Annotated in this window: 51 protein-coding genes and 1 tRNA gene (1 of these 52 running past the window's edge); 22 read left to right on the top strand and 30 right to left on the bottom strand. The window is 69.8% G+C overall.

What is annotated here, in order from left to right; translation table 11 throughout:
- Window positions 1-943 carry the 3' portion of a L,D-transpeptidase gene (locus H4281_RS23985; protein ID WP_182893173.1) on the top strand. It extends 230 nt beyond the left edge of the window, so 943 of the gene's 1,173 nt are visible here — the last part of the coding sequence; the start codon falls outside the window, past its left edge; the stop codon is at window positions 941-943.
- A gap of 49 nt (window positions 944-992) precedes the next feature.
- On the opposite strand, the gene sbnA is transcribed toward H4281_RS23985, so the two are convergent.
- The 13 genes from sbnA to H4281_RS23920 all read right to left on the bottom strand — a co-directional run bounded on the left by sbnA (window position 993) and on the right by H4281_RS23920 (window position 17,426).
- On the bottom strand, window positions 993-1,967 hold the full coding sequence (sbnA, locus tag H4281_RS23980) for a 2,3-diaminopropionate biosynthesis protein SbnA (protein ID WP_182893172.1): 975 nt from the start codon (window positions 1,965-1,967) through the stop codon (window positions 993-995).
- A 41-nt stretch (window positions 1,968-2,008) separates the two neighbouring features.
- Window positions 2,009-3,076 (bottom strand): 2,3-diaminopropionate biosynthesis protein SbnB, encoded by a 1,068-nt coding sequence (sbnB, locus tag H4281_RS23975; protein ID WP_182893171.1) that lies wholly within the window; start codon window positions 3,074-3,076, stop codon window positions 2,009-2,011.
- Entirely contained in the window at window positions 3,073-4,086 is a 1,014-nt protein-coding gene (locus H4281_RS23970) for a TauD/TfdA family dioxygenase (RefSeq protein ID WP_182893170.1), read from the bottom strand. The genes sbnB and H4281_RS23970 overlap by 4 nt, the downstream gene beginning before the upstream one ends.
- A gap of 35 nt (window positions 4,087-4,121) precedes the next feature.
- Window positions 4,122-6,605: a non-ribosomal peptide synthetase gene (locus H4281_RS23965; RefSeq protein WP_182893169.1), complete on the bottom strand. Its 2,484-nt coding sequence runs from the start codon at window positions 6,603-6,605 to the stop codon at window positions 4,122-4,124.
- Between the two features lie 32 nt (window positions 6,606-6,637).
- Window positions 6,638-9,139 (bottom strand): Pls/PosA family non-ribosomal peptide synthetase, encoded by a 2,502-nt coding sequence (locus H4281_RS23960; RefSeq protein ID WP_220507747.1) that lies wholly within the window; start codon window positions 9,137-9,139, stop codon window positions 6,638-6,640.
- 1,219 nt (window positions 9,140-10,358) lie between these two features.
- Window positions 10,359-10,946 carry a nitroreductase family protein gene (locus H4281_RS23955; RefSeq protein ID WP_182893167.1) on the bottom strand — a complete coding sequence of 196 codons (588 nt, stop codon included), beginning with the start codon at window positions 10,944-10,946 and terminating at the stop codon, window positions 10,359-10,361.
- Window positions 10,947-11,492: 546 nt separating this feature from the next.
- Complete coding sequence (locus tag H4281_RS23950) at window positions 11,493-11,876, bottom strand: histone-like nucleoid-structuring protein Lsr2 (RefSeq protein ID WP_182893166.1); 384 nt, start codon at window positions 11,874-11,876, stop codon at window positions 11,493-11,495.
- Window positions 11,877-12,004: 128 nt separating this feature from the next.
- Entirely contained in the window at window positions 12,005-13,255 is a 1,251-nt protein-coding gene (locus tag H4281_RS23945) for a bifunctional 3,4-dihydroxy-2-butanone-4-phosphate synthase/GTP cyclohydrolase II (RefSeq protein WP_182893165.1), read from the bottom strand.
- 125 nt (window positions 13,256-13,380) lie between these two features.
- Entirely contained in the window at window positions 13,381-13,818 is a 438-nt protein-coding gene (locus H4281_RS23940; RefSeq protein WP_182893164.1) for a MarR family winged helix-turn-helix transcriptional regulator, read from the bottom strand.
- Entirely contained in the window at window positions 13,811-15,034 is a 1,224-nt protein-coding gene (locus tag H4281_RS23935; RefSeq protein WP_182893163.1) for a CynX/NimT family MFS transporter, read from the bottom strand. The genes H4281_RS23940 and H4281_RS23935 overlap by 8 nt, the downstream gene beginning before the upstream one ends.
- On the bottom strand, window positions 15,031-15,714 hold the full coding sequence (locus H4281_RS23930) for a FadR/GntR family transcriptional regulator (RefSeq protein WP_182893162.1): 684 nt from the start codon (window positions 15,712-15,714) through the stop codon (window positions 15,031-15,033). Before H4281_RS23930 ends, H4281_RS23935 begins: the two co-directional genes overlap by 4 nt.
- A gap of 347 nt (window positions 15,715-16,061) precedes the next feature.
- Entirely contained in the window at window positions 16,062-16,658 is a 597-nt protein-coding gene (locus H4281_RS23925) for a TetR/AcrR family transcriptional regulator (RefSeq protein ID WP_182893161.1), read from the bottom strand.
- Window positions 16,659-16,667: 9 nt separating this feature from the next.
- On the bottom strand, window positions 16,668-17,426 hold the full coding sequence (locus H4281_RS23920; protein WP_182893160.1) for a creatininase family protein: 759 nt from the start codon (window positions 17,424-17,426) through the stop codon (window positions 16,668-16,670).
- Window positions 17,427-17,543: 117 nt separating this feature from the next.
- On the opposite strand from H4281_RS23920, the gene H4281_RS23915 reads away from it, so the two are divergent.
- The 5 genes from H4281_RS23915 to H4281_RS23895 are packed head-to-tail and all read left to right on the top strand — an operon-like array spanning window position 17,544 to window position 22,613.
- Window positions 17,544-18,716, top strand: coding sequence for an LLM class flavin-dependent oxidoreductase (locus tag H4281_RS23915; protein WP_182893159.1), 1,173 nt, complete (start codon window positions 17,544-17,546; stop codon window positions 18,714-18,716).
- Complete coding sequence (locus H4281_RS23910) at window positions 18,713-19,525, top strand: enoyl-CoA hydratase/isomerase family protein (RefSeq protein ID WP_182893158.1); 813 nt, start codon at window positions 18,713-18,715, stop codon at window positions 19,523-19,525. The genes H4281_RS23915 and H4281_RS23910 overlap by 4 nt, the downstream gene beginning before the upstream one ends.
- Window positions 19,522-20,280 (top strand): enoyl-CoA hydratase/isomerase family protein, encoded by a 759-nt coding sequence (locus tag H4281_RS23905; protein WP_182893157.1) that lies wholly within the window; start codon window positions 19,522-19,524, stop codon window positions 20,278-20,280. Before H4281_RS23910 ends, H4281_RS23905 begins: the two co-directional genes overlap by 4 nt.
- Entirely contained in the window at window positions 20,273-20,773 is a 501-nt protein-coding gene (locus H4281_RS23900; protein WP_182893156.1) for a flavin reductase family protein, read from the top strand. Before H4281_RS23905 ends, H4281_RS23900 begins: the two co-directional genes overlap by 8 nt.
- A gap of 43 nt (window positions 20,774-20,816) precedes the next feature.
- Complete coding sequence (locus H4281_RS23895) at window positions 20,817-22,613, top strand: AMP-dependent synthetase/ligase (protein ID WP_182893155.1); 1,797 nt, start codon at window positions 20,817-20,819, stop codon at window positions 22,611-22,613.
- A gap of 40 nt (window positions 22,614-22,653) precedes the next feature.
- On the opposite strand, the gene H4281_RS23890 is transcribed toward H4281_RS23895, so the two are convergent.
- Entirely contained in the window at window positions 22,654-23,013 is a 360-nt protein-coding gene (locus tag H4281_RS23890) for a VOC family protein (protein ID WP_182893501.1), read from the bottom strand.
- A gap of 72 nt (window positions 23,014-23,085) precedes the next feature.
- Between H4281_RS23890 and H4281_RS23885 the strand changes: the two genes are divergently transcribed.
- The gene (locus tag H4281_RS23885) at window positions 23,086-23,277 is read left to right on the top strand and encodes a DUF2795 domain-containing protein (protein WP_037714604.1); all 192 of its coding nucleotides are present in this window, start codon (window positions 23,086-23,088) and stop codon (window positions 23,275-23,277) included.
- Between the two features lie 2 nt (window positions 23,278-23,279).
- Here H4281_RS23885 and H4281_RS23880 read toward each other — a convergent pair whose 3' ends face one another.
- The 11 genes from H4281_RS23880 to selD all read right to left on the bottom strand — a co-directional run bounded on the left by H4281_RS23880 (window position 23,280) and on the right by selD (window position 32,266).
- Window positions 23,280-24,335, bottom strand: a complete 1,056-nt coding sequence (locus tag H4281_RS23880; protein ID WP_182893154.1) for an acetate/propionate family kinase — start codon at window positions 24,333-24,335, stop codon at window positions 23,280-23,282.
- Window positions 24,332-26,581 carry a phosphoketolase family protein gene (locus H4281_RS23875; protein WP_182893153.1) on the bottom strand — a complete coding sequence of 750 codons (2,250 nt, stop codon included), beginning with the start codon at window positions 26,579-26,581 and terminating at the stop codon, window positions 24,332-24,334. Before H4281_RS23875 ends, H4281_RS23880 begins: the two co-directional genes overlap by 4 nt.
- A complete protein-coding gene (locus H4281_RS23870) occupies window positions 26,581-27,018 on the bottom strand; it encodes a PPOX class F420-dependent oxidoreductase (protein WP_182893152.1) in 438 nt (145 codons plus the stop codon). Before H4281_RS23870 ends, H4281_RS23875 begins: the two co-directional genes overlap by 1 nt.
- A 74-nt stretch (window positions 27,019-27,092) precedes the next feature.
- Entirely contained in the window at window positions 27,093-28,874 is a 1,782-nt protein-coding gene (locus H4281_RS23865) for a complex I subunit 5 family protein (protein WP_182893151.1), read from the bottom strand.
- 2 nt (window positions 28,875-28,876) lie between these two features.
- Window positions 28,877-29,230, bottom strand: a complete 354-nt coding sequence (locus H4281_RS23860) for an NADH-quinone oxidoreductase subunit K (protein WP_116204709.1) — start codon at window positions 29,228-29,230, stop codon at window positions 28,877-28,879.
- Window positions 29,227-29,940: an MnhB domain-containing protein gene (locus H4281_RS23855; RefSeq protein ID WP_182893150.1), complete on the bottom strand. Its 714-nt coding sequence runs from the start codon at window positions 29,938-29,940 to the stop codon at window positions 29,227-29,229. Before H4281_RS23855 ends, H4281_RS23860 begins: the two co-directional genes overlap by 4 nt.
- The gene (locus tag H4281_RS23850) at window positions 29,937-30,173 is read right to left on the bottom strand and encodes a Na(+)/H(+) antiporter subunit B (protein ID WP_182893149.1); all 237 of its coding nucleotides are present in this window, start codon (window positions 30,171-30,173) and stop codon (window positions 29,937-29,939) included. The genes H4281_RS23855 and H4281_RS23850 overlap by 4 nt, the downstream gene beginning before the upstream one ends.
- Window positions 30,170-30,469 carry a cation:proton antiporter gene (locus H4281_RS23845; protein ID WP_182893148.1) on the bottom strand — a complete coding sequence of 100 codons (300 nt, stop codon included), beginning with the start codon at window positions 30,467-30,469 and terminating at the stop codon, window positions 30,170-30,172. Before H4281_RS23845 ends, H4281_RS23850 begins: the two co-directional genes overlap by 4 nt.
- Window positions 30,466-30,717, bottom strand: a complete 252-nt coding sequence (locus H4281_RS23840) for a monovalent cation/H+ antiporter complex subunit F (protein ID WP_037356679.1) — start codon at window positions 30,715-30,717, stop codon at window positions 30,466-30,468. The genes H4281_RS23845 and H4281_RS23840 overlap by 4 nt, the downstream gene beginning before the upstream one ends.
- Window positions 30,714-31,169, bottom strand: coding sequence for a Na+/H+ antiporter subunit E (locus tag H4281_RS23835; RefSeq protein ID WP_182893147.1), 456 nt, complete (start codon window positions 31,167-31,169; stop codon window positions 30,714-30,716). Before H4281_RS23835 ends, H4281_RS23840 begins: the two co-directional genes overlap by 4 nt.
- A 104-nt stretch (window positions 31,170-31,273) precedes the next feature.
- On the bottom strand, window positions 31,274-32,266 hold the full coding sequence (gene selD / locus H4281_RS23830; RefSeq protein WP_182893146.1) for a selenide, water dikinase SelD: 993 nt from the start codon (window positions 32,264-32,266) through the stop codon (window positions 31,274-31,276).
- A 54-nt stretch (window positions 32,267-32,320) separates the two neighbouring features.
- Between selD and H4281_RS23825 the strand changes: the two genes are divergently transcribed.
- The 6 genes from H4281_RS23825 to nrfD all read left to right on the top strand — a co-directional run bounded on the left by H4281_RS23825 (window position 32,321) and on the right by nrfD (window position 40,430).
- Window positions 32,321-32,415, top strand: a tRNA-Sec gene (locus H4281_RS23825).
- On the top strand, window positions 32,415-33,698 hold the full coding sequence (gene selA, locus H4281_RS23820; protein ID WP_182893145.1) for an L-seryl-tRNA(Sec) selenium transferase: 1,284 nt from the start codon (window positions 32,415-32,417) through the stop codon (window positions 33,696-33,698). The genes H4281_RS23825 and selA overlap by 1 nt, the downstream gene beginning before the upstream one ends.
- Complete coding sequence (gene selB / locus H4281_RS23815; RefSeq protein WP_182893144.1) at window positions 33,689-35,443, top strand: selenocysteine-specific translation elongation factor; 1,755 nt, start codon at window positions 33,689-33,691, stop codon at window positions 35,441-35,443. The genes selA and selB overlap by 10 nt, the downstream gene beginning before the upstream one ends.
- Before the next feature lie 4 nt (window positions 35,444-35,447).
- Window positions 35,448-38,660, top strand: a complete 3,213-nt coding sequence (fdh, locus tag H4281_RS23810) for a formate dehydrogenase (RefSeq protein WP_182893143.1) — start codon at window positions 35,448-35,450, stop codon at window positions 38,658-38,660.
- Window positions 38,653-39,486 carry a 4Fe-4S dicluster domain-containing protein gene (locus H4281_RS23805; RefSeq protein WP_182893142.1) on the top strand — a complete coding sequence of 278 codons (834 nt, stop codon included), beginning with the start codon at window positions 38,653-38,655 and terminating at the stop codon, window positions 39,484-39,486. The genes fdh and H4281_RS23805 overlap by 8 nt, the downstream gene beginning before the upstream one ends.
- Window positions 39,483-40,430 (top strand): NrfD/PsrC family molybdoenzyme membrane anchor subunit, encoded by a 948-nt coding sequence (nrfD, locus tag H4281_RS23800; protein WP_182893141.1) that lies wholly within the window; start codon window positions 39,483-39,485, stop codon window positions 40,428-40,430. The genes H4281_RS23805 and nrfD overlap by 4 nt, the downstream gene beginning before the upstream one ends.
- 31 nt (window positions 40,431-40,461) lie before the next feature.
- Here the strand turns inward: nrfD and H4281_RS23795 are convergent, their stop codons facing one another.
- Together H4281_RS23795 and H4281_RS23790 are read right to left on the bottom strand one after the other, a co-directional pair.
- Window positions 40,462-41,652, bottom strand: a complete 1,191-nt coding sequence (locus tag H4281_RS23795; protein WP_182893140.1) for a zinc-dependent alcohol dehydrogenase — start codon at window positions 41,650-41,652, stop codon at window positions 40,462-40,464.
- Between the two features lie 35 nt (window positions 41,653-41,687).
- Complete coding sequence (locus tag H4281_RS23790) at window positions 41,688-42,305, bottom strand: UdgX family uracil-DNA binding protein (protein WP_182893139.1); 618 nt, start codon at window positions 42,303-42,305, stop codon at window positions 41,688-41,690.
- A 77-nt stretch (window positions 42,306-42,382) separates the two neighbouring features.
- On the opposite strand from H4281_RS23790, the gene H4281_RS23785 reads away from it, so the two are divergent.
- From H4281_RS23785 to H4281_RS23755, 7 genes are all read left to right on the top strand, one after another.
- The gene (locus H4281_RS23785) at window positions 42,383-42,943 is read left to right on the top strand and encodes a hemerythrin domain-containing protein (RefSeq protein ID WP_182893138.1); all 561 of its coding nucleotides are present in this window, start codon (window positions 42,383-42,385) and stop codon (window positions 42,941-42,943) included.
- Entirely contained in the window at window positions 42,943-43,755 is an 813-nt protein-coding gene (locus tag H4281_RS23780; protein ID WP_182893137.1) for a family 1 encapsulin nanocompartment shell protein, read from the top strand. Before H4281_RS23785 ends, H4281_RS23780 begins: the two co-directional genes overlap by 1 nt.
- Window positions 43,756-44,045: 290 nt before the next feature.
- Window positions 44,046-45,170 carry an NAD(P)-dependent malic enzyme gene (locus tag H4281_RS23775; RefSeq protein ID WP_182893136.1) on the top strand — a complete coding sequence of 375 codons (1,125 nt, stop codon included), beginning with the start codon at window positions 44,046-44,048 and terminating at the stop codon, window positions 45,168-45,170.
- A gap of 11 nt (window positions 45,171-45,181) precedes the next feature.
- On the top strand, window positions 45,182-46,612 hold the full coding sequence (locus H4281_RS23770; protein WP_182893135.1) for a CYTH and CHAD domain-containing protein: 1,431 nt from the start codon (window positions 45,182-45,184) through the stop codon (window positions 46,610-46,612).
- Between the two features lie 171 nt (window positions 46,613-46,783).
- On the top strand, window positions 46,784-47,278 hold the full coding sequence (locus tag H4281_RS23765) for a hypothetical protein (RefSeq protein WP_182893134.1): 495 nt from the start codon (window positions 46,784-46,786) through the stop codon (window positions 47,276-47,278).
- Window positions 47,279-47,300: 22 nt separating this feature from the next.
- A complete protein-coding gene (locus H4281_RS23760; RefSeq protein WP_237600436.1) occupies window positions 47,301-47,729 on the top strand; it encodes a DUF6292 family protein in 429 nt (142 codons plus the stop codon).
- Window positions 47,730-47,953: 224 nt separating this feature from the next.
- The gene (locus H4281_RS23755) at window positions 47,954-48,754 is read left to right on the top strand and encodes a SigB/SigF/SigG family RNA polymerase sigma factor (protein WP_182893133.1); all 801 of its coding nucleotides are present in this window, start codon (window positions 47,954-47,956) and stop codon (window positions 48,752-48,754) included.
- Here the strand turns inward: H4281_RS23755 and H4281_RS23750 are convergent.
- Window positions 48,726-49,523, bottom strand: coding sequence for a helix-turn-helix domain-containing protein (locus H4281_RS23750; protein ID WP_182893132.1), 798 nt, complete (start codon window positions 49,521-49,523; stop codon window positions 48,726-48,728). The genes H4281_RS23755 and H4281_RS23750 overlap by 29 nt on opposite strands.
- A gap of 59 nt (window positions 49,524-49,582) precedes the next feature.
- Here H4281_RS23750 and H4281_RS23745 point away from each other — a divergent pair, with 59 nt between their 5' ends.
- Window positions 49,583-50,431 (top strand): alpha/beta fold hydrolase, encoded by an 849-nt coding sequence (locus H4281_RS23745; RefSeq protein WP_182893131.1) that lies wholly within the window; start codon window positions 49,583-49,585, stop codon window positions 50,429-50,431.
- Between the two features lie 48 nt (window positions 50,432-50,479).
- Here the strand turns inward: H4281_RS23745 and H4281_RS23740 are convergent, their stop codons facing one another.
- Together H4281_RS23740 and H4281_RS23735 are read right to left on the bottom strand one after the other, a co-directional pair.
- Window positions 50,480-51,814, bottom strand: a complete 1,335-nt coding sequence (locus H4281_RS23740) for an MFS transporter (RefSeq protein WP_182893130.1) — start codon at window positions 51,812-51,814, stop codon at window positions 50,480-50,482.
- 16 nt (window positions 51,815-51,830) lie between these two features.
- Window positions 51,831-53,096, bottom strand: coding sequence for a hydroxyacid-oxoacid transhydrogenase (locus H4281_RS23735; protein ID WP_182893477.1), 1,266 nt, complete (start codon window positions 53,094-53,096; stop codon window positions 51,831-51,833).
- A gap of 129 nt (window positions 53,097-53,225) precedes the next feature.
- Between H4281_RS23735 and H4281_RS23730 the strand changes: the two genes are divergently transcribed.
- A complete protein-coding gene (locus tag H4281_RS23730) occupies window positions 53,226-56,090 on the top strand; it encodes an FAD-binding and (Fe-S)-binding domain-containing protein (RefSeq protein ID WP_182893129.1) in 2,865 nt (954 codons plus the stop codon).
- Window positions 56,091-56,101: the final 11 nt, after the last annotated feature.

Raw genomic sequence — 56,101 nt, 5'->3', positions numbered from 1 at the left:
CCTCGCCGCCGCGGACGGCACCCCGGTTCCCGGCGGGATGGACGCCGCGAAGCAGCGCTGGACCAGCAGCAAACCCCTGGAATACCGCACGAAGTACACGCTCACCGCACGCTCCGCCAGCGCGGACGGCAACCCGGTGACCCGTACGAGCACCTTCACCACCGCGGCCGCGAAGGCGCAGGCGTACCCGTCGGTGATCCCGCTCGACGGCGAGACCACCGGCGTCGGCATGCCGATCACGATCAAGTTCTCCGCGCCGGTCGCGGACAAGGCCGCTGCCGAGAAGATGCTCACCGTCACCTCCGACAAGCCCGCCACCGGCGCGTGGCGCTGGTTCGGCGACGACGAGGTGCACTACCGCACCAAGGAATACTGGCCCGCGTACTCCACGATCACCCTCGACATCAAAATCGCCGGCCGTGCGCTCGGCAACGGGGTGTTCGGCAAGGCCGACCGCAAGATCAGCTTCAAGACCGGCCCGTCGATCATCTCGAAGGTGTCCGACAAGGAAAAGCAGATGCGGACGTACAAGGACGGCCAGCTCGTCCTGACGTCCCCGGTCAGCCTCGGCAAGCCGTCGGCGCGCAGCGTCTCGGGCACGATGCTGATCATGACCGTGCAGTCGCCGTACACCATGGACTCCAGCACGTACGGCGTGCCCACCGACTCGCCGGGCGGCTACCGCACCACGGTCAAGTACGCGCTGCGGCTCACCAACTCGGGTCAGTTCCTGCACTCCGCGCCGTGGTCGGTCCGGCAGCAGGGGCACACCAACACCTCGCACGGCTGTCTCAACGTCAGCGTCGAGAACGCGAAGTGGTTCTACGAGAACTCCCATCGCGGGGACGTCGTGACGGTGACCGACACCGGCGTCGACCTCAAACCCGGCGACGGCTGGACCGACTGGCGCTTCAGCTGGGACGAATGGCAGAAGAAAGACTGAGCCCGCCGCGGCGCGGCGCACCGGGGAACGCCGGTGCGCCGCGCGCGGGTCAGACGGACTGGCGCGGCCGGGGCGAAAGCACGTCCTCTCCGTAGATGCCCTGCAGCCAGTTGGTCTGGTAGATCGTGTCGAGGTACCGCTCGCCGAGGTCAGGGGCGACGGCCACCGCGGTCAGGTGGTGTGCGTCGTGTTCGGACAGCCAGCTCGTGGCTCCGCTGACGACCGTCCCGGTCGAGCCGCCGAACAGGAAGCCGTTGCGCGCCAGCCGATGGCACGCCCGGACCGAATCCGGTTCCTCGACGAGGACCACGTCGTCCACATAGGACTCGTCGAGGATCGCCGGGCGCACGCTGGTGCCCAGCCCGGGCAGCATCCGCCTGCCCGCCGGGCCGCCGAAGGTCACCGAGCCGACGCTGTCGATCGCGACGATCCGCACCGGCCGGTGCCATTGCCGGAAGAACCGCGCGCAGCCCATCAGGGTGCCCGTGGTGCCCGCGCCGACGAACAGCACGTCGAGATTCGGGAACGCGGCGGCGATCTCCGGTCCGGTGCGCTGGAAATGCGCTCCCCAGTTGTCCGGGTTGGTGTACTGGTTGAGCCACACGTAGCGCTCGTCGGAGGCGACCAGCATGCGCACGTGGTCGATGCGCGCCCCGAGGAAACCGCCTTCGGGGCTGGGTTCGGTGATGATGTGCACCTCGTTGCCGAGCGCCTCGATCGCGCGGCGCGTCGCGAGGTTGCAGCGGGAATCGGTGACGCACAGGAACTTGTACCCCCGGCTGGCCGCGATCATGCTCAAGGCGACGCCGAGGTTGCCCGAGGACGATTCGACGATGATCGAGCCCGGCCGCAGCAGGCCGTCGCGTTCGGCCGCGTCGACCATTTCGGTCGCGGCCTTCAGCTTGATGGAGCCTGCGAAGTTGAACCCCTCGCACTTGAGGTAGAGCGAATAGCCGAAACTCCAGCGGAGGTCGACGTACAGCGCCTCCTCGTTGAAAGCTTCGGGAACGGTGATGACTCGCACAGTTTTCTCCCCTTCAGGCAAAGCTCAGTGGCGGACGGCGCTCAGCCATACCGGCGCAGTTCGTGGAAGAAGTCCTCGATGACGTGCAGTCCGCCGGCGTCGGACACTCTCTCGTGGACGAAGGCCCCGACCGCGAGGTCGAGAACGCCGAGCCCGAACGGGGAGAAGATCAACGGCTGGCCGGCCGGCGGGCTGACCCGGCCGGACAGCACGTCGTCGAGGGTGCCGAGCAGGAAGTCCCGGCTGCCGGTGCGCTGCTCCACCAGATGCGGCGACGTGTTGGCCTTGAGGCAGTGGTCCACGTCGTCGACGATGTTCGCCGACGCCAGCAGGACTTCCGGGGCCAGATCGCGCAAGGACACGTGCAGGACGAGCGGATTGTGCGAGAACCACGAGGGATCGTGCACGTGCGGTTCGCCGGCGATGGTCGCGAAGACCACCAGGTCGCTGCCGCGGATCAGGCCCTCGGCGGTGTCGTGGACGCTGATCTCGCCTGCGAAGCCGGACTGCTCCAGGTAGCCGCGGAATCCGGCGGCGCTGTCCGGGTGCAGGTCGTGCACGTTGATCTCGTCGAACTCCCAGCCGGTCCCGGCGAGGAAGGTGTGGATGTAGCGGGCGATCAGGCCGACGCCGAAGAACCCGACGCGCCGGGGACGCTGCCGGGTCCGGCTGAGCCAGTCCGCGGCGAGCGCGGCGGAGGCGGCCGTCCTGGTCGCGCTGATGATGGAGCTTTCCAGGCAGGCGAACGGATATCCGGTCGCGAGATCGTTCAGGATCAGCACCGCAGAGGCCCTCGGGATCCCGGCGGCGACGTTGCCCGGGAAGCTGGAGATCCACTTCAGGCCCGCGACGTTGGTCTTCCCGCCGAGCGAGGCGGGCAGGGCGATGATCCGGTCGGCCGGACGGTCGGGGAAGCGCAGGAAATAGGAGGGCGGGTTCACCGAATCGCCGGAGCCGTGCACCCGGTAGGCGGTCTCGACGAGGTCGACGACCTCGCGTTCGCGCCCGGACAGCGCCTGCTGGACCTGGGCGCCGGAGATCACCGCGAACGGCGGCACGGCGACCGGGCCCGCCGAAGCGGATTCGGCGGTGAAGGATTGCGTCGTCACTGGTTTTTCCCCTCGGAAGCGAGCGAGCAGTCGGAAAGCCGCACCGGGTCGGCCAGTCCGACGAGCACCTCGCGCGGGCCCTCGTAGGCGTCCCGGCTGTGCGCGGTGCGGACGTTGTCGACCAGCAGCAGGTCTCCCGCCTGCCACGGTTCTCCGGCGGTGTGTTCCTCGTACACCTCGTTGAGCAATCGCACGACGTCCTCGCCGATCGGGTCGCCGTTGCCGAAGCGCGTGTTGAACGGAAGGCCGTCGGCCCCGTAGATGTCGACCAGGTACTCGTGCACCTCGGGGGCCATCGTCCACTCGTTGAGGAAGGCGATCTGGTTGAACCAGCACGGCTGGCCGGTGACCGGATGCCCGACGATCGCGTCGCGGCGCTGCCGGGTGCGCAGGCCGCCGTCGGGCTGCCATTCGAACTCGATCCGGTTGGCGCGGCAGTACTGCTCGATCGCGGAGCGGTCCTCGGTGCCGAACGCTTCGGCGACCGAGGCCCCGATCTCGTCGTTGAAGCTGCGGGTGAGCAGCCAGCCGTCGCGTTCGAACCGCGCGCGCAGGTCCGCGGGCAGCGAGGCCAGCACGGCGGTGGAATCGCTGACCCCGGTGACCCCGCCCGAGGACGGCGGGCTGACGCAGGCGAAGAGCATCAGTCCCGGGAATTCCAGGGTGTAGCTGAGTTCGTGGTGCATGCACATCGGCTGGTTCGGCGGCCATTCGGTCGAGGAGTGCGCCCCGCCGGGGTAGGCGGTGCGCGGCGCGAACGCCTCCCGCTCGGTCATCAGCAGGTCGGTCAGCCGCCCGAACACGGCCGCGACCGCGGTCTGTTCGGCCAGCCCGAGACCTCGGACGAGCACCGCGCCGTATTCGGCGACGAGTCTTCGCACGGTCTCCCGGTGCGTGCTCGCCCATCCGGCCGGGTCGCCGCCTGCCTCGGCCCGCAGCACCGCGGGCAGCCCGGGACAGAAATCCGGCTCGGGCGGGGAAGTCTTCGGCAGGAATTTGGACAACGACATCGTGGAATCCCTTCGATTTCCGCGGTTCGGGAGGTTCAGGAGTTTCCGGAGGCAGCGGACCGGCTGTCGATCAGCGCGGCCAGGTCGGCGAGCACGGGGTGCTTGGCGACGTCCTTGATCGAGACCGCGCGGTCGAGCGCGATCGCCAGCTTCACCGCGGACAGCGACGTGCCGCCCCGGTCGAAGAAGTGGTCCCGGCGGCCGACCTGGCCCGCCCGGATGCCGAGCACGTCCGCCCAGGCCCCGGCCAGCCGCTCTTCGGTGCCGGTGACCGGTGCGTCGTAGTCCTCGTCGACGGCGTCGAGTTCGGCGGCCAGCGCGGCGAGGTTCTTCTTGTCGATTTTCCCGTTGGCGGTCAACGGCAGCCGCTCGCGCCAATGGAATGCCGAGGGCAGCATGTACTCCGGCAGCGCCGCGGCGAGGTGCTCGCGCATCTGCTCGTGGTCGAGCTGTTCCCGGCTCGAATAAAACGCGACCAGCCGTTTGCCCTGTCCGCCGCGGTCGGCCACGACCACCGCGCCGTCGCGTACTCCGGGCACCCGCAGCAGCGTGTTCTCGATTTCGCCGATCTCGATCCGGAAACCGCGGATCTTGACCTGCGAATCGCGCCTGCCGAGGAATTCCAGCTTGCCCTCGGGCAGCCAGCGGCCGTGGTCGCCGCTGCGGTAGAGCCGGGCGTCCGGGCGATGCGGGTCGGTGGTGAACGCCCGCGCGGTGCGCTCCGGGTCGTTGACGTACCCGCGGCCGACGCACACCCCGGAGAACACGATCTCCCCGGGCGCGCCGAGCGGGACCGGGTCGAGCCGCTCGTCGACCACGTACACGCACACGTTCTGCACCGGCGGCCCGAGCGGCACTCGCTCCCGCGCCGGCGCGCGGTCCATCACCTCGTGGTTGGTGTCGTCCGAGGTTTCGGTGAGGCCGTAGGCGTTGACCAGCTTGATGTCCGGCATCGTGGCGAACCAGCGCTGTGCCAGCTCGGTTTTGAGCGCTTCGCCGGTCACCGACACGCAGCGCAGATCCGGCAGCGCGACCGGGTTCTTGTCCACAGCGGACAGAACGACCTCGAGGTAGGACGGCACGACCTGCAGCACCGAAACCCCGCCGCTGCCGAGCCGGTCCACGAAGCGGTCGGCGTCCAGGATCACGTCCTGTTCGATCAGCAGCGTGGTCCCGCCGACCAGCAGCGCGGAGACCAGCTGCCACAGGGAGATGTCGAAGCACTGCGGCGCGACCTGCGCCACCACCGACTCCTCGGTGATGCCGAGGTCGTTGATCTTGGCGTAGAGATGGTTGACCATCCCGGCGTGCTCGCACATCGCGCCCTTCGGCTCGCCGGTGGAGCCCGAGGTGAAGTAGATGTAGGCGAGCTGGCCGGATTCGACGGCGACGCCGAGATCGTCTTCGGAATGGTCCTCCTCGTACGCGGCGTCCACGAACAGCGTGCGCACGCCGGGCAGCGATTCGACCGCCTTGCGCAGGGTCGTCGTGCTGCCGGGTTCGGTCAGCACCAGTTCGCAGTCGGCCCGGCGCAGCGTGGTCGCGATGCGGTCGGCCGGGAAATGCGGCTCGATCGGCAGGTAGACGCCGCCCGCCTTGAACACGGCGAGCACGGCGGCCATCCAGTCCAGATTGCGTTCGGTGACCACCGCGACGACGCCCTCGCGGCGCAGCCCGCGCGCGACCAGCGCCCTCGCCAGGCGGTTGGCGCGCCCGTTGAGCTCCCGGTACGTCCACCGCCGGTCGCCGTGCACCGCGGCGATCGCGTCCGGATTCCGGGCGGCGTTGCGCTGGAACAGTTCGTGGCACCGCAGGTCCGGCACCTCGACGTGCGGCCCGGCGAGCCCTTCCAGTTGCAGCTTGAGCTCCGCCGCCGACAGCAGGGTCGTTTCCTGGTGCGGTGCGGTGCTGTCGGTGCGGATCAGGCTGAGCGCGCTCAGGTGGTAGCCGAGGATGCGTTCGGCCGCTTCGGAATCCAGCACCTCGGTGCGGAAGCGCAACCGGAGCGTCTCCAGATCCGGCGAAACGTCCAGCCGCAGCACGATGTCCCCGGCGAGGTCCCCGTCGGCGCGGGTCGGGTCGAAGACCGTTTCGAACGGCGGCGCGATGATGCCGAGTTCGGCACGCAGTTCGTCGACCGGGAAGTCCCGGAAGGCGAGGGTCTGCGCGTCGATCGCCGCGGCGTGCTCGATCAGCTCGCGCCAGGTGCCGGATTCGGTGCTGAGCCGGCAGGGCAGCGGCGTCCCGCCCGGCTCGGCGACGTAGCCGGTGCACACCTCGGTCTCGCCCGACAGCGCGGCGAGGACCTTGGCGTGCGCGGCGAGCAGCACCGAGCTCAGCGGCACGCGCAGCTGCTCGGCCAGCAGCCGCAGCGCGGCCGCGAGCCCCCGGGGGACCGGCGTTTCGTGGTCGCCGATCGCGGATCCGGCCGCCAGCGTCCAGCGCGGGACGCTGGTGCGGCCGCCGGCGGTGAGTACTTCGCGCCAATGCTCGCGAACCGCTCCCAGTCCGGTTCTCATGGGTCGTCCTTCCCGTGATTGTCGGTGATCCGTCACGATCTCGCCGCCAGCTGACGGCGGCCCGCCCCGATCTCGTGCGCGGGGTTCCCGCCCCAGTGCGCGCGATCCGGGACCTCAGTGCCCTTCATGAGGAAGGAATCGGGGGCGAGCGTCGAGCCGTCGCCCATCGTCACGCCGTAATGCACCAGCGCGCCGATGCCGACCGTGCACCCGCTGCCGATGGAGATGCGGTCCATCTTGAAACCGCCGTCCTCCTGCGAGTGGCACTGGACGACGGAGCCGACGTTGAGCGTGACGTCGTCTCCTATGCGCACCAGCGTTTTCTCGATGATGCCCGCGCCGTCGTCGAACAGGCGCTTGCCGACCTTGATGCCCAGCAGCCGCCACAGCACGCTCTTGAACGGGGTCCCGTCGAGCACGCGCAGGTGGGCGTTCGTCGCCGCGGCTTTCCAGAACCGTTCCTGCCGCCAGAACCGCCGGTCGTAGATCGAGCACGACAGCGGGCGCAGCGGCCGGATCAGCACGGTGATCCGTTCCAGGGCGACGAAGAAGACCGTGCCGTACAGCAGGAAGGCCAGCGTGTCGATCGCGAACAGCGGGGCGCCGATCACGCCGTAGTAGACGTCCGAGGCCCAGGTCATCAGCAGCAGGCCGTAGAAGAACAGCCAGTGGGACAAGGCGTACAGCAGCATGCCCCCGACGTTGTGCAACGTCTTGGCGGCCAGCCTGCGCCGGAATTCCTCCGGGGTCTTCGGATGGTCGAACTGGCTGTCGCGCTCCACCGAGCGCGGGATCTCGAAGCTGGGGGAGCCGAGCAGCCCGACGCCCTCGCGCACCGGGCCGTCGAGCGGCACCAGGACCTTCGTGGCGAGCAGGCAGTTGTCCCCGGTCTTGGCGCCGGCGGGGTAGACGACGTGGTTGCCGAGGAAGTTCCGCGCCCCGACGCGCACCCGGGAAAGCCGGAAGGAGGTGTTGGTGTACTCGGCGTTGACCACCGAGAGCCCGTCGGCGACCATCGTGCCCGCGCCGGCCTCGAACAGGTACGGGTTCTCGAATTTCTCCTCGAGCCCGAAGTTGGACCCGGTCTGTTCCTTCTTGGAGACCTTGCAGCCCAGCAAGCGCAGGAAGTGCACGATGGCCGAACTGTCGCCGAAAAGAGTCTTGAAGAACCGCAGATTCGTGAGCGCGCGGACGGCGCGGTGCGCGGTGTAGCGCAGGGTGTAGAGGCGGTAGACCTCGCCGGGTTTGAGCGCCAGGTTCAGCAGCCGCGGGACCAGGGTGACGATCAGGAAGCCGGTCAGCCGCAGGCCGAAGTACAGGATGAAGGAGACGACGAGCGCCTTCCAGTAGAACTTCGGGTAGGTGAAGTCCATGACGGCCGAGCCGAGCCCCATCGCCGGGCTGAGGTTCGGCAGCGTGTTCAGCACGAAGCCGAGCAGGCCGAGCACCAGCGGAGCCATCAGGAAGACCGCGGTCAGCGCCTGGCGCACGGCGAAAAACGCCCGCCGGACGCTTCCGCAGGCCCGCGGCTCGACCCGCCGGTAGAGCACGTCGGCGGGGACGGCGGGCACGCCGTGCCAGCTCTGCCCTTCCGGGATCGCCTGCCCGGCGTGCAGCGACGAGGCGTGCCCGAGCTGGGCGTTGTCGCCGATCCTGGTCTCGATGTCGATGACGGCCATCTCGCCGACGTAGGCGTGCGCGCCGATCGCGACCGGCCCGGTCTGGATGAGCCCGTTCTGCGCGCGGTAGGTGGTGAAGTAGGTGTCCTTGCAGATGACCGTGCCGTCCCCGACGGAGAGCAGATCGGTGCACACCGGGACGTAGCGGGAGAAAATCGTGACGCCCTTGCCGATCTTCGCGCCGAGCGCGCGCAGGTACAGCGAGTAGAGCGGGGAACCGGCGAAGAGCGGGACCAGCAGGTTCCGCTGGACGAGCGTCTTGACCACCCAGAACCGCACGTACCCGAGGGACCACACGCGGATCTCCCTCGGCTTCCAGCGGCCGACGAGGATCCATTTGAGCGCGATCGGAAGGGTGCACAGGACGACCAGCACCATGGCGCCGAACCCGACCGCGCGCAGGTAGTAGTCGAGCAGCCCGGTCCCGGCCACGATCCAGTCGGTTCCCAGACCGAGCACCTGGGCCACGAGCCAGGAATAGGCAAGGAAAATCACCAACTGCAGGAAACCGCAGCCGAAGTATTCGAGCCTGCTCGCCCGCTTCGGCGGCTCGGCGGGCGCGGGAGCGGGTGCTTCGGCCGGGACTTCCGCTGGCTCGGCCAGCGCCGACACGAGACTGGCGATGGTCGGATTCCGGTAAATGTCCTTGATGGAGACGGAGGGAAGATCGGCACGCTTGCGCACTCGCGCGCAGAATTGTGCCAGCACGAGCGAGTTGGCCCCGAGATCGGCGAAGAAGTTGCTGTCGGCCGACACGTTTTCCTGCCCGGTGACATCGGCCATCACCTGGGCGAATGCTTCTTCGGTGTCGGGTGCCGGACCGGGGCGGGCGGTCGGGTACTCGGTGAGATCCATATGCCTAATCATCGGTGGATGTAACGCCGACGTAACCTACGGACGTCGGTGTTGACAATTTCGTGACCTGTTCGATGCGCGTCGCGGCTGACAAATACGGCACGACCGAAGATTGAGGTCTAGACCACGCGAACGGGTATTTATCTGGCAAAGAGGACTTAGGCCGCGAATACCCTTTATTTTTCAACAGCCAGTGGCAGCTGTCGACGGATCCGGGAGGGTCCGGCGAAGGGTTCCGGTGAAGTCTGATCGTCGTCGTGCGTTTACCGCAAACCGATCCTCCGCACGGGCGATGTTACCAGGATTTCCCTTCTTTCGGGGTGCGGATTCCCCGGTTGGCGCACGTGGAACTGCTCCGCTGGGGTGAAATCCGTGGCACAACGAGTGGCGCGAAGTCGCTGTGCGCAGGGGGTGTCCGGCCTCGCCGCGACGGCCGCGGGGCGGCCGTCAAGGTTCCTTGGTCCTCGAATTCGGGGACATTGCGCATCAGGTCGGAATATGCAAGTGCTGTCTCACGGGATTGATGGCACTTTCGAGGGAATTGCCGTTTCGTGCCCCGGGTTTCTGCCGCCAGGGTGAGGCGTGCGGCAGACGGCGGGCGTGATTGCGCTGTTCGGCCGGATCGGTACTGCTCCGGTGCGGTTCTTGTCGTGCGTGCGTCGGTTATTGCCGGGTTGCGCAGGAAGCTCGCACGGACGCCTTCTCGGGCGAAAACGGCCGAGGGCGGCTTTCGCGCCCAGTCGCGGAGGTGAAGCGAAGCGCCGGACCAGTGACGGGAATTATGTCTCTTCGCGCGGCTTTCCAGCGGTATTGAAACATTTTCGTGTTGTCCGGATTTCCCGGATCGCGCCCCGGGTGCGGGGAGGCAAGGACGCCCGCTCCGGTTCGTCCCGGGATTCCCGCGAGGTCCGATGCCCGCTCCGCTGCCCGGACAGGAGCTCCCCGGCCCGGTCGCCGCCGAGGGCGGCATCTCGCCGGGCCGCGGTGGCGGGCGCCGCCGTCTTCGCGTGAGACGGCTCCACAACGAAGCCGCCGGTGAACGCGGAGGAATCGCGCTCACCGGCGGCGGCGTGCGTCAGCGGGCCGCCCCGGCCGGCGACCGCGGTTGGTCAGCCGAGGCCGGTGCGGTCAGGCGAACCGTGGGCCGCTGCGCGACACCGGCCCAATGGCATCCAAAGTGGACGTTTGGGGTCTCCGGGCTCCGCCGGCGGGCAGGGATCTACCACTGTCCGAAGTGGACAGTCTCGGATTCCGGCTTCCGGCGGCGGGTGCTCGGGGACGCTCCGGCGGAGATCTTGGCGTCGGCGTCGTGGCCGATGGCGATCGCGCCGATGGGTTCGTGGGTGTCGGGCACGCCGAATTCGGCGCGCAGCCGGTCGAAATCCTCCGCGCCGATGCCGAAGTACACCGCGCCGAGCCCTTCGTCGACCACGGTCTGCAGGATCAGCAGGACGGCCATCCCGGTGTCGATGTACCAGAACGGGACCGGCCAATGGTCCTCGCTGCGGTCGGTCCAGCCCTTGTCCGGCTGGGCGTAGCGGTCGAGGTAAACGTCCTTCACCGAGAACGGGATCACGATCACCGGCGCGGCTTTGGCGTCGTCGTCCAGCGTCCAGGATTGGAGGGTGTCGGCGAATCGTCGCACGTCGTCGCCCTGGAGCACCAGGAAGGCCTGGCCTTGCGAGAATCCGGCGGACGGCCCGCGCAGCGCGTTGCGCATGATCCGGCGGATGCTGTCCTCGGCCACGGGTTCGCCGGTGAACTTGCGCACCATCCGCCTGCGCCGCACGACTTCCTGGAACTCCATCGTCGCCCCCTGGGAGAGTTTTCCGGCAACTGTATCGGACTTCTCCCGCTCTCGGCCCGATCTCATGGCGATTTCGGTGGCCGGCCAGCTGGTGCGGCGGCATTGGCGGCGCGTTCGACCTCGGCGGTGCGATTCGCCCTCGGCGCGGCCCGCCGGTGCTTCCGTGCGGATCACCGCCACCCGGGTCCGCTCCGGCGACCTGCGCCCGTACTGCTCGATGACTGCGGAAGAGCGATGCGGGATCGCCCGGCGTCCTCGACGGCTCCGTCGAATCCGGCAAGGTGTTCGACGCGACCGCCGATCTGGCGGGCGTGCCGGACGGGTGCCGGGACAGGGGTCAGCGACGGAGCCGGAAACTGCTCGTCCGCTCCCGGCAAGCCGGAAAAGACCGCCCGGCCGGAGGCATTCGCCTGCGGCCGGGCGGTGTTTTCTTCGTGCGCGGAGGACGGTGTTCCGGACGCCTGCGCCGGAACTCCGGCGGGGGAGCGAACGCCTCGTCCGGCTTTTCCCGAAATGATCGATCCGGAACCCGTCGGGGCCGGACGCTTATTTCCCGGCGCGCTTTTTCGCGGTGCGCTTGCGGGGTTTCGCCTCCGGCTTCTGGCTTTCCTCGTAGGCGGCGATCACTTCGCGCGGGATGCGGCCGCGTTCGGCGATGGCCCAGTTGTTGTCGAGGGCCCACGTGCGGATCGCCTTGGAGCGCTCGCGTTCCTCGGCGGTCGGCGCGGCCGTGGCCCGCACGGTCGTCTTGCGTCCGCCGGTGCGGCGGGCGGCGGCGATGAACGTCGCGAGCTCGTCGCGCAGGGCGGCGGCGTTTTCGTCGGACAGGTCGATTTCGTACTGGACGCCGTCGAGTCCGAAGGGGACGGTCTGCCCGGCTTCGGACCCGTCGAGGTCGTCGATCATCTCGACGAGGACTTTCTGTGCCATCGCGGCGGCTCCTCCTGGAAACGGGACGTGGTCACCGCAGACCATAACAGGAGTCCACTGTGGCTGGTCGCCGGAGACAATGCGCGGCGGGCCGCGGGGGAGGACCGGCCGCGCGGAAGCGGCAAGGCTCAGGAAGTTTTCTGCTCCGGCACTGGATCGGTCAATGCGCCGAAGCGGTGGCCCATCCGGTCGCGTTTCGTGCGGAGGTAACGCAGGTTCTGCGGAGTTTCGGCCGCGCGCAGTGCGACCCGCTCGACGATCCGGAGTCCGTATTCGCCGAGTCCGCGGTATTTCTCCGGGTTGTTGGTGATCAGCCGCACTCGCCGGACGCCGAGACGGTCGAGGATCCGCGCCCCGGAATCATAGGAGCGGGAATCCGCGGGAAGACCCTGTGCGAGATTGGCGTCGACCGTGTCGAGGCCGGATTCCTGGAGCGCATAAGCCTGGATCTTGTGCGCCAGCCCGATCCCGCGGCCCTCGTGGCCGCGCAGGTAAACGATCACCCCGCAACCCTCGTCGGCCACCGCGCGCATCGCTTGTTCGAGCTGGGCGCCGCAGTCGCAGCGCAACGAACCGAGGATGTCGCCGGTCAGGCATTCGCTGTGCACCCGCGCCAGCGCGCCGCGCTCGGAGCGACCGGCGGCGGCGACGTCGCCCATGACGAGGGCGAGGTGTTCGGCTCCGTCCACTTGCGACCGGTACGCGACAGCACGGAAATCGCCGAAGGCGGTCGGCATCGCCGCGGTCGCGACCGGTTCGACCAGCCGCTCGGTCCGGCGGCGATACCGGACCAGGTCGGCGATCGCGACGACCGGCAGCTCGTGGTCCGCGGCGAACTCCCGCACGGCCTCGTCGCGCAGCATTTCGCCGTCCGGGCCGATCAGCTCGCTGATGACACCGACCGGTTCGCGACCAGCCATCTGCAGCAGATCGACGGCGGCCTCGGTGTGCCCGGCGCGGACGAGCACGCCGCCTTCTCGCGCGCGCAACGGGAAGATGTGACCTGGACGGCGAAGCTTCTCAGGCGTCGTGACCGGATCGGCTAGCGCGCGGCAAGTGAGCGTGCGGGCCGTCGCGGACACTCCGGTCCCTGCGTCGTTGTGATCCACAGAGACGGTGAACGCGGTGCCGTGCGCGTCCTTGTTCTGCGCCACCATCGGCGGGAGCGCGAGTGCGTCGGCGCGTTCCCCGGTCATCGGTGCGCACACGATTCCGGTGGTGTGCGCGACGAGAAAGGCCATCTGGCCGGCAGTGACGCTGTCGGCCGGGAGCACGAGATCGGCCTCGTTCTCCCGGTCGTGATCGTCGACGACCACGATCATCCGGCCTTCCTCGAGCGCGAACACGGCCGCGCGCACGCTGTCCGCGGCATCCAGCATGGCGAACCTCCCTGAGTCCCGAAGCCACTCATAGTTACTGGCCAATAATCATTGCCGTGAGCTGAACTGGTCTTACCTGTCTCCATATGTTATCGGTCAATAACATCGGGCGGAAGAGGCGCCGTTCATTGGGCGGGAAGCGCACCCGACTGCCGGAGATCGCGGACGAAACAGCCGAGCAGGTCCGCGAACCGCGCCCGCGCCTCCGGCGACCATCCGGCGAGAGCGTCGCCGAACTGAACGGCCCGGCGCTGTCTGCCGAGGTCGAGGAGCCGTCGTCCGGCGGCCGTGACGACCAGCGGACTGACCCGCCCGTCCTCGGGATCGGCGCGGCGTTCGACCAGCCCCGACCGGACCAGCCCGGCGACCTGGCGGCTGACCGTAGACGGGTTCACGCCCAGCTCCGCCGCGATTTCCCCGGCCCGGAACGGCCCGTCCTCGGCGAGCATGGCCAGCAGCGGCAAGCACCCCGGCTCGTCCGGCGCTGCTTCCGCTCGCTTGACCAGCCGTGTCAGCGCGAGAAGCTGACGGGTCACCTGGTCGGCGAGGTCGAGGTCAGACATCAGCGCGAACGTGACGGTCGCGTCCGGCGCCATATCCGGTGAAAGCCATCGCGACACTCAACGCGGTGAGCGCGACGAGCGCGCCGGACCAGCTCCCCGTGGCGTCGTGGAGAATGCCGAGCAACAGCGGCCCGGCCGCCGCGACCAGGTAACCGATCGACTGCGCCATCCCCGCCAGGGCAGTGGTCTCGCTCGGGCCTGTCGCGCGCTGGCTCTGAAAACTGAGCGCCAGCACGAGACAGACCCCAGTGCCCAGCCCGAGCAGCGTGCACCCGACGATCGCGATTCCGGGCAGCACCAGGAGAACCGCGAACCCGGCCGCCATGACCGCCGACGCCGCGGCCGCCGGATAACGCTGATCGGCCCGGCCCCGGGTGAGCAGCGGCAGCACCATGCCGGTGGCCAGCGCGACGAGCTGGTAGCAGAACAGCATCCAGCCGGCCGCCGCGGTGCTCATGCCCTGCCCGCTGAGGATGCTGGGCAGCCACGCGACCGCGGTGTAGAAGGCGAGTGATTGCAGGCCCATGAACAGGGAAACCTGCCATGCCAGCCACGACCGCCACGGCGTCGGCGCGTGCGAGCCGCCCGTCCGCGCACCGGCGTCCGGGCCCGAACCGCGCAACCTCGGCAACCATCCGGCCAGTGCGGCCAACGCGACGACCGCACCCCAAGCCAGCGCGGAATGCCAGCCTCCCGGCAAAATCCCCGCCAAGGGAACGGAGATCCCGGACGACACCGCCGCGACGACACCCATCACCGTGACGTAAAGCGCGCTGACAGTGTGGATCCGCGATGCTGGTACGTGAGCGCGAATCACCGTCGGCAGCAAGACATTCCCGACCGCGATCGCCGCAGCCAGCAAGACCGTGCCGGCGAACAAACAGGCAGTCGACGGCAGCGACCGAACCACTGTGCCCACTGCCAGCATTGCCAGGGAAAGCACGAGCAACCGCGTAGAACCGACCCGATGCGAGACGCGCCCGACAAGCGGCGATGTCACCGCGAACATCAGCAACGGCAACGTATTCAGCACGCCGCCGGCCCACGCGGGCAGCCCGGTGTCCTGCTCGATGGCGGGCAGCAGCGTGCCGACGCCAGTCAGCGTCGCCCGCAGATTGGCCGCCACCAGGAGAATCGCGAGCAACAACCCAACGGACCGCTCAGGTCTGGCGACCGCTCTCTTCGCGACGGCCGGCGCCTCAACTTCGGCCGTCACTTCTCCCGCTCCGTCCCGGCCTCGGTCAGCTTCACGATTTCGGCCGCGCAGTAACGTGCCCCGACCTCGTCCTGGGCAGCGATCGCCTCGACCAGCTGCCGGTGCAGCCGGGTGTGCTCGTCGGCCGTCGCGCCGGGCCAGAGTGTGTCGCCGATCTGCTCGGCAACGGAGGCGCTGAGGACGTCGTACACCTCGGTGAGCAGCGAATTCCTCCCCGCGTTCACGACGGCCTGGTGAAAACGGACATCCGCCTCGGCGGCCGTCCCGGTGTCGTCTCGCTGCCCGGCCTCGTCGAGCAGATTCCGCAGATTGGCGAGATCGTCGTCGCTGCGGCGGACCGCGGCCAGCCCCGAGGCGTACTCCTCCAGCACGGCCCGCAGTTCCAGCACGTCGCTCCGCCGAGAAGAATTCGCCCGCCGCATCAAGACGGACTGCATCTCGCTGGACGCGCGGACGTACGTCCCGTCGCCCCGCCGAGCCTCCAGCAGACCGAGATGCACCAGCGCGCCGAGCGCCTCCCGCACTGTGGTTCGCCCGACGCCAAGCTGCTTGACCAGGTCGTTCTCCGCCGGAATCCGCATCCCGACCGGCCATTCCCCGGACGCGATCTGCTCCCGCAAGGTGTCCACGAGCTGCGCGGCAAGACTGGCGACCCGGCGGGGTGCCCGAAGATCGTTCATAAGGCGACCCTAACACCGAATGTCAGACATCTGAATGTGACCAGGGTCGCCGCCCGGTGCTCGCCTGCCCGCCGTCCGTGAAGGCCGCCTTCACGGACTCAGATTCCCTCAAGGGGCCCTTCGCGGACCACCGGCTCCGCCGGGATGCGCCCCAATGTGGCATTGGCGCGCTAGCCCCGCCCGCTCGCGCACCGCAGCCGACGCACCCACCCATCGAGGCACTCCACACCGCCCCCGGCCCCGAACCGTCAGCACAATGAACCTTCGGGGGTGGGGCCCAACCCCGGGCGCAATGTCGCCCGCCATGGCGACGAGCCGCCCGAGATCAGGCAGCCCCAGCCGAAGCCTCAAACACCGCCAGCCGGCACAAGCAACGCATTAACCGCCGCGGTGCGGATCGTCGAGGCCACGCTCTCGACATCCAGCCCGCTATTGAACTGCGGCACAGAATTGATCATCGAGAACACCGCATGCGTAAGCACCCGGTTCTGCGCATCAGACAAATCAGGGCGAAGCCGCTCCACCAGCGCACTCCACTCCTCGGCATACAACCGCATCATCCGCCGCATCCGATGCCGCTCCTCCTCCGGAACGTTGTGCTCATTCTTCAAGAACACCAACGTGGACGGCACATTCTGCAGACTCCGCGTGACGTGGTAGTCGATCATCGCCTCGAGCGCCTTGCGCGGATCAGTCACCTCCGCCGCGGTCTCGCGCGCATTGGCGAGCAAATCTTTCAGCGGATCCTCGAGCACGGCGATCAGCAACGCCTGCTTGCTGGGAAAGTGCCGGTACAGCGCAGGCCCGGTCACGCCGGCCCGAGCACCGATCATCTCGGTGGTGACCGCGTCGAAAGCGCGCTCGTGGAACAACTCGCCGGCGACCTTGATCAACGTCTGCCTGCGCGACGAACGCGGCGACGCGGCGCGAGATGGGCTCGTCATGGCACGATTCTAGGTGAGAGGCCGATAACGAGCCGTCGCGTACTCGGCCAGCAAGTCCGCGACCGCGCTGAGACAGGCAAACCCCAGGTCGGAGGACATTCCGCGCGGATCGCCGAGCACGCCGTTCGGCGCGACCGCCTTGACGCCCCCGGTTAATACCCGGTCCAGCAGGGCATCGTTCATCGGCTCACCGAGGCCGGCGGCGGCAAGACCAGGCCGCACCGCCTCCGGCCGAAGTGCGAGCATGATCGAGCTTTCGGCAACATCGGCGTGCCCGCCGACCTGGCCGGCCAGGCCGGCGACGGCAGTGCGCCAGGCATCGAGCACCGCGGCGGAGTCCCAGAACGCGACCACATCCAGCTCGTCAGCCAGGCCTGCGGGGAGCTTCGCCTCGATCTCGCTCAGCAGCGGATAGTTCCCGATGTGGGCCGAGAAGATCAAGACCCGTCGAAACCCATGCAGGGCAAGGCTTTCGCAACAGTCGAAGCAGACAGCTTCCAGCGTTTCGGGCCGCACCGACAGCGTCCCGGAGAAGCCGAGATGATGCGCGGAGCAGCCAAGACGCACAGCCGGCAGAACGAGCGCATCTCCGAGCCGTTCCGCCACGAGCGTCCCCAGCCGATCGGCATGGTCGCTGTCGACCGACAACGGCAGGTGTGCCCCGTGCTGCTCCGTAGCCCCCAGCGGCAGGATCGCGGTCCGCATGCCGCTCGCCAGCGCGTCGGCGATCTCCGGCGAAGTCAGGTGCTCGATCCGCAACTCGCTCATGCGTTCCGCCAGTCAAAGTTAGCGGTAAGTAACATGTTTCCTCCCGGAAGGGCTATTGACCACGGGTTAGCTCCGTCTTATGTTATCGAGCAATAACATCGGCTGGAAGGGGCGATCATGGACTTCATCCTCATGTCGGAGGGGGACACCCCGGTCGGGCTCACCCACGAGCACCGCTACCGGGAGCTGGTCGAGGAGGTGCTGCTCGCCGAGCAGGTCGGCTTCGACGCGTTCGGCAGTTCCGAACAGCACGTCGCCATCGGCACGGCGACGGTCTCGGCGCCGGAGGTGCTCTACCCGTACCTGATGGCGCTCACGAGCAGGATCCGCTTCATCCACCTCGTCACGCTGCTGCCGACGCGGATGAACCACGCGCTGCGCGTCGCGGAACGGATCGCGACCGAGGACATCCTTTCGAACGGCCGGATCGAACTCGGCACCGGACGCGGCAACACGACGCTGGCGCTGCGGGCCTTCGAGGTGGACCCGACGGAGAACAAATCCCAGTGGCGCGAAGGGATCGAGCTGATCCGCCGGGCGTTCCTCGACGATCCGTTCTCCTTCGTGGGCGAGCACTACAAGGTCCCGCCGCGCAGCCTGGTGCCGAAGCCGCTGCAGGCGCCGTACCCGCCGATCTCGGTCGCCGCGGGCAGTCCGAGTTCGGTCGAAACCGCGGCCGCGATGGGCATCGGCGCGATCATGGGCGGCTTCTACCTCGGCTACGACCTCGTGGAGAACATGCTGAAGCTCTACGACGAGACCCTCGCCGCCGCCACGCACCCGTACCCGATCACGCCGCGCAAGATGGTGCTGGTCAGCGGCGGTATGCACTGCGCCGAAACGACCGCGCTGGCCCGCGAACAGGCCCGGCCGCTGTTCGAGATGTCCAAGCTCTCCACCGACGCGTACGGGCGGCTGGCCAAGCTTTCCCAGGACTACGCCTACCTGGGCGCGATCGACGACGTCGATTTCAGCGACGAGGAATACCTGTTCGAGCGGTCGCAGGGCTTCCTCGTCGGCGACCCGGAGCATTGCGTCGAGCACGTCCAGCGGTACGCGGACATGGGTGTGGAATCGCTGGTGTTGCGAGTGGACAGTCTGCCGCACGACCAGCTGATGCGTTCGATCGAGCTGTTCGGCAAGTACGTGATCCCGCGGTTCAAGCACCCGCGCAACGTGGTGCGCCCGGCCGGCGACGTGCTGGCCGACATCCGCGCCGCGCGTCCGGCGCACGAGGAAGCGCTGCGCCGGTTCCAGTCCGGGAACCTGACCGCGGAGGCAGTCCGATGAGCGACCTTTACCAGCACGGCACCGGAAACGTGCTCGTCGAGCGTCCGGCCGAGGGCGTCCTGCTGATCACCCTCAACCGGCCCGAGCGGTACAACTCGCTGCTGATGCCGATGTTCGAGGAGCTGAGCGAGATCTGGGCCGACGTGGAGCGCGACGACGAGACCCGGGTCGTCGTGGTGACCGGGGCGGGCAAGGCGTTTTGCACCGGAATGGACGTGCGCGAACCCGATCCGACGCCGGAAGCGGCGCTCGCGATGCTGGAATCCGAGCGCCGCCGGATTTCGACGATGCTGCGGATCGAAAAGCCGGTCATTTCCGCGATCAACGGCCCGGCGGTCGGCTACGGTCTGTCGACGGCATTGCTCGCGGACATCAGCATCGCCGCCGAGGACGCCGTGCTGATCGAAGGCCACACCAAGGTCGGCGTGACCGCGGGCGACCACGCCGCGTTGATCTGGCCGCTGCTGGTCGGGATGGCCAAGACGAAGTATTACGTGCTGACCTCGGAAAAGCTGACCGGTGCGGAGGCCGAGCGGATCGGGCTCGTCAGCTTGGCCGTGCCTCGCGAGCAGGTGCTGCCGCGTGCGTTGGAGGTCGCCGCTCAGCTCGCGCGAGGCTCGCAGCAGGCGCTCCGGTTCACGAAACGCGCGCTCAACATGTGGCTCACGAATGCGTTGCCTCAGCATGAATTGTCCAGTGCGCTGGAAATTCTCGACTTCGCCGGAGCGGACTATCGGGAAGCGCGCCAAGCGTTCCGGGAGAAGCGTGCGCCGGTCTTTCCTTCCGCTTCCGGCGTACCGGCGACATGACCACGGCCGCGCTGGGCGCCGTCCAGGTGTCCGCGGAAACGGACGGCGCGGTGGTCTTGACCCTGAGCCGTCCGCCGGCGAACGCGCTCAGCGGCTCGCTGATCAGCAGGCTGACCGCGACCCTGGAAGACCTGGCGCAGGGTCCCGCGGTTGTCCTGACCGGTGCGGGCGACCGGTTCTTCTGCGCGGGCGGCGACCTCAAGGAAGCGGCCGGCTACGACGCCGAGTCGATGGCCGAGCGGATGACGTCGTTTCACGCGCTGCTCTGCGCACTGGAGAAATTTCCCCGGCCGCTGGTGTGCGCGGTGAACGGCTGGTGCGTCGGCGGCGGGATCGAAATGGCGTTGTTCTCCGATTTCGTTTACGCGTCCTCGCGAGCGCGGTTCGTTTTCCCCGAGGTCGACCACGGGATGTTGCCTGCGGGCAAAGGGATCGCCCGGGTCCGCGAGGCGGTGGGCGATCGTGGCGCCCGGCGGTTGCTGCTGGGCGGAAAACCGGTCGGCGCGTCGGAGGCGAAAGCGTTGGGCATCGTCGACGAAGTGGTTGAGCCGGGAGAGTTGCTGGAGGCCGCTTCGGCACAGGCGCGAGCGGCGGCGGCGAAACCGCCCGCGGTGTTCGCGGCCTTGAAACTGGCTCTCCTTCAGGAAACCGCCGGATGGCCGGACGAGAAGCAGCTGCGGGTCACGGCCGCCGGCGCGCGAACAGTTTTCGACGACCCCGCCGCACGAGCTGCCCGGGAGGCATGGAATGGCTGACGTATCGCACGATCTGGACCCGGCCGTTTTCCGGTCGGCGCTGTCTCGTTTCCCGTCCGGCGTCACGATCGTGACGACCCGGGGCGAGGACGGCACGCTGCACGGATTCACCGCGAGTTCCTTCGCGTCGCTGTCGCTCGATCCGCCGCTGGTGCTCGTGTGCCTCGACCGGGGCGCGACGTGTTTCCCGGTTTTCATGGCGGCCGAGCGGTTCGTCGTGAACGTGGTGACCCCTTCGCACGCCGAGCTGGCGACGCGGTTCGCGACGAAAGGCGAGAACAAGTTCGCGTACGGGAGCTTCGAGTTCGACGAACAGGGCCATCCGCTCCTGCCGGACGCGGCGGCGGTTCTCCATTGCGAACTGGCGCAGGCCGTGCCCGGCGGGGATCACGTGATCCTCATCGGGCGCGTGCGCGACGCGCGGGCCGGCGACGGCAAACCCGTGATGTGGTACCGAGGTGACTTCCTCCACCTCGGCGAGCGTGCCGCGTGAACGCCACCGGACGCGGGCTCGCGGCGGGAAGAGAGGGTGGGTCATGGAACTGACCGAGTTCGAACCGGAGCGGACGCTGCCGGGTCTGCTGCTCGACCGCGCTCGCCGAGAGCCGGACGCCGTCGCGCTGCGGTATTCGCGCGGCGGGACGGTGCGGGCGATCACCTGGCGGACGTACCTGGACCGGGTGCGCGAACTCGCGTTCGGCCTGGTCGCGCGGGGGGTCCGGCCCGGCGATCGGGTCGCGGTGATGAGCAGCGCGCGTCCGGAATGGGTGTTCGCCGCGCTGGCGGTGCAGAGCGTCGGCGGGGTCGTGCTCGGGGTGTACCCGACCAACTCGCCTGCCGAGATCGAGCAGCTCCTGGTGCACAGCGAGGCGGTCGCGTTCCTCGGCGAGACGGAAACGGAGCTCGCCAAGGTCGCGAACATCGCCGGGAACGCCCCGGACCTGCGGCTCGTCGCCGGAATCGACGCGGCCCCGCCGGAGCTGCCGGCGGGGATCACCGGCGTGAGCTGGGACGACCTGCGTACGGCCGGAGACCCCGACGCGTTGGCCGAGCTGATCGCCGCCACGGCGCTCGACGATCCGGCTGTCCTCTTCTACACCTCCGGCTCCACCGGGGCGCCCAAGGGCGTGACCCATTCCCACCGCACGCTCCAGCACGCGGTCCAGAGCGTCATCGGCCTTTACCCGGAGAGCCGGACCACGCGGCACGACGTCGTCGGGTTCCTCCCGCTGGCGCACGTCGCTCCCGCGCTGCTGCTCGTCTTCACCCCGCTGCACACGCGCTTGGTCGTGACCTTCTGCCGCATCGGGGACTACGGCGAGGTGCTGCGCGCGGTACGCCCGACGGCGGTGCTGTGGCCGCCCCGGTTCTACGAGAAGCTCGCCGCCGAGCTGATCGCCCTCGCTGAATCCTGGACGGGAATCCGCCGCCTCGCGTACCGGGCCGCGATGCGGATCGGTCGCCGGATGGCCGAGCGGCGGTGGTCCGGCCGTCGTGCGCCGGTGCCGCTGCGGATCGCTTACGCCGCCGCGGTCCGGGCGGTGTTCGTTCCGCTGCGGGCGAGTCTCGGCATGGACCGGCTGCGCGTCGCGTGGACGGCTTCGGCCGCCATGCCGGAGAGCGTCGTGGCGCTGTGGCAGATCTGGGGTCTCGACCTGCGCGAGAACTACGGGCTCACCGAGACCGGCGGGTGCCCGATCGGGCAGTTCGGGCAGCCGTTCCCGCGTCCGGGGCGGATCGGCCGGGAGTTCGCGGACCCGCGCTACCAGGTGAAACTCGCCGACGACCGGGAGATGCTGATCCGCGCGCCGCTGCTGTTCAGCGGGTACTGGCGGAATCCTTCGGAAACCGCGGCGGTCTTCGCCGACGGCTGGTTCCGCACCGGCGACCTGATGGAGCGGACCGCCGACGGGGACATCCGGCTGATCGGGCGGAAGAAGGACGTGCTCATCACCCGGGGCGGCAAGACGGTCGATCCGCAGCCGATCGAGATCCGGTTGAAGGAAAGTGTGCTGATCGACGAAGCGATCGTGGTCGGCGACGGGCGGAAGTACCTGACCGTCCTGATCGAACCGAGCGCGGCCGCGGACGCGGGGCTGGCCGGGCGGTTGCGGGCCGAGCTGGAGCGGGTCAACGCGGATCTCGCGCGGGTGGAGCAGCTGAAGGATTTCCGGGTGCTGCCGCGGCCGTTGGAGGCTTCGCGGGGCGAGCGGACGGCGAACGGGAAGGTCAAGCGCGCGGCGGTGGTGCGGTCGTTCTCGGGGTTGATCGAACAGATGTACGGCGCGGACGACGACGCGGCGATCGCGGATCACGTGCGGAGGCCGCGGTAAGTGAGTCGCAGCGGGGCGTGGTCCCGCTGCGACTCAGCCGTTATCGCGGTCCGTAGACCACGATCGTGTTGCCCCACGGGTCGCGGGCTACCGCGCGGACCTCGTGGGGGCCTTGTTCCGGTTGCCGCACAACGGTTCCGCCGCCGGCGACCAGTGCGGTCAGGGCGGCGGAGACGTCGGGCACCTTGAACGAAGCGGCGGGGGCGCCGTCGGTGACGTCCTCTTCCGGGCCGGCGAGGGCGAGTGTCGTTCCGCCCGCGTCGAGGGCGGCGTAGCGGTCTCCGTCGACGAATTTCGCGGGCAGGCCGAAGGTCGTGGCGTAGAACCGCACGGCTGAGCTGACGTCGGCGACGGGATGCAGCACGTTCCCGATCTTGGCCGGCTTCGGGGAGTCGTTCACCAGTCGAGCGTAACCCGCATTGATCCCGGACCGGGCGGGTATGCGGAGGGAGAACCCGAGGAAGGGAGCGCCATGTCTGACGTCCGGGAGTATTTGACGGAAGTCGAGTACCCGTGCGAGCGCGACGAACTTCTCCGCCGGGCCGCCGCGAAGGGCGCGGGCGACGACGTGATCGGCCATCTCGGCAAACTGCCCGAGCAGCGGTACGAGAACGTGGAGGCCGTGCACCGGCTTCTCGGCGACGACGTCGACCCGCATTCGTGAGGTCAGCGGACCGCCTCGGCGGCGGCGCGGGCGAGTTCGAGTTCTTCCCGGGAGCGCAAGGCCAGCACCGGAATTTTCGCCCCGGGCGGGCTGATCACCGCATCGCGTTCCCGGGTCCGCGACAAACCGCCGGCGATGCCGAGGACCCCGAGACCGCCAGCGACCGCCTCGGCGGTTTCGGGCTGGTCCCAGCCGATGTCGCCGGTGAACACCAGCGCGTCGATCCGGTCCAGGCTCGCGGCCGTCGCGGCCAGTTCGGCTCGGATCCGGTGTTCGAAGACGGCCAAGGCGAAGCGGGCCTCGGCGGAACCGTCGCTTACCAGGTCGCGGGTGTCGTCGGAGATGCCGGACAACCCCAGCAGACCGGAGTGGTGGTAAAGGCCGTCTTCCAGTTCGCTGACGGTCAGTTTTCCTTCGCGCAGCAGCCACAGCAGCATGCCGGGATCCACGGAGCCGGACCGTTTGGTCATCATCGCGCCTTCCAGCGGCGTGAACCCCATTGACGTGTCAACGCTGTGTCCGTGAGATACCGCGCAGACCGAACAGCCGCCGGACAGATGGGCGATGAGCAGGTTCAGTTCCCCGGGCGGCCGATGCAGGAGTTCGGCGGCGCGGCGGGTCGCCCAGCTGAAGGACCAGCCGTGGAAGCCGTAGCAGCGCAGGTTCCACGGGAAGCGCCACCGGGCGGGCAGCGGGTAGGTCTGGGCGACGGACGGAAGCGTTTCGTGGAAGGCCGTGTCGGGACAGACGATGTGCGTCGCGTCCGGGAGGAGGTCGGCGAGCTGGTCCAGCAGGGCCTCGGTTTTCGGTACGTGTTCCGGGGCGAGGGACCGGGCGTCCGCGATCTTCGCCCGGACGCTTGGGGTCGCCTCCACCGGGCGGACCAGGTCTGGGCCGCCGTGGACGAGCCGGTGTGCGACAACGGAGATCGTGGGCTGCCGGTCCGCGAAGGACGAGACGTCGTCGGTCGAGGCGGAATCCAGGACTTTCTCGTCTTCGGCGCGCACGAGGTGCAAGCGCAGGCTGCCGGAGCCCGGGTTGACGGTCAGGACGTTCATCGCTTCCACCGCCAGCCGGTGATCTCGGCCGGGTCTTCGCCGTCGCGGTAGGCGGCGGCGAGGAATTCGTCGCGCTGCCGTTGGAAGTCGCGGGCCAGGTCGCCGCCGAGGGAGGACCAGCCGCGGGCGCGGCGGACGGCGTCGGCGGCCAGGTCGTGGCGGGTCATCCGGTTGCTGGCCAGCAGGTCGAACGGGGTGGTCGTGGTGCCTTCCTCCAAGTAGCCGTGCACGTGGAAGCGTTGCGTGGCAGGGCGTCCGTGCAGTACTTCGTGCACGGCGGACGGGTAGCCGTGGAAAGCGAAGATCACCGGGACGTCCTCGCCGAAGCACTCGGCGAACGCTTCGTCGGAGAGTCCGTTCGGGTGGCGGCCGGGCGGGCAGAGCGAGAGCAGGTCGACCACGTTCACCACTCGGACCCGCAGTTCCGGAGCCGCAGCGGCCAGCAACTGCACGGCGGCAAGGGTTTCGGCCGTCGGGGTAGTCCCGGCGCAGGCGAGGACGACGTCCGGCGAACCCCCGTGGCTCGCCCAAGGCCAGACTGCGGTCCCGGCGCGGCAGTGGGCGCGGGCATCGTCGGGGGACAACCACACGGGACTGCTTTGCTTTCCCGCGACCACGACGTTGATCAGGTCGGTCGAGGACAGGCAGCGGTGCATGGTTTCCAGCAGCGTATTGGCGTCCGGCGGAAAGAAGATCCTTGTGGTGTGGGCCTTTTTCGTGAGCATCTGGTTGATGAAGCCCGGGCCCTGGTGGCTGTAGCCGTTGTGTTCTTGCCGCCAGCCGTCGCTGGTGAGCAGGTAGTTCAGGCTCGCCACCGGAGCGCGCCAGCCGACCTCGCCGGACATTTTGAGGAACTTGGCGTACTGGTTCACCATGCTGTCCACAATGGACACGAATGCCTCGTAGCACGGGAACAGGCCGTGCCGTCCGGTGAGCAGGTAACCCTGCAGCCAGCCTTGGCAGAGGTGTTCGGACAGGACTTCCAGCACCCGGCCGCGACGCGCGAGATGTTCGGTGTGGCCGGGAACGGCGCGGTCGAACTGCCGGTCGGTGACGTCCAGCAGCGCGCCGAGCTTGTTGGACTGCAGTTCGTCCGGGCAGACGACGCGGAAGGTGTCCGGAGCGCGGCGCACCAGTTCCGCGAGCCAGCCGCCGAGGGCCTCAGTCGGGCTTTCCTCCTCCGTACCGGCGAATGCGGCGACATCCGGCAGCGGCAGGTCTCGGCGAAGCCGGCCGCCGTTCGCCTGCGGAACCCGTCCGAGCCGCAGCTCCGGTTCCGGTGGCACGGCGAGCAAATCCGGCGCGGGAACACCGTCGGCGTCGAAAAGTTCCTCCGGCCGGTACGAACGCAGCCACTGTTCCACTGCGCTCAGCTGATCCGCGTCGAGCGGGACCTGGTGGGCGTGGAAGGTGCCTTCCAGGGGCGTGCCCTCCGGGGACGTCGAAGGCAGGCCCAGGCCCTTGGTGTTGCGCAGGACGATCATCGGCGGCGGGCCGCTGTCCTGGCGATGCGCGCGGGCGAGGGCTTCGGCGAGCGGGGAGTCCGGATCGTCGGTGTCGCGGACGTCGACGAGCAGCGGGTTCCAGCCGCAGCCGGTGAAGTACGCGGTGAGTTCGTCGTCCGACATGGCTTCGCAGACGGTCGGGGAAGCGATCTTGTACCCGTTGAGGTGCAGGATCGGCAGCACCCGGCCATCGCCGGGATTGGTGAACTTCGGGCTGTGCCACGCCGCCGCGGTCGGACCCGTTTCGGCCTCGCCGTCGCCGATGACGCAGGCGACCAGCAGGTCGGGATCGTCGAAGGCCGCGCCGAACGCGGTGGCGAGGGCGTAGCCGAGTTCGCCGCCTTCGTGGATGACGCCGGGGACCTCGGGGGAGAGGTGGCTGGGGAAACCGCCCGGCCAGGAGAACCGGCGGACGAGTTCGGCGAGTCCGGAACCGTCGAGGGACAGCCGCGGGTCGTACTCGGCGTGCGTGCCTTCGAGCCAGAGATTGGCGTGGATCGCCGGGGCGCCATGGCCGGGACCGGTGACGAGCAGGGTGCGCTGCTGAGTTTCGGCGACCAGGCGATTCAGCGCGCTGTAGACGAGGGTCAGGCCGGGACAGGTGCCCCAGTGACCGAGCGGGCGCGGTTTCAGGTGCTCGGGCCGCAAGGGCTCGGTGAGCAGGACGTTGTCCTTGAGGTAGATCATCGCGGCGGCCAGGTAGTCGCACGCCCGGCGGTAGCGGCGGAGCGCGTCGCGCATCAGTCGGCGACGCCCTTCTTCTGGTCGATAAACGTCTGCCGCTCCGGGGTCACCTGGAGGATGACGCGTTCGGACTTGATCGCGTCCGGCGGATAGTCGCCGCCGGTGTACTTGCGCGCGAGTTCGTCCACGTGCGACCGGGCCCGTTCGCCGGTCTCGACGCCGGTCACGCGGCCGCGGACCTCCGCGTAGCGGTACGGGTCCTGCTCGTCGCGGATCAGGACGGTGATGCGATCGTCGCGCTCGGCGTTGCGGTACTTCGCCCGGTGGGTTTCGGTGTTGAGCACGATCCGGCCGTTCTCGACGTGCACCCAGATCATCTGCGTCTGCATCCGGCCGCTCGGCAGCACCGTGGTGACCGCGGCGAAGTTCTTGCCGGTGGCCAGTTCTTCGGTTTCGGGCAGCAGTTTCGGGCCGTCGGCGGTGCTGGCGGGCACGGCAACTCCTCACGGTCGACGTCACGGGCCGCTCTGCGGGTAGCCGGGTTGATCGGCGGGTAAACCCGGCGAGGTCAGAGCCAGACCAGCCCGGCGAGGACGGCGACGCCCGCGAGCAGCCACGCCACGTAGTCGCCGACCTGGCCGGAGTGCGCGCGATGCAGCACGGTGAGTGCTTCGTGCACCGGTTTCGGGACCCGGCGTCGCGACCACAGCGCGAGTGCGGTGGCGGCGAGGGCGAGGACGGCGGTTGCCGCGGCGGACAGCAGGCCGGGGCCGGTCCAGGTCAGCTCGGATCCGGCTTCGGGGCGGGACGGCGGCAGCGTCGGCAGGACGTCGTGGAGGTAGCCCGCGCGGTCGACGGCCTGCGCTCCGGCGGCTACAGCGACGTCGCGGATCCACGGCACGACGCCTGCGGCCAGCGCGAAAGCGAGCAGGACGACGATGGCGGCCAGCATCGGGATCGGGGTGCGTGCGATCGGCCGGCCGGTCTCGGGTTCCTCGCCGGAGCCGGTCGTCGTGTCCGAGGAATCCCCGGCAGGCGGCCTGCCGAGTCCGAAGTAGACTCGCAGCCCGGCGCGCAGCACCGCCGCGGCGGTGAGTGCGGAAATGACTGCGAACACGATCATCAGCCACTCTGGTCCGGCGTGTTCGGCGGCGTCTTTGCCCAGCGCCAGGCCGAACGGCGGCAATCCGGCGAGAGCGGCCGCGGCGACCAGGAACAGCGCTGCTTCGGTTCGTGAATGTGTTGCCCGGCCGAAGAGTTCGTCTTCGTCGACGCTGCCGTAGCGGTCCTTCAACGCTCCGGTCAGGAGGAACAGCGCACCCTTCGCTCCGGCGTGCCCGAGCACCGAGAGCACGAACGCGGCCGTCGCTTCGCCGCCGGTGGCGGCGAGTCCGCAAAGGAACAGTCCGATGTGGGCGATGGTCGAGTAGGCCAGCAATCGTTTGAGATGCCGCTGGGTGAAGCAAAGCACGGCGCCGAGGACGGCGCTGGCGATCCCGGCGGTGAGGAAGACCCGGCTGACGGTGGCGTCGTCGAGCACCGTGCCGAACACGGTCGTGCGGACGCGGAGCACGCCGTAGAGGCCGAGTTCGACCATCACCCCGGAGAACAGCACGCACACCGGTGTCGGAGCGACGGCGTGCGCGTCGGCGAGCCAGAAATGGAACGGCACGGTCGCGGCTTTGACCAGCAATCCGGTGCACACCGCCACGAACGCGGCGATGACCAGCGCGTCCGCCGGACGGCCGTCGAGCGCGACTCCCAGCTGTGCGAGCCCGAGCTGCCCGCCGCGGGCGTAGAGCAGGCCGATGCCCATCAGCGTGAAGTACGCGCCGAGGGAGTTGACCACGCCGAAGTTCAGCGCGCCCTGCACCGAGTCCGCCTCCTCGATCCGGTACCCGGTCAGCGCGTAGGCGACGCCGCTCATCAGCTCGAAGAACACGAACAGCGTGAACAGGTCGCCGGTGAAGAGAAAACCGATCATGCCGGTCAGGAAGAGCAGCGTCATCGCGTGGTAGCGGGCTTCGACGGCTTCGAAGTAGTGCCAGCTGTAGAGCAGCGCGCAGACGGTGAGGAACGCGGCCAGCGCGGCGAACGTCGTGTTCAGCCCGTCCGCGACGAGCACGATGCCGACCGAGCGGGCACCTTCCGGACCCTGTCTGCCGAGCCAGCTGACCACCCGCTCGTGGTGCGCGGCGGTCAGCAGGACCACGCACAGCACGCACACCGCCGCCGCGGTCGCCGTGGCCGTCACGTCGACGACGACGCGGGGGAGTTTGCCGCCGAGGCCGAGCAGCAGGCAGGCGGCCAGCAGCGGGACGGCGACGGCGAGTGCGGGCAGGGTCGTCATGGTCAGCCGCGCAGTGCCCGCAGTTCGTCGGGATCGACCGTGCCGTGGCGGCGCGAGATCTGCAGCGTCAGGGCGAGCAGGAGCGCGGTGATGGTCGCCGAGACGACGATGTCGGTGAGCGTCATGGCCTGCACCATCGGGTCGACCACCGGCTGCGACTGGCCTTGGGACACGATCGGGGCGGTCGCCTGGTCCTGGTAGCCGATCGCGAGCAGCAGGACATACGTGCCGGATTGCGCGACCGACAGCGAGACCACGGTGTGCACGAGATGCCGGCTGCGCATGATCCCGGCGCAGCCCAGCAGCAACAGCCACGCCGCCACGCCGTAGCAGGCCGCCGACACCACGCCGGTCACCGTTCCTCCAGCCCGTGCACGAAGAACCGCGACAGCAGGACGACGAATCCGGCGGCGACCTCGATGCCGATCAGGACGCTCAGCACGAGGACGGTCCCGGAGGACAGCAGCGAGCCGAATTGGCCGAGTGGCACCACGTTCGCGAGGAACGAACCGCCGCTGGCCAGCCCCAGCAGGCCGGTCACGACGTACAGGCCGGTGGCCGCCGCTTCGGCGTATTCGCACCAGTCGATCGGGCGCAGCCGGGCCAGCGCGCGGTAGCTGCCGGAGAGGTAGAGCAGATGCCAGCCGGTCGCGAGGACGACGCCGCCTTGGAAACCGCCGCCGGGCGTCAGGTGTCCGTGCACGACGATGTCGATGCCCAGCAGCACCGAGACCGGCAGCAGCAGGAATCCGGCGAGCTTCACGGCGGGCAGGACGTAGCCGGTGCCGTCCGTTTCGGGCTCCTTCTTGGGCGGTTGCAGCAACGCGAGCGTGCCGACGACCGCGGCGGCGACGATCGTTTCCTCGCCGAGGGTGTCGAGGGCCCGCAGATCGAAGTTCACGGAGGACACCAGGTTCGGCGTGACCTCCCGGAAACCCATGGGCAGCACCAGGTCCCGGTAGACGTGGCTGGCGCTTCCGGCGGCGGGCATCCGGGTGAACGCGGCGATGAACAGCGCCGCGACCCCGGCCAGCCCGGCGGCTCCGACGACGTCGCGGGTCCTCATCGTTTGCCGGTCTTCCGCAGCGTGAGCAGGACGAGCAGCGGGACGATCGCCGCGCCGACGGCGAGTTCGGACAACGCGACGTCCGGAGCTTGGAACACCACGAAAAGCACCGTCAGGCACAGGGAAAACACCGTAAGCGTGCTCGCTTGCCGCTTCGGGTCGTGCGTCGCGACGACGGCGAATCCGGCCACGGCGACCAGCGCGAGGGCGACGAGCAGCACGGCGGCGCTCATGAGGGGAGGTCCTCGTCGATCTCGCCGCGGTGGCGAGCTTCGAGCCGGGCGGTGGCGGATTGCAGGATCGGGCCGGTGACCGCCAGCAGGACGACCGTCGCGAGGATCGCGCCCGAGCCGAGCTGAACGCCGTTGACCAGGACGAGCCCGACACCGATGAGCGGCGCGCCGAGCGTGGTCGCCGGGGAGAGCAGATGCAGGCGGGTGAGCAAGTCTTTCGCGCGCAGCAAACCCGCGGCGGAAGCGAGGACGACGAACACCCCGGCGAACACGAGAATCTGCGCGGCGATCGTCATCGGGTCCCCAGCAGCCGCGCGAAGACGAGCGTCCCGGCGAAGGCGAGGACGGTCAGCGTCAGGGGGAGGATGACGGCGCTGGACGGGCCGTACGCCTGGACGAGCAGCAGGAGCGTCAGGACGGTGACGGTCCCGGCGAATTGCATCCCGGCGAGGCGTTCGATCGCGGTGCCCCGGGCGGCCAGCCACAACGCGGTGCCGAGACCGCCTGCCATCAAGAGCAGAGCGGCGAGGAGCAGCCAGGTCATCGCGTCACCCGATCGAGAGCCGGGGAGTCCGGGAGCAGGCGGTGAACGACGATGTCCGTGTCGTCTGGCGGGCTCGCGACGACCATCGTGCCTGGCGTACAGCCGATCACCACCGTCGCGACGGCGAGCCGCGCTTCGTGCTGCGCGCGTGGTTCGGCCGGGACGGGGACTTTCGCGCACTTTCCGGCGGAGGGGCGTGGGAAGACCGCGCGCAAGGCGGCGACGGATTCGCTGACGGCGGCTTTGGGGAGCGGCGTCAGCCAGGCCAGCCAGCCGGCTTTGAACTGCCACGTCCCGTTCATCGCCCGGCGTGCGGAACGGGCGGCGATCGCGCAGACCGCCGCCGCGCTGGCGCCGGCGATCAGTTCCGGTGCCGACGGGGTGGACAGCGTGAGGGTCCACAGCCCGGTCAGGGCAAGCCACCACAGCGGAATCTCGGTCGCAGCGCGCATGTCTCACCTCGGGCAGGGGCTACCCACTTCGGGGACCGGCCAATCCGCAGCCGCTTGCCTGGCCCGATCTGCGCCGCCGAAGGCCCGTGAAGGACTCCTGGATCTCAGCCGACGACGATCGTGTGGTCGCCGCGCGAAGTCAGCTCGCCGATCACGGGGTGGCCGGGAAGCTCGCCCGCCACGAGCAAGCCGCCGGAAGTCTGCGCGTCCGCCAGCAACAAGGCCTCGTCCTCGGAGATCCGCGACAGGTCGGCATGCGGCCGGACCCAGTCGAGATTCCGGCGAGTCCCGCCGCTGACATACCCGTCGCGCAACGCCTCCCGCGCGCCCTCGAGGTACGGGACAGCCGCCGGGTCCAGCCGCGCGGTGACCCCGCTCGCCCGGGCGAGTTTGTGCAGGTGGCCGAGCAAGCCAAACCCCGTGACGTCCGTGGCGCACACCGCGCCTGCCTCCAGCGCGGCGGCCGACGCGGCGCGGTTGAGCGTGGTCATCGCGGCGATCGCCTCCTCGGAGCGTTCGCCGGTGGCCTTGTGCCGTGAGTTCAGCACGCCGATTCCCAGCGGCTTGGTGAGCGTCAGCGGTGTGCCCGGCTTGCCGGAATCGTTGCGCAGCAAGCGTTCCGGGTCGGCAGTGCCGGTGACCGCGAGGCCGTACTTGGGTTCCGGGTCGTCGACGCTGTGCCCGCCGGACAGATGGCAGCCGGCCGCGGCGCAGACGGCCAAGCCGCCGCGCAGCACCTCCGCAGCCAGTTCGAACGGCAGCACCTCGCGCGGCCAGCCGAGGAGATTGACCGCGACCACGGGAACGCCGCCCATCGCGTAGACGTCGGACAGCGCGTTCGCGGCGGCGATCCGGCCCCAGTCGTACGGATCGTCGACGACCGGGGTGAAGAAGTCCGTCGTCGCGATCAGCGCGACGTTCCCGGCGATCCGCACGGCCGCCGCGTCGTCGCCGTCGTCGAGGCCGACCAGGAGTTCGCCGGGCGGGTTCTCCGGGGCGGCGCCGGACAGGCCGCGGACGATCGTTTCCAGTTCGCCGGGCGGGATTTTGCACGCGCAGCCGCCGCCGTGGGCGTACTGGGTCAGCCGGACGCTCATGCCGTTCATGATGCGGGCGTGCGGCGCTCTTGGCAGGATGGCGGAATGCCCCAGGGAGGCGTATCCGGCCTGGTGACCGGCGCGGTCTTCAACACCGTTGAGCGGCAGGTCCTGCCGCTGGCGGGTTCGATTCCCGTCCGCCTCCGCCATGGGTGACCCGCGCCGGGCGATCCCGCGCACCGACGCCGTGCTCGGCGAGCCGAGGATCGCGAAAGCTGTCGAAACGCTCGGCCGCGACCTGGTGAAGTCGCTGGTCGCGGCGGCGCAGCAGCGGGCGCGGGCCGGCGAGATCGAGCCCGGCGAGGTCGTCGCGGAGGTGGTGGCGCGGCTGCCCGCGACGGTGTCGTCGCTGCGTCCGGTGCTCAACGCGACCGGCGTCCTCGTGCACACCAACCTCGGCCGCGCGCCGCTGTCCGCCGCCGCGCTGGACGCGATCGTGGCGGCAGGCGGCGCCACGGACGTCGAGTTCGCGCTCGAAACGGGGGAGCGGGCGAAACGCGGCCGCGGCACTCTGGCCGCGCTGGCGGAAGCGGTGCCGCGCGCGGAGGCGGTGCACGTGGTCAACAACAACGCGGCGGCGCTGCTGCTGTGCGCGCTGGCCTTGGCTCCAGGCAAGGAAATCGTGGTCAGCCGGGGCGAGCTGGTCGAGATCGGCGACGGCTTCCGCATTCCGGACCTGCTCGCCTCGACCGGAGCCCGGCTCCGCGAAGTCGGCACCACCAACCGGACTTCGGCGGAGGATTACGCGGCGGCCGTCGGCCCGAACACCGGATTCGTGCTCAAAATCCACCCCTCGAACTACCAGGTCACCGGGTTCACCTCGGCAGCGAGCGTCGCCGAACTGGCCAGGCTCGGCGTGCCGGTGGTCTCCGACGTGGGATCCGGGCTGCTCGCGCCGCACCCGCTGCTGCCGGACGAACCGGACGTCACGACCGCGCTGGCCGGCGGCGCGAACGTCGTCACCGCGAGCGGCGACAAGCTTCTCGGCGGTCCTCAGGCGGGCTTGCTCTTCGGAGACGCCGAATTGCTGCGACGGCTCCGGAGGCATCCCGCGGCTCGTGCGCTGCGGGTCGACAAGTTGACGCTCGCCGCGCTCGAAGCCACCCTTCGCGGGCCGGAACCACCCGTGCGGGCGGCGCTTTTCGCGCAGGGGCTCCACCCGCGCGCCGAAGCTCTGGCCCAGTCGTTGCGCGCGGCGGGCGTGGCCGCCGAGGCAGTGGACTCGACCGCGGTCGTGGGCGGCGGCGGTGCGCCGGGAGTCGAGCTGCCCAGTGCGGCGGTCGCGCTGCCCGCCCGGTACGCGGAGGCGCTGCGGCTCGGCGAGCCCGCCGTCGTCGGCCGGATCGTGCGGGACCGGTGCCTGCTCGACCTCCGGACGGTTCCCCCGGCGGACGACGCGACCCTGCGGGAGGCGGTCCGCCGATGCTGGTGATCGCCACCGCCGGACACGTCGACCACGGGAAATCCACGCTGATCCGGCAGCTCACCGGCATGGAGCCGGACCGCTGGGCCGAGGAGCGCCGCCGCGGCCTGACCCTCGACCTCGGCTTCGCCTGGACCCGGCTGGGCGGCGAGGAAATCGCCTTCGTGGACGTCCCCGGGCACCAGCGATTCGTCCCGAACATGCTGGCGGGCGTCGGTCCCGTCCCGGCCGCGCTGTTCGTCGTGGCCGCCGACGAGGGCTGGATGCCTCAATCCGCGGAACACCTGGCGGCGCTGGACGCGTTCGGCGTCGAACACGGCCTCGTGGCGGTCACCAAATCCGACCGCGCCGACCCGACGGGAGCGACGGCGGCGGCGCTGCAGGAGACAGCGGCGACGGCGCTCGGCGAGGTGCCCGCGGTGAGCGTCAGCGGCACGACCGGCGAAGGTCTTGAAGAACTGCGCGCGCAGCTTGCCAAGCTCGCCGGCCGGTTGCCGCCGCCGGACCTGGACGCGGACGTCCGGCTCTGGATCGACCGCGCGTTCACCATCAAAGGCGCGGGCACCGTCGTCACCGGAACGCTCGGCGGCGGCACCCTGCGGGTCGGCGACGAATTGACGCTCGGCGCGAACCGGGTGCGGATCCGCGGCTTGCAGGCGCTCGGCGAACCCCGCGAAAGCGTGTCCGCGGTGGCGCGGGTGGCGGTGAATGTGCGCGGCGTGCCCAGGGATTCCGTCGGCCGGGGCGACGTTCTGCTGACCCCGGGCGCGTGGCGTCCGGCGGCCGAAATCGACGTCCGGTTGCGCGGCGCGCCGTCCGGCGAACTGCACCGGAATCTCGTGCTGCACTTCGGATCCGCGGCGGTGCCGACCCGGGTCCGTCCACTCGGGCCGGACACCGCGCGGCTGCTGCTCGCGACCCCGCTGCCGCTGCGGACCGGCGACCGAGGACTGCTGCGCGACCCGGGGGAGCACCGGATCCCGGCCGGGTTCGACGTGGTCGACGTCCGCCCGCCGGCACTCGCCCGCCGCGGCGCCGCGCGAGCTCGAGGCGAAGAGCTGACCGCCCTGGAGCCAGGCTGGGATTACCTTCGCCGCGAGGGTTTCGTACGCCACGAGGACTTCCGGGCCCTGGGGCTGCCGGAGGTGGGCGAACGGCTCGGCGGCTGGCACGCCGATCCGGGCCGGCTCAGCCAGTCGCGAGCGGAGGTCGCCGAGGTGGTCGCCGCGTGGGCCCGGGAACATCCGCTGGCGGCGGGAATCCCGGTCGAGGCGCTGCGGCAGCGGCTCGGCCTGCCGGACGCGGAACTCGTCCCGGCAGTCCTCGCCGGCGGGCCGGTCCTCAAGGACGGGGTCGTCCGCGAACCGGGCGCCGGGCTGACCGCCGAAGTGCAAAGCGCCGTCGAAGTCCTCGAAGAGCGCTTCGCCGAGCGCCCGTTCCGCGCGCCGGAGGCGGACGAACTGCGGAAACTCGGTCTGGGCAAACGGGAATTGGCCGCCGCCGTCCGGGCAGGCCGGTTGCGGGCGATCGCCGACGGAGTGGTGCTGGCCCCGGACGCGCCGGAGCGCGCGGCGGAGGCGCTGGCCGCGCTCGGCGAGCCGTTCACCGTGTCGCGGGCGCGGCAGGCGCTGGACAGCACCCGCCGGGTGATGATCCCGCTGCTGGAGCACCTCGACGCCGCCGGGCTCACCGAACCGCTCGGCGACGGGACCCGCCGGACATGCTGCGAGCGCCCGGAGAACGGATTACCGTGACAGCGTGGGCATGCGGCAGTGGATCGAAGGCTGGCCGGTGTACCGGCAGCTGGCCGGTCCCGACCGCACCGCGCGCGCCTCGGCGGCGAAATCCGCCGGTTCGGAAAAATGGCACGCCCGCACCGAGGACGCCGACAAGGTAGTCCGTTCCATCTGTCCGTATTGCGCGGTCGGCTGCGGGCAGAAGGTGTACGTCAAGGACGGTGCGGTCACCCAGATCGAGGGCGACCCGGATTCGCCGATCTCCCGCGGCAGGCTGTGCCCGAAGGGCTCGGCCAGCAAACAGCTCGTGACCAGCCCGAGCCGCGTCACCGAAGTGCTCTACCGGCGGCCGTACGGCACCGACTGGGAAAAGCTATCCCTCGACCAGGCGATGGACATGATCGCCGACCGCGTGCTCGCAACGCGCGCCGAAACGTGGCAGGACACCGACGACCAGGGCCGCAGGCTCAACCGCACGCTCGGGTTCGCGAGCCTCGGCGGCGCGACGCTGGACAACGAAGAGAACTACCTGATGAAGAAGCTGTACACCGCGCTCGGCGCGATACAGATCGAAAATCAGGCCCGTATTTGACACTCCGCCACGGTTCCCGGTCTGGGGACCTCCTTCGGTCGTGGAGGCGCCACGACGTTCCAGCAAGACCTCGCCAACGCCGACTGCATCGTCGTCCAGGGCTCGAACATGGCCGAATGCCATCCGGTCGGGTTCCAGTGGGTGATGGAGGCGAAGGCCCGCGGCGCGAAGATCATCCACGTCGACCCGCGGTTCACCCGCACGAGCGCGGTCGCGCACGTCCACGCCTCGGTGCGGGCGGGTTCGGACATCGCGTTCCTCGGCGGGCTGATCAACTACGTCCTGCAGAACGAACTGGACTTCCGCGAGTACGTCGTGGCCTACACGAACGCGGCCGCGATCCTGACCGAGGAGTTCGCCGACACCGAGGACCTCGACGGCCTGTTCTCCGGCTTCGACGCGGAGAAACGCCAGTACGACAACTCGACCTGGGCGTACGAGGACGCCGAGGCGGCCCCGGCGGCCGGCCACCGCGACCCGGGGCAGCCGGGCGGCCACCACGGCGGCGAGAAACACCAGAGCTCCGCGCGCGCCGAGTCCTACGGCAGCGGCGGCGCGGCGATCGAAAACAAGCCGAGGACGGACGAGACGCTGCGGCATCCGCGCTGCGTTTACCAAGTCCTCAAACGGCATTTCTCGCGCTACACGCCCGAGGCGGTCGCCGACATCTGCGGCCTGCCGGTCGAGCAGTTCACCGAAATCGCCGAGGCGATCACCGCGAACTCCGGTCGCGACCGCACCACCGCCTGGGTGTACTCGGTCGGCTGGACGCACCACACGGTCGGCGCGCAGTACATCCGCACCGCCTCGATCCTCCAGACGCTGCTGGGCAACATCGGCCGTCCGGGCGGCGGCATTCTCGCGCTGCGCGGGCACGCCAGCATCCAGGGCTCGACCGACATCCCGACGCTGTTCAACCTGCTGCCCGGCTACATCCCGATGCCGCACGCGCACCAGCACCTCGACCTCGACAGCTTCGTCGAGGCCGACGCCGGCAAGACCGGGTTCTGGGGCAACATGCGCTCGTACACGGTCAGCCTGCTCAAGGCGTACTGGGGCGAGGCCGCCCAGCCGCACAACGACTTCCGCTTCGACTACCTGCCCCGGCTGACCGGCGACCACGGGACGTACGCGACGGTCCAGAAACAGATCGCGGGGGAGTGCAAGGGGTACTTCCTGGTCGGCGAGAACCCGGCGGTCGGCTCGGCGAACGGCAAGTTCCAGCGGCTCGGGCTGGCCAATCTCGACTGGCTGGTGGTCCGCGACCTGCAGCTGATCGAAAGCGCGACGTTCTGGAAGAACGGCCCGGAGATCGAGACCGGCGAGCTGAAATCCGAGGAGATCGGCACCGAGGTCTTCTTCCTGCCCGCCGCCGCGCACACCGAAAAGGACGGCAGCTTCACCAACACCCAGCGGCTGCTGCAATGGCACCACAAAGCGGTCGAACCGCCCGGCGACGCCCGCAGCGACCTGTGGTTCTACTACCACCTGGGCAGGCTGATCCGGGAGCGCGTCGGCAGCGACGAGCGCGACGCCCCGCTGCGCGACCTGGCCTGGAGCTATCCGACCGAGGGCCCGACGGACGACCCGAGCGCGGAGTCCGTGCTCGCGGAGATCAACGGCCACGGCCCGAGCGGTCCGCTCTCGTCCTACACCCAGCTCAAGGACGACGGCTCGACGTCGTGCGGCTGCTGGATCTACTGCGGCGTCCGCGCCGACGGCCACAACCACGCCGCGAACCGGCAGCCCGGCTCCGAACAGGACTGGATCGCGAACGGCTGGGCCTGGGCATGGCCGGCGAACCGGCGGATCCTGTACAACCGCGCCTCGGCGGACCCGGACGGGAATCCGTGGAGCGAACGCAAAAAGCTGATCCGCTGGGACGCGAAGGAGTCCAAGTGGACCGGCCCGGACGTGCCGGACTTCGAGGCCGCCAAGCCACCCGATTACCAGCCGCCGGACGGGGCGAAGGCGCAGGACGCGCTGAGCGGCCGCGACCCGTTCATCATGCAGACCGACGGCAAAGCCTGGCTGTACGTCCCCGCCGGGCTGGCCGACGGTCCGCTGCCCACGCATTACGAGCCGTTCGAAAGCCCGGTCGGCAACGCCCTCTACGGCCAGCAGTCCTCGCCGGTGCGGCAGACGCTGGACAGCCCGGTGAACCAGTACAACCCGGCGCGCAGCGAGGTCTACCCGTACGTGTTCACCACCTACCGGCTCACCGAGCACCACACGGCGGGCGGGATGAGCCGGACGCTGCCGTACCTGTCCGAACTGCAGCCGGAGTTCTTCTGCGAGATCTCGCCCGCGCTGGCCGCCGAACGCGGGCTGGTGCACCTCGGCTGGGCCACTGTCGTGTCGGCGCGGACGGCGATCGAGGCCCGCGTGCTGGTCACCGACCGCGTCAAACCGCTCAAGGTGCGCGGCCGCACCGTCCATCAGGTCGGGCTGCCCTACCACTGGGGCCCGAACGGACTGTCCCGCGGCGACGCGGCCAACGACCTGCTGTCGATCGTGCTGGACCCGAACGTGCACATCCAGGAGGCCAAAGCGGCCACCTGCGACATCCGTCCCGGACGGCGGCCGCGCGGGCCGGCGCTGCTGGAGTTCGTGGCGGAGTACCGGAGGCGAGCCAATGGCTGAGTACGGCGCCCAGCCCCGGATGGGCTTTTTCACCGACACGTCGGTGTGCATCGGGTGCAAGGCGTGCGAGGTCGCGTGCAAGGAGTGGAACGGCGTCCCGGAGGCCGAAAGCGCGCCGGACCTGCTCGGGCTGTCCTACGACAACACCGGCGACCTCGGCTCGAACACCTGGCGGCACGTGGCGTTCATCGAACAGCCCGCGGTCGACCTGGGGATGCCGACGGTCGGAGCGCCGGAGCAGCAGCAGCCGGAAGAAGCAGGCGTGCGCTGGCTGATGTCCAGCGACGTCTGCAAGCACTGCACGCACGCCGCCTGCCTCGACGTCTGCCCGACCGGCGCGCTGTTCCGCACCGAATTCGACACGGTCGTGGTGCAGCAGGACATCTGCAACGGCTGCGGCTACTGCGTTCCGGCTTGCCCGTACGGGGTCATCGAGAAGCGCGAGAGCGACGGCCGTGCGTTCAAGTGCACCCTTTGTTACGACCGGCTCGGCGCGGGGATGGAACCCGCGTGTGCCAAGGCTTGCCCGACCGATTCCATCCAGTTCGGCGAGCTGGACGAACTCCGCGAACGCGCCGCCGCGCGCGTGTCGGCGCTGCACGACGACGGCGTGCCGGAGGCGCGGCTCTACGGGCACGATCCCGGCGACGGGGTCGGCGGCGACGGCGCGTTCTTCCTGCTGCTGGACGAACCCGAGGTCTACGGCTTCCCGCCGGACCCGGTCGTGACGACCCGCGACCTGCCGCGGATGTGGAAGCGCGCCGCGACGACCGCGGCCGGGGTGGCCGCGGCGCTGGTCGTGTCGTTCCTGGGACGGCGCCGATGAGCCCCCGCCGCGAACGGGCGATGGTCGAGCCCGCCGAATTCCGGTCTTATTACGGCAGGCCGATCCTCAAAGAGCCCGCCTGGAAGCAGCCGGACGTCCCGCTGTACCTGTTCCTCGGCGGCGCGGCCGGCGCGTCGGCGTCGCTGGCCGCCCTCGCGGACGCGACCGGACGCCCGGAACTGGCCAAGGCCGGCCGGCTGGCGGCTTCCGGCGGATCGATCGCCAGCGTCGTCGCGCTGATCCACGACCTCGGCAAGCCGGCGCGGTTCCTGAACATGCTGCGCGTGCTCAAGCCGACTTCGCCGTTGTCGGTGGGGTCGTGGATCCTGTCGCCGTTCTCCGGTCTCGCCGCGGGGGCGGCGTTTTCCACGCTGACCGGACGTTTCCCGCGGCTGGGCCGGTTGGCCGGGGCGGGCGCGGGCGTACTGGGCCCGGCGATGTGCACGTACACGGCGGTGCTGCTGGCCGACACGGCGACGCCGTCGTGGCACGAGGCGCACGGCACGCTGCCGGTGCTGTTCGCGGGCAGCGCGCTGACCAGCGGGGCGGGGATCGCGCTGCTCGCGGTGCCGCGGAAGGAAAACGGTCCCGCGGTGCGGGCTGGGCTAGCTGGTGCCGCGGCGGAGCTGGCTGCCGAGCATCACCTGGAGACCGGGCTGGGGCTGGCTTCGGAGCCTTACCGGACCGGGCGGGCCGGACGATTGCTGAAGGCGGCCAAGGCGCTGACCGCGGCGGGAGCGGCTTTGTCGTTGGCAGCAAGGAAGAACCGCGCGGCGGGCGTTGCTGCCGGGGCGGCTTATCTCGCCTCCGGATTGTGCACGCGGTTCGGCGTGTATGCGGCCGGAGTGGAGTCCGCGAAGGACCCGAAGTACGTCGTGGTTCCGCAGCGGGAACGGCTCGCGCAACGCGAAGCGGTCCGTGAAGGGCCCCTTGAGGGAAGCTGATTCCCTCAAGGAGTCCTTCACGGACCGCTGGCTACGCCGTCGGCTCGAGCAGGATTTTCTGCACCCCGTCGAGTTTCTTCTGGAACATCTCGTAGGCGCGCGGCGCGTCGGCCAGCGGAAGCTTGTGCGTCGCGAAGCCTTCGACGCCGAGCGGATCCCCGTCCGCGGTGAGCACCGGCAGCACGTCGTCGATCCACCGGCGGACGTTCGCCTGTCCGGTGTGCAGCCGGATCTGCTTGTCGAACACTTCCATCATCGGGATGGGGTCGGCCATCCCGCCGTACACGCCGGACAGCGAGATCGTGCCGCCGCGCCGGACGCTGTCGATGGCCGCGTACAGCACGCTCAGCCGGTCGATTCCGGCCTTCTCGGTGATCTTCGCGCCGAGCGGCTGCGGCAGCAGCGCGACCAGGTTGTGCGCGAGCTTCCCGATCGGCGCGCCGTGTGCTTCCATGCCGACCGCGTCGATCACCGAATCGGCGCCGCGGCCGCCGGTGAGGTCGCGGATCGCGTCGCCGATCTGCCGGTGGTCGCGCAGGTCCAGCGTCGTCGCGCCGTGTGCGCGGGCCCGCGCCAGCCGTTCCGGCACGAGGTCGACGCCGATCACCTCGCCCGCGCCCTGGTGCTGCGCGACCCTGGCCGCCATCTGGCCGATCGGGCCGAGACCGAAGACCACGACCGAGCCGCCGTCGGGGATGTCCGCGTATTCCACGGCCTGCCACGCCGTCGGGACCACATCGGACAGGTAGACGAACCGTTCGTCCGGCGGGCCGTCGGGCACCTTGATCGGCCCGTACTGCGCCTGCGGGACCCGGAGGTACTCGGCCTGTCCGCCGGGCACCTGGCCGTAGAGCTTCGTGTAGCCGAACAGCGCCGCGCCCTTGTCCTGGTCCTTGACCTGGGTGGTCTCGCACTGCGATTGCAGCCCGCGCTCGCACATCCAGCAGTGTCCGCAGGAAATGTTGAACGGCACCACCACCCGGTCGCCGGGTTTCAGCGAACTCACGCCGCTGCCCACTTCCTCGACGATCCCCATCGGCTCGTGGCCGAGGATGTCGCCCTCGGTCATGAACGGGCCAAGGACCTCGTACAGGTGCAGGTCGGAACCGCAAATGCCGGTCGAGGTCACCCGCACGACCGCGTCGGTCGGCTCCTCGATTTTCGGGTCCGGGACGGCCTCGACTCGCACGTCCCGCTTGCCGTGCCAGGTCACTGCTTTCATGGCGGCCGGATTCCCCTTGCCGGGACGGGCAAACGTCAGAGGCCGCGCAGGTCGGCGACGAACTCGTCGTACGCGGTGTCGCGGTCGGGCGCGCGCAGCACGGCGGACGGGTGCACGGTGGCGACTGCCGAGGCGAACAGGCCGGCGAACTCTTCCGGCGGATCCAGCGGTTCGCCGCGATGCCGGGTGAGCCGGAAACTGCTGCCGTACACCGATTGCGCCGCCGTCGCGCCCAGCAACAGCACGAGACGGGGCTGTACCGCCCGAAGTTCGGCCACCAGCCACGGACGGCACGCGACGACCTCGGAGCGCGCCGGTTTTTCGTGGATCCGGCGTTTGCCGCGGAGCTTGAACTTGAAGTGCTTGACCGCGTTGGTCAGGTAGAGGGAACCGCGGTCGAGGCCCGCGTCGCCGAGCGCCTTGTCGAGCAGGCGCCCGGCCGGGCCGACGAACGGTTCGCCTCGCCGGTCCTCCTGGTCGCCGGGCTGCTCTCCGAGAGCGAAGATGTCCGCACGCTCGGCCCCGGCGCCGAAAACCGTCGCCGTGGCGTCGCGGTAAAGCCCGCAGCCGCGGCAATCGCCAGCGGCTCGGCGGAGCTTGTCGAGGCTGACGGTGTCCGGCGGTTCGGCTCCCGGTTCCTGACGCGCGACCATCGGATCTCTTTACCCGCAAGCAGCCTCGCGCAAACACGACGAGCGCGCCGCCGCCGGGAGAGCTAACGTCGAGGGCCATGACGGACATCACCAGCTTGATCCTCGACGATCACGAGCGGTTCCGGCGGGCGTTCGCCGACCTCGACGACCTCGACGGCCCGGACGAGCTGGCGCGGGCGTGGGAACCGCTCGCGGACCTGCTGGACCTGCATGCCGCGGCCGAGGAGGCGGTCTTCTACCCCGAGCTGATCCAGCGCGGCACGGACGCCGAGGACGAGACGCTCGACGCGGTCGGCGACCACAACGACATCCGCGACGCCGTCGCCGAAGCCCGCAGGCATCCGGCGGGCAGCGCGGCCTGGCACGCGGCGGTCCGGCAGGCCCGCACCGCCAACAGCGAGCACATGGCCGAGGAGGAGGACGACGCGCTCGCCGACTTCCGCAAGCACGCCGATCCGGGCCTGCGCGAGGAACTCGGCCGGAAATTCCTCGAGTTCAAGGCCGAGCACGAGGGCGGGAAGGGCATCGACACCGGGGACGTCGACCCGGAGCGTTACGTCGAGGAGCAGGAGCGGAAAGCCGGGAAAAGCTCGTCGGGCGACGGATCGCTGGGGATCGGCAGCCTGAAGGGAGAATGATGAACCACCTGATGCGCGACCTCGCGCCGATCCCGGCCGAGGGCTGGAAGCAGATCGACGACGAGGCGCGGGAGCGGCTGGGGACGCATCTGGCGGCGCGCAAGATGGTCGACGTCGAAGGCCCGCACGGCTGGACGCACTCGGCCACGCCGCTCGGCCGGACCCGGCGGGTCGATCCGCCTGAAGCCGCCCGGGAGCGCGAAACCCTCGCGCAGCAGCGCCGGGTGTTGCCGCTGGTGGAGGTGCGGGTGCCGTTCACCGTCCAGCGCAAGGAGCTCGAGGACGCCGAGCGCGGCGCCGACGACCTGGAGTTCGACGACCTCGACCAGGCCGCCGCCCAGGTGGGCCTGCTGGAGAACCGCGCGGTGTTCCACGGCTGGCCGGACGCCGGGATCACCGGGATCGCCGAGGCGAGCCCGTACGACCACGGGACCCTCGGCAGCGATCCGGAACGCTATCCGCATATCGTGGCCAACGCGGTGAATACATTGCGGTGCAACGGAATCGAAGGACCGTACGCGCTCGCGATCAACCCCGGCGGCTACACCTCCATTGTGGAGAGCACCGAACACGGCGGTCTTCTCGTGCTCGACCACCTCCGCCGGGCGTTGGGCGGCGGCCGGGTGAAGCGCACGCCGGGGCTGACCGGTGCGGTCGTGCTGAGCCTGTCCGGCGGGGACTTCGTGCTGGAGCTCGGCCAGGACCTCTCGGTCGGCTACCGCCACCACGACGCCGAGACGCTCACGCTGTACCTGGAGGAAAGCTTCAGTTTCCGGGTGACCGAACCGGACGCGGCGCTCGTGCTGGACTGAGCACGCCGGCGCCGGGTGTGGGCACCGCGGCAGCGAGCCGTGAGCGACTCTGAGTCCCCACGCCGGGACCTTGAGCCGCGTCGCCCGGCTGACCGCCGCACAGGACGCCGACCTGGCCGAAACACTCGGTTGATGCTCACCGGACCGTATCTGCGACGCACCCAATGTGGCATTGGGGTTCTCCGGGTTCCCCTCACGGACATCTGCCCGTCAGCGGAGGGGAGAGGGGCAGCGGGCGGAGCTCCGGCTGAGCACGATTCCGCCGCGGCGCGGCCGGGTATCCGGCTCGCATGAGCAGTCGCGGAAAGATCCAAGTCACCACCCGAGTGCGGCTCGACGACGCCGACGACCTCGCCGAGCACTACACGCCCGGCGTCGCCGAGCTGGCCGAGCGCGTCGCCGAGGATCCGTCGGTGCTGGCGCGGGAAACCGTGCGCGGCAACTCCGTCGCGATCGTCTCCGACGGTTCCGCGCTGCTCGGGCTCGGCGACCAGGGCCCGGCCGCCGCGCTGCCGGTGATGGAGGGCAAAGCGGCGTTGCTGAAGCGGTTCGCCGACGTCGACGCCTGGCCGATCTGCCCGGTCAGCCGCGAGCCGGAAGACCTGGTGCGCACCGCGAAGGACCTCGCGACGTCCTTCGGCGCGATCAACCTGGAGGACATCGCCGCGCCTCGGTGCTTCACCGTCGAGCGGCAGCTGCACGACGAGCTGGACGTGCCGGTCTTTCACGACGACCAGCACGGCACCGCGGTAGCCGTGCTGGCCGCTCTGCACAACGCGCTGAAGCTGACCGACCGCACGCCGGCAGCCACGTCGGTGGTGATCTCCGGTGCGGGCGCGGCTGGGTCCGCGATCGCCCGGCTGCTGCTGAAGGCCGACTTCAGCGCGGAGCGGATCGTAGTCTGCGACAGCAAAGGCACTCTGCACGGCGAGCGCGACCTGACCGGCGAGAAGCAGTGGCTGGCGGAGAACACCAACCGCGGCGACGCCGTCCAGGGAAGTATTCAAGACGCCTTGCACGACGCGGACGTCTTCGTCGGCGTGAGCGTCGGCGGTCTGCTCAAGGGCGGCGACCTGGCGCGGATGGCCGACCGGGCGATCGTGTTCGCGCTGGCCAACCCGGATCCGGAGGTCGATCCGGACGCCGCGCACGAGCACGCGGAGATCGTCGCGACCGGACGCAGCGACCTGCCCAACCAGATCAACAACGTCCTCGTCTTCCCGGGGATGTTCCGCGGGCTGCTCGACTCCGGCGCTCCGAGGGTGACCGCACGGATGTTGCTCGCGGCCTCGCACGCGCTGGCCGCGACGGTCGGCGACGACCTCGACCGAGAACACATCGTGCCGAGCGTCTTCGACGAGGGCCTGGTGCCCGCGATCGCCGAAGGCGTCGCCGGCGCCGCCGAAAACGACTGAAGGAGCGGGGAATGCGAAGCGCAGAGTCCGGCCGCAAGTACGAGCTGAGCTTGAAAGCCCGCGTGCCGCGGCTGGCGGGCGAGGGAGTCACACAGGAAGCTCCGGCCGAGCGGACGCTCGAGACCGTTTACTACGACACCAAGGATTTCCGGCTGACCAGAGCCGGGATCGCGCTGCGAAGAAACAGCGGCACCGGGTGGTCCCTGAAATTGCCCAGCCAGGAGCTGCGATTTCCGCTCGGTGACAGCCCGAAGGCGCCCGCTCAAATCGCAACGCTGCTCCGTGCATACACATTGGACCGCAAGCTGCGCCCCGTCGCGCAGCTGCGGACCGACCGGTTCACGCACCGCCTGACCGACGCGTCCGGCCGAACGCTGGCGACGCTCGCGGACGACCACGTCACCGGAGAATTCCTTGGGGGACCGGCGGTGCGGCTGGACCGGTGGCGCGAACTGGACGTCGAGGCGGGACCTGAGCTGCTCGACCGCCTTGACCGCACCTTGCGCAAGCGCGGGGCGGAGAACGCTTGGTGGCCGTCGAAACTGCAGCGGCTGATGGGAGACGCCGCCGAAAACAAGCGGGGCTCGAACGAGGTGCTGCCTGCGTATCTGCGCGCGCAATTCGAGCGATTGCGTCGCGCTGACTTGGGTTTCCGCGTCGGGGAAGACGATTCAGTGCACCAGCTCCGGGTCGCGGCGCGGAAGCTGCGGAGCGCGCTCCAGACGTTCGCGTCTCTGGTGGGCCGGAAGAAAGCCGATGCGGTCACGGCGGAGCTGAAGTGGCTGGGCGCCGAACTCGCCCCCGCGCGGGACGCCGAGGTCAGCCAAGCGCGCCTCGAAGCCTGCCTCGACGAGGTCTCGCCGGAGCTGGTTTTCGGTCCCCTGCGCCAATACCTGACCCGCGACTTCGCCCGCACCTCCCGCACTGAATTGGCCCGCGCGACGGAAGCGTTGTCCAGCAACCGATACGCGGCCCTGTTGCGGTCGATCGCCGCCCTTCTCGACACGATGCGTCCGGCAGGCAAGAAAGCGCTGCGCAAACCCCTGCGCAAGACCGCGCGCAAACTCTGCCGGGCCACTGCGGCGACGGAAGGGCTCAGTGGCGTTGAACTGGAGAAGGCACTGCACAACGTCCGGAAGAAGGCCAAGCGCGCACGTTATGCCGCCGACGCCGTCCGGCCAGCGTTCGGCAAGAAGCTGCGCGCGTGGCGCAAGCACGTGAAGGCGGTGCAGCAGACACTGGGCAAGCATCAGGACAGCGTCGTCGACCGTGCGGCGCTGCGGCATTTCGCGATCGACGGTTTCAGCGAGAACCAGAACACGTTCACCTTCGGTCTTCTCTACGGCCGGGACGAGGCTGCGGCGAAGATGCTCCAGGGCAGGTTCGCCGACGAGTGGCGCACGCTGCGCAAGGGCGCTCGACCGTCCTGGCTGAAGGTCTGAGCCCCCGGAAGTCCACTGTGGACAGCAGAAAAGCCGGCGATGTCTCGGCATCGCCGGCGTCCCCGCGGCAACGAAAGTCCGGGGGCGGGTTATTGCTGCCCCGGCCGGCGGAGGTCTAAACCTCTGCCGGGCCGGGTTTGGCCGCGGCCGGATCGGGGAACCCCGCCGGAAATGGGATCACAACTTGCCGCGACGTGGGTGTCGGCGATCGGGAGCGCGGGCTCGCTGCTGGGGTTCGCCTCGTATGTGTGGATCATGCTGCTCAACCGGAAAGACCAGGCGGAAGTCCGGCAGGAGCAGCAGGCGCAGTCGGTCTCCGCGTGGCTCGACGAGGGCGCCCGGCACGACCGGGACGAGGACTACGTCGTCTGCGCGCACAACAGCGGCGACGCACCGGTGTTCGACTGTTCGCTGGAGGTCAGCCGCCCGGACGAGGAGGAGCCGCACTGTGCGCGGTTCGCGATCATCCCGCCCGGCGCCACTGCCGTCCGGGCACTGCCGTTCGGCGAGGACGCCATGCCGGTGGACGACCTGTACTCCGCGGCCGCCGTGCCCGGCCTGTCCTTCACCGATTCCCGCGGCGGCCACTGGACGCGCGACACCTCGGGCGTGCTCAGCCGCGCCGACCGCCGTTCGGTGCGCGGGCGCTGGCGGCCCGGAAGCTGATCCTTCCGCCGGAAAGGCGCCCGTGATCGCGACGCCGCACGTCCCGCCCGGCAATCCGCACGCCGTCCTCGCCCCGCTGCGGGGCTATCTCGCCGAGGTCGCGCGGGCGCTCGGGGTCGGTCCGGAGTTCTGCGCTCTCGACCCAGGCCCGCCGGTGTCGGCGTACGTCGCTCTCGACGGTCATCTGCCGGGTTGCCCCGGGCGGGATGTCGCGTTGCTGTGGGACGAGGTCCACGGATGGTCGACCGCGGTCGAAACGCATTCCGGTGAAGATCTCATCGTTCTCCGCTATTTCGGCGGCGCCACCGTCGTTCCGCCGCCCGCGCAGCTCCTCCGGTTCGTCACCGCATTGCGCGCGGCGATCACCGCATCGGGCAGCTCGCGCCGCCCGTCCTGCGTTCCGTCGGCAGTTCCGCCGAACTCGACACTCTGCTGCGTCTGCGCGATGTGACTTGAGCCCCCATTCGGGTGGCCGGCCGATTGATCCTGTCCTCGGGCGGGTACCACCCGGCCATGACACTCCGGCTGCCTGTCGCCCCGGCCAGCACGCGGATCCGCCGCGCGCTCGCCTTGCGACGCCGGGCACTGTCCACTAAGGATGATTAGCGTCGGCAACGCGATGCGCTCCATGGCACTACACGAGTCACGTTCCCTTCGGCTGTCAGGAGGATTTACATGACCGCGGCGACCATGACCCGCACCCGGCGCGACGACTACCGCCACTGCGCGGTGCTGTTCGAGGAGATCAGCCACCTCGCCGAGGACACCGACGAGCACTCGCGGCTGCGCCGCCGCCTCATCGAGGAGCACCTTCCGCTGGCCGAGCACATCGCGCGCCGCTTCGCCCGGCGCGGCCAGCCGTCCGAGGACCTCTTGCAGGTGGCGCGGATCGGCCTCATCAACGCCGTCGACCGCTACGATCCGGCGCGGCAGACGGATTTCGTCGCCTTCGCAGTCCCGACCGTGATGGGCGAGGTCCGCCGCTACTTCCGCGACCACACCTGGTCGGTCCGCGTCCCGCGGCGGCTCAAGGAACTCCACGTGACGATCGGCCAGGCCGCCACCGACCTGGGCCAGCGCATCGGCCGCGCGCCCACCGCGCGCGAACTCGCCGACCATCTCGACCTCGACCTGGACGAGGTGACCGAAGCCCTGCACGCCGGGAACGCCTACCAGGCCGCGTCCATCGACTACCCGGCCCACGACGAGACCGGCTCGCTCGCGCTGGCCGACACCCTCGGCGACGAGGACCCGGAAATCGAGAAGCTCGAGGACCGGGAGACGCTCAAGCCGCTGCTGCGGAGCCTGCCGGAGCGGGAGCGCGCGATCGTCGTCATGCGGTTCTTCTCGAACATGACGCAGAGCCAGATCGCCGGTCGGGTCGGGCTGTCGCAGATGCAGGTTTCGCGGCTGCTGGCCCGGACGCTGAGCACCTTGCGGGAGCAGCTCACCGAGGCTGCCACTGCGACTCGCTGACGTATTCCGTAAGTGTGCATCCGGTAAGGCTGCGAAAATCGCGGTTCAGGTGGGATTGATCGGCATATCCGCAGTTGAGTGCCAATTCGGCCCAGGACCGCGCCGCCGGGAGCCGGGACACCGCGCGGTGCAGGCGGGCGATCCGGCCGACGGTCCGGGGCGAGAGGCCGATCTGTTCGCGGAAGCGGACCGTCAGATGCTGCCGTGACCAGCCGATCTCGGCGGCCACCGCGTCGACCCGGACTGGCGCGGACGCAAGCCGGTGCCACGCGGCGTGCACCGGGCGGGCCAAGGCGGGGCCGGACCGGACGCGGGGGAGCAGGAAGCCGTCGAGCAGGGCGAAGCGCGCGGTCCAGTCGGGTGCGGACGCGAGTTGCTCGGCGAGCAGGACGGCGTCGCGGCCGAGGAGATCGGTGGCGGACACGGTCGCGTTCGCCAGCAGGCGCAGCGGCACTCCGAACAACGCGTGCGCGGCGGGCGGAGTCAGCGCGACCGTGATCCCTTTCGCGGGTCCGGCTTGCGAGACGAGCAGGGGCCGGTCTCGCAAGCCCAAGACCGGCGACAACGGCAGCGTCCGAGCAGGCGCCGCGAAGTCCAGGATCATGGTGATCGCGCCCAAAGGCGTTACTCGCCAAGGCAGTTCGGCGGACGGCGGGAAGTCGTGGCCCGCGTAGTCCAGGACGCCGGGGACCCGGGGACTTCCGAAGACATGCAGTCCTCGGGAGGCCGTGATGTCCCGGCGCGGGACGACGAGCGACCACTCTGCCATGCCGCCATCTTACTTTCGTCCAAGACCGGCCGGACGTTCGCGAAATAGCGTCCCTGGCCATGAAGAAGATCGGCCGGTTCAAGAATCCCGAGGCGCAGCAACGCTATTTCACGGTCTACGAGAAGGCGTTGCGGGAATGCCCTCAGCCCGATGAGGTCCTCGACGTCGCGTGCCGCCACGGGACCACTCGCGTCTACCGCTTCGGCGCCGGTGCGCGCCCCCTCGTGCTCCTGCCGGGCCTGATGGCGACCGCCGTGTGTTACGCGCCGCTCATCCCGGGGCTGGACGGCCCGGTCTACGCCCTCGACACCCTCGGCGAGGCCGGTCGCAGCGTGCAGACCAGGCCGTTCGCCGGCATCCGCGACCGCGCCCTCGGTCTCGACGACGTCCTGGCCGGGCTCGGACTGGACGAGGTCCGCCTCGTCGGCGGCTCGACCGGTGGTTGGCACGCGGTCAACCAGGCGATTCACGCCCCGGATCGGCTCGCCGGGATCTGCCTGCTCGACCCGACGACGGTCAGCGCCAAGTTCTCCGCCGCCACGCAACGACGCGCTCTCGCGGCGTTGGTGCTGAACCGCGACCGCGATTGGCGGCGCTTCGTTGCCTGGTCCGCAGGAAAGGACGTGTTCGACCAGCCCGCCGCGCAGGTGGTCGTCGCCGGGATCCGTGCCTACCGGGCGCGGATCCCGCTCCAAGACTGTCCGCCTGACGACGCCCTCCGCGGGATTCGGACGCCGGTGCTGGCGTTGTTCGGCGGGCGCAGCGTCGTCCACGATCCCGTGGCGGCAGCCGCGAATCTCCGGCGGTTGGTTCCGCAGGCGGAGGTGGAGGTTCTGGCGGAGGCGGGGCATTACCTCTACCTCCGGCCGCAAGATCGGGAGCGGGTTATCGAGGCGATCGGGTCGTGAGCGGCGTTGCCGGCCAGAACCGGCAACGCCGCTCACGACCCCCGCCGCTCAGGTGAGCCGGGGTACCTCCTTGGCCGGCGCGGAAACCCGCTCGTCGTCCTCGAACAGGTCGCTCTGCCGGATCGCCAGCGTGCAGACCACGCTCACCACGGTCGTCGCCGCGAGGTAGACCAGGATGCCGGTCGTCCCGGTCTTCCCGGCGAGATACGCCAGGATCAGCGGGGTAAGCCCCGAAGCCACGACGCCGGAAAGCTGGTAGACGACCGAAATCCCGGTGCATCGCCGCGAAATCGGGAACAGCTCGGCGTAGAACGCCGCCTGCGGGCCGTACATCACCGGGTAGCTGATGCCCAGCACCGCGATCAGCGAGAGCGTGATCAGCACCGGATTGCCGCTGTGCAGGGCCGCCAGCGCCGGGATCGCCAGCACCAGGGTCGTCACGGCTCCGGTCGTGAAGGTCCGCCGCCTGCCCAGCCGGTCGGACACTCTGCCGAACACCGGGATGAACACCACCATCACCGCGGCCGCGATCATCACGCCGACCAGCAGCGGCTGCCGGTCCAGCTTGAGCGTCCCGCTGCCGTAGGAGATCACGAAGACCGCCCACGCGTTGAACGCCACGCCCTCGGTGAACCGGCTGCCCATGCCGAGCAGCAGATGCCGCCGGGAGAGCCGGTCGCGGACCAGTTCGACGGCGGGCACGGTCGCGGTGCCCTCCTCGGCCGCCATGGTGCGGAAGGCCGGGGTTTCCATCACCTTGACCCGGATCAGCAGGCCCGCCACCACCAGCACGGCGGACAGCAGGAAGCCGATCCGCCAGCCCCACAACAGGAACGCCTCGTCGCTGGTGACCGCGTTCAGCAGCGCCAGCACGCCGGTGCCCAGGGTGAGCCCGATGGCCAGCCCGATCTGCGGGAAACTGCCGTAGAGACCGCGTTTCCCGGCCGGGGCGTACTCGGTGGCCATCAGCACCGCGCCGCCCCATTCGCCGCCGACGGCGACGCCTTGGGCCAGCCGGAGGACGACCAGGATGATCGGGGCGGCCGGGCCGATCATCCGGTAGTCGGGCAGCAGCCCGATGAGACAGGTCGCGGTGCCCATGATGAGCATGGTCGCCACGAGGATCTTCTTGCGCCCCACCCGGTCGCCGAGGTGGCCGAAGACGAACCCGCCGATCGGGCGGGCGAGGAAGCCGAGCGCGAAGGTCGCGAAGGCCAGCACGGTGCCGACCAGGGGATCGGAGCCGGGGAAATACAGTTTGTTGAAGACGAGGCCTGCGGCGGTGCCGTAGAGGAAGAAGTCGTACCACTCGACGGTCGTGCCGAACACGCTGGACGCGACGACCAGGCGGACGTCGGTGCTCTTCTCCGGAGTTGTCGCCATTGATAACTCCCGGTGGTCAGAGCGAGCGGCGGAAGATGTCTTCGAGCGCGGTCCGGGTGACCGGACGGGGCACGACAGCCAGCTGGCGGGTCTGCTTGAGGGTGCCGTCGACGAGGGTGTCGATGTCCTCGTCGCCGTACCCGAACGCGTGCAGCCCCTTCGGCATCTGGATGTCGGCCATCAGCTCCGTGAGCACGTGGGGGAGCGCGTCGGCGCCGTCGGCGGCGGTGAAGGTCTGGCCGCCGGACAGCAGGTGCGCGGCGTGCAGATGCCGTTCGGGCGCCGCGGGATAGGTCCAGCGGAACACCTCGGCGGCGGTCGCGGACACGGCCTGGCCGTGCGGGACCATCGGCATCTCCGGGTAGCCCTCGGCGCGGTACTGCTTCACCGCACCGGCGATCGGGTACGCGTTCGCGTGCGGCAGGTGCGTGCCGGCGTTGCCGAAACCGGTCCCGGCGTAGGTCGACGCGAGCGCCATCTGGGTGCGCGCGGTCAGGTCGCGTCCATTGAGGACAGCGGCGCGCAAATGCTTGCCCACCAACGTCAGCGCCATCTCGCACCAGACGTCGCTGATCGGGTTGGAGCCGCAGAACGCCGGCCGCTTCATCGGGTCTTCCGGCGCGGGCTTCGCGTCGAACGCGACGCTGGTGTAGCTCTCCAGCGCGTGCGACAGGACGTCCATGCCGCTGGCCGCGGTCACCGCCGACGGGAGGCTGATCGTCGTGCGCGGGTCGACGACCGCCAGCGACGGGCGCAGCGACGGGTGGCTCACTCCGGCCTTGAGGTGGAGGCCGAGCAGGTCGACGACGCAGATCGTGGTCGATTCGGACCCGGTTCCCGCGGTGGTCGGCACGGCGATCAGCGGCTTCAGCGGCAGCCACGGGGCCTTGCCCGCGCCGATCGGCGGAGTCACGAAGTCGAGCAGTTCGCCGGGGTGGGTGGTCAGCAGGTTGACCGCCTTGGCGGTGTCGATCGCCGAACCGCCGCCGATCGCGACGAAGCAGTCCCATTCCTGCTGGCGGGCGTAGGCGACGGCCTCGTCGATGCTCGCGTCGGTCGGTTCGACGCCGACGCCGTCGAAGATCTCGCTCTTCACCCCGGCCGCGCGGATCGAGTCGAGCGCCCGGTCCGGGATGCCGGTGCCGCGGACGCCGGGGTCGGTGAGGATCAGGCACGACTTGGCCTGCCGCGCGGCCACCTCCGCGCCCAGTTCGTCGAGCGCGCCGGCGCCGAACTTCAACGGGGGCGCCGCCCAGGTGAAGACGCTTTCGTTGCGGGGCATGTCGGTCAAGGAGACCACTCCTCACGTCGATGTTGACAACATGTGGAAGCTATATCCACTATGTGGTGAGCCTTCACGGTAGCCCGGCGACCGCGGCGCTGTGAACCCCCGATTTCCCAGGAGACGCCCATGCCGGCCCGAGCCCGTTCGCATTCGGCACTGCAGGAAGCACTCGCGCGGGCGGTGTCCGGCGAAGTCGCCGGCGACCCGGCCACGCTCGCCACCCACTCCACCGACGCGTCGAACTACCGGCACGTCCCGCTGCTCGTGGTGCGGCCGCGCAGCGCGGACGACGTGGTGGCGGCGCTGAAGGTGTGCGCGGACCACGGCGCGCCCGTCCTCCCGCGCGGCGCGGCGACCAGCATCGGCGGGCAGGCCGCGAACCGCGCGGTCATCCTGGACTTCACCCGGCATCTCAACCGCGTGCTGGACATCGACCCCGCCGCCCGCACCGCGCGCGTCGAACCCGGCCTCGTGCTGGACCGGCTGCGCGAACGGGCCGCCGAGCACGGGCTCACCTTCGGCCCGGACCCCTCGACGCACAGCCGCTGCACGATCGGCGGCATGATCGGCAACAACGCCTGCGGTTCGCATTCCGTGGCGTGGGGCAAGACGGTCGACAACGTCCGCGCGCTGGAAATCGCCCTGCTCGACGGAACCCGGCTCGAGGTCGGCCCGACTTCACCGGCTGAGCTGGAGGAGTTCTGCGCCCGCGAGGATTCCGTCGGCGAGCTGTACCGCCGCCTGCGGGACCTGCGCGACGAATACCTGGCCGACATCCGCCTCGGCTACCCGAAACTGCCGCGGCGGGTTTCCGGATACAACCTCGAATACCTGTTGCCGGAGAACGGTTTCGACGTCGCCAAGGCCCTGGTCGGCTCCGAGGGGACCTGCGCGACCATGCTGAGCGCGGTCGTCAGCCTGGCCCCGATCCCGGCTATGCGCGCCCTCGCCGTGCTGGGTTTCGAGAACAGCATCGCCGCCGCCGACGCGGTTCCCGCCCTGCTCGACCTCCCGGTGCTGACCATGGAAGGCATCGAGGCCGGTTTGGTCGCCGCTCTCGACGCCCGGAAACCCGGCGACCGCAGCACGCTGCCGGACGGAACGGCGTGGCTGTACCTGGAAACCGGCGGCGACAACGCGGCCGAGGCTTTCGCCGTCGCCCAACGAGTCGCTGCCCGCGCCCCGCAGGTCGGCGCCACTTCGCTCGTCGTGCAAGATCCCGTCGCCCAGCGGAAACTCTGGCGGATCCGGGAAGAAGGCGCGGGCCTCGCGACTCGGCTGGCCGACGGCTCCGAGGCGTGGTCCGGCTGGGAAGACTCCGCGGTCCCGCCGGACCGGCTCGGCGCGTACCTGCGCGAATTCGACCTGCTGCTGGACAAGCACGGCCGGAAAGGCGTGGTCTACGGCCACTTCGGCGACGGCTGTCTCCACGTGCGGATCGACTTCCCGATGGCCGCGCCGGAAGCGAAGGAAGCGTATCGATCGTTCATGGTCGAGGCCGCGGAACTCGTCGTGTCCCACGGCGGCTCGCTGTCCGGCGAACACGGCGACGGCCAAGCGCGAGCCGAACTCCTGCCGCTGATGTTCCCGCCGAGGCTCATGCAGGCCTTCGCCGATTTCAAAGCCGCCTTCGACCCGTCGAACGGCATGAACCCCGGCCGGGTCGTCGATCCCGCGCCGCTGGACGCCGACCTGCGCACGGTCATCGCCCCGCCGATCCTGCCGACCCGGGCCCGGCTCGCCCTGCACGCCGACGACGGCGACCTGGCCGCGGCGTCCCGGCGATGCGTGGGCGTGGGCAAGTGCGTGTCCGCGTCCGGCGGGATGATGTGCCCGAGCTACCGCGCGACCGGCAAGGAGGAACACTCGACCCGCGGCCGGGCTCGCCTGCTGTTCGAAATGCTGGCCGGCGACGTCATCGAGGACGGCTGGCGTTCGCCCGAAGTCCGCGACGCGCTGGATCTGTGCCTCGGCTGCAAGGCGTGCAAATCGGACTGCCCGGTCGGCGTCGACATGGCCTCCTACCGGACCGAATTCCTCAGCCGCCATTACGAGCGGCGGATGCGCCCGATGTCGCACTACACGATGGGCGCGCTGCCGCGCTGGCTCCGGCTGGGCGCGCCCTTCGCCCGCGCGATCAACGCCGCGGCCGGCGGTCCGCTCCGGCCGGTCCTGAACCGCCTGGGCGGGATCGCCGCCGAACGCGAATTGCCGCGGCTCGCGTCGCCGACGTTCGCTTCGTGGTTCCGCCGCCGGGAGCGGGCGAGTTCCTCGTCGAAGGTCGTGCTGTGGCCGGACACCTTCACGAACTTCTTCGACCCCCAGGTCGGCCGGGACGCGGTCGCGGTGCTGGAAGCCCTTGGCCACGAGGTGGTCATCCCCGAGCGGACTGTCTGTTGTGGACTGACCTGGCACAGCACCGGCCAGCTAGGCGCGGCGCGCCGGGTGCTGCGCCGGTCTTTGGACGCGCTGGACCCGTGGCTGCGGCAGGGAATTCCGGTGATCGGGCTGGAGCCGAGTTGTACCGCGACCCTGCGGGAGGACGGGTCGGAGCTGCTGCCGGAGGATTCGCGGACTGCATTGCTGAAGCGCAATGTCCGGACGTTCGCGGAGCATGTCGGGGAGAGCGAGCTTCCCGCGTTGACGAAGTCCGCGGCTCCGGTGCTCACTCAGGTGCATTGTCACCAGCACGCGGACCTCGGCTACGACGCCGACTCGCAGCTGCTCGGGCGGTTGTCTGAGCATTCGCAGGTGTTGCGCGAGGGCTGCTGCGGTCTGGCGGGGAATTTCGGCTTCCAGCGGGGGCACTACGACGTTTCCGTCGCTGTCGCGGAGCACCAGCTGATGCCCGCCCTGCGCGCGGCGCCGGAGGGGACGGTGGTGCACGCGGACGGATTCAGCTGCCGGACGCAGATTCGGCAGCTGTCCGAGCACCAGCCCGCGCACCTCGCTTCGCTCACCGCTCGCGCCATGGGAGTCAGTGGCGGCTGAGGTGTGGTCCG

Origin of the sequence: Amycolatopsis dendrobii (genome assembly GCF_014145675.1) — a bacterium.
Classification (GTDB): Bacteria; Actinomycetota; Actinomycetes; order Mycobacteriales; family Pseudonocardiaceae; genus Amycolatopsis; species Amycolatopsis dendrobii.
This window is presented reverse-complemented; position numbering and strand designations above follow the sequence as displayed.

Excerpts from the sequence above, each read along its gene's own strand:
- H4281_RS23970 (WP_182893170.1), bottom strand. The coding sequence starts at position 4,086 with ATGTCGTTGTCCAAATTCCTGCCGAAGACTTCCCCGCCCGAGCCGGAT.
- H4281_RS23965 (WP_182893169.1), bottom strand. The coding sequence starts at position 6,605 with ATGAGAACCGGACTGGGAGCGGTTCGCGAGCATTGGCGCGAAGTACTC.
- H4281_RS23960 (WP_220507747.1), bottom strand. The coding sequence starts at position 9,139 with ATGGATCTCACCGAGTACCCGACCGCCCGCCCCGGTCCGGCACCCGAC.
- H4281_RS23955 (WP_182893167.1), bottom strand. The coding sequence starts at position 10,946 with ATGGAGTTCCAGGAAGTCGTGCGGCGCAGGCGGATGGTGCGCAAGTTC.
- H4281_RS23950 (WP_182893166.1), bottom strand. The coding sequence starts at position 11,876 with ATGGCACAGAAAGTCCTCGTCGAGATGATCGACGACCTCGACGGGTCC.
- H4281_RS23945 (WP_182893165.1), bottom strand. The coding sequence starts at position 13,255 with ATGCTGGATGCCGCGGACAGCGTGCGCGCGGCCGTGTTCGCGCTCGAG.
- H4281_RS23940 (WP_182893164.1), bottom strand. The coding sequence starts at position 13,818 with ATGTCTGACCTCGACCTCGCCGACCAGGTGACCCGTCAGCTTCTCGCG.
- H4281_RS23930 (WP_182893162.1), bottom strand. The coding sequence starts at position 15,714 with ATGAACGATCTTCGGGCACCCCGCCGGGTCGCCAGTCTTGCCGCGCAG.
- H4281_RS23925 (WP_182893161.1), bottom strand. The coding sequence starts at position 16,658 with ATGACGAGCCCATCTCGCGCCGCGTCGCCGCGTTCGTCGCGCAGGCAG.
- H4281_RS23920 (WP_182893160.1), bottom strand. The coding sequence starts at position 17,426 with ATGAGCGAGTTGCGGATCGAGCACCTGACTTCGCCGGAGATCGCCGAC.
- H4281_RS23915 (WP_182893159.1), top strand. The coding sequence starts at position 17,544 with ATGGACTTCATCCTCATGTCGGAGGGGGACACCCCGGTCGGGCTCACC.
- H4281_RS23910 (WP_182893158.1), top strand. The coding sequence starts at position 18,713 with ATGAGCGACCTTTACCAGCACGGCACCGGAAACGTGCTCGTCGAGCGT.
- H4281_RS23905 (WP_182893157.1), top strand. The coding sequence starts at position 19,522 with ATGACCACGGCCGCGCTGGGCGCCGTCCAGGTGTCCGCGGAAACGGAC.
- H4281_RS23900 (WP_182893156.1), top strand. The coding sequence starts at position 20,273 with ATGGCTGACGTATCGCACGATCTGGACCCGGCCGTTTTCCGGTCGGCG.
- H4281_RS23895 (WP_182893155.1), top strand. The coding sequence starts at position 20,817 with ATGGAACTGACCGAGTTCGAACCGGAGCGGACGCTGCCGGGTCTGCTG.
- H4281_RS23885 (WP_037714604.1), top strand. The coding sequence starts at position 23,086 with ATGTCTGACGTCCGGGAGTATTTGACGGAAGTCGAGTACCCGTGCGAG.
- H4281_RS23880 (WP_182893154.1), bottom strand. The coding sequence starts at position 24,335 with ATGAACGTCCTGACCGTCAACCCGGGCTCCGGCAGCCTGCGCTTGCAC.
- H4281_RS23875 (WP_182893153.1), bottom strand. The coding sequence starts at position 26,581 with ATGCGCGACGCGCTCCGCCGCTACCGCCGGGCGTGCGACTACCTGGCC.
- H4281_RS23865 (WP_182893151.1), bottom strand. The coding sequence starts at position 28,874 with ATGACGACCCTGCCCGCACTCGCCGTCGCCGTCCCGCTGCTGGCCGCC.
- H4281_RS23855 (WP_182893150.1), bottom strand. The coding sequence starts at position 29,940 with ATGAGGACCCGCGACGTCGTCGGAGCCGCCGGGCTGGCCGGGGTCGCG.
- H4281_RS23850 (WP_182893149.1), bottom strand. The coding sequence starts at position 30,173 with ATGAGCGCCGCCGTGCTGCTCGTCGCCCTCGCGCTGGTCGCCGTGGCC.
- H4281_RS23845 (WP_182893148.1), bottom strand. The coding sequence starts at position 30,469 with ATGACGATCGCCGCGCAGATTCTCGTGTTCGCCGGGGTGTTCGTCGTC.
- H4281_RS23840 (WP_037356679.1), bottom strand. The coding sequence starts at position 30,717 with ATGACCTGGCTGCTCCTCGCCGCTCTGCTCTTGATGGCAGGCGGTCTC.
- H4281_RS23835 (WP_182893147.1), bottom strand. The coding sequence starts at position 31,169 with ATGCGCGCTGCGACCGAGATTCCGCTGTGGTGGCTTGCCCTGACCGGG.
- selD (WP_182893146.1), bottom strand. The coding sequence starts at position 32,266 with ATGAGCGTCCGGCTGACCCAGTACGCCCACGGCGGCGGCTGCGCGTGC.
- selA (WP_182893145.1), top strand. The coding sequence starts at position 32,415 with ATGGGTGACCCGCGCCGGGCGATCCCGCGCACCGACGCCGTGCTCGGC.
- selB (WP_182893144.1), top strand. The coding sequence starts at position 33,689 with ATGCTGGTGATCGCCACCGCCGGACACGTCGACCACGGGAAATCCACG.
- H4281_RS23805 (WP_182893142.1), top strand. The coding sequence starts at position 38,653 with ATGGCTGAGTACGGCGCCCAGCCCCGGATGGGCTTTTTCACCGACACG.
- nrfD (WP_182893141.1), top strand. The coding sequence starts at position 39,483 with ATGAGCCCCCGCCGCGAACGGGCGATGGTCGAGCCCGCCGAATTCCGG.
- H4281_RS23795 (WP_182893140.1), bottom strand. The coding sequence starts at position 41,652 with ATGAAAGCAGTGACCTGGCACGGCAAGCGGGACGTGCGAGTCGAGGCC.
- H4281_RS23790 (WP_182893139.1), bottom strand. The coding sequence starts at position 42,305 with ATGGTCGCGCGTCAGGAACCGGGAGCCGAACCGCCGGACACCGTCAGC.
- H4281_RS23785 (WP_182893138.1), top strand. The coding sequence starts at position 42,383 with ATGACGGACATCACCAGCTTGATCCTCGACGATCACGAGCGGTTCCGG.
- H4281_RS23780 (WP_182893137.1), top strand. The coding sequence starts at position 42,943 with ATGAACCACCTGATGCGCGACCTCGCGCCGATCCCGGCCGAGGGCTGG.
- H4281_RS23775 (WP_182893136.1), top strand. The coding sequence starts at position 44,046 with ATGAGCAGTCGCGGAAAGATCCAAGTCACCACCCGAGTGCGGCTCGAC.
- H4281_RS23770 (WP_182893135.1), top strand. The coding sequence starts at position 45,182 with ATGCGAAGCGCAGAGTCCGGCCGCAAGTACGAGCTGAGCTTGAAAGCC.
- H4281_RS23765 (WP_182893134.1), top strand. The coding sequence starts at position 46,784 with ATGGGATCACAACTTGCCGCGACGTGGGTGTCGGCGATCGGGAGCGCG.
- H4281_RS23755 (WP_182893133.1), top strand. The coding sequence starts at position 47,954 with ATGACCGCGGCGACCATGACCCGCACCCGGCGCGACGACTACCGCCAC.
- H4281_RS23750 (WP_182893132.1), bottom strand. The coding sequence starts at position 49,523 with ATGGCAGAGTGGTCGCTCGTCGTCCCGCGCCGGGACATCACGGCCTCC.
- H4281_RS23745 (WP_182893131.1), top strand. The coding sequence starts at position 49,583 with ATGAAGAAGATCGGCCGGTTCAAGAATCCCGAGGCGCAGCAACGCTAT.
- H4281_RS23740 (WP_182893130.1), bottom strand. The coding sequence starts at position 51,814 with ATGGCGACAACTCCGGAGAAGAGCACCGACGTCCGCCTGGTCGTCGCG.
- H4281_RS23735 (WP_182893477.1), bottom strand. The coding sequence starts at position 53,096 with ATGCCCCGCAACGAAAGCGTCTTCACCTGGGCGGCGCCCCCGTTGAAG.
- H4281_RS23730 (WP_182893129.1), top strand. The coding sequence starts at position 53,226 with ATGCCGGCCCGAGCCCGTTCGCATTCGGCACTGCAGGAAGCACTCGCG.